A 46,342-nucleotide genomic window follows, 5' to 3' on the forward strand; every position below is an offset into this window, starting at 1 on the left:
ACCGTAGGAAGTGTTGTCGAAGCCCGAACCCCGGACAGGCACGGCTTCTTCAAGTTCACTGTCAGCCCATATCCCCGCTTTCTCCTGCTGCCAGTTCTGCGGCAATATCCCCAGTCTATGTACAATGTCCGGGACTTCTTTCAGGCTCCCGGCAAGCTTCAAATCCCGCATATGGCAACCGTTCCAGCCCCCGGCAATCTGCCCATCTGTCAGCACGACTTTTCCGCACTGTGCGTCAAGATACAGCGGCTTTCCGAACGGAAGCCCTTCTTCCCCCGGTTCCTCTGTCCGTGCAACTACCCACGCCGGGTCCTGCGGCTTGAAGTCCTCTGCCGCTGCGTTATTGTCCGGGATATACTCAATTACGCCTTTATGCAGGCGCAAGCCCGCCACACGCTCCCAAAAGTTCCCGCAGAGTCCGAAAACCCCTTCCGGCGTTCCGTCGTGGCTCCATGCAAGCGGTTCTGTCCCAGTCAGAACCGTGTAACCGTCGTAACAATACCCCTTTTCCTCCGGGTCGTCAGCGTTCTTCCCGTAGTCCGTGTTACCGCTGATAATATGCCCTGCTGCCGCTGCGTCTTTCATCAGGTAAACCCATTCTGCATTTGTCATTAAGTGCCAGCCGGGTCCTTTTCTCCGGCAAGCTGCCGCCGATTCATCATGCCCCATACTTTCAACGGGCTTCTGATACGGCAGGGAAACGGGTATTCCGTTAATTACGGTATTCGTATACTGTGAAATGAGAATAGCCGCCATAATCTCCCCGTTTACCTTGAACACTTCCGGCACGTCCTCTTCCTTGTAGGTTCCCGGCTCCATGTAAAACATTGTCATGAAGTTAGGAAGCCCGGCTTCATCATTCACGACAACCGCCGCTTTGAAAATGCCTTTTTCCTGTTCTGCTGTCATTTTTGACATTCTTCTTTTCCTCCTTGTATCTGGTATGATTTTATATAACAAGCCGTTCCCGGCGTGTTTTCAATAGTCAATCCCGGCTTCTTCCATGAAGTCAAATAATGTTACCTGATTCGGGTCGCCGCCTACCCACCAGCGCATGACGTGTTCCCCGTCGCACCACTCTTTTCTGTTTGTCAGCCCCGCTTCTTCCCTTGCTTTTAACATTCTGTCAAATGCCGCTACATATGCCGCCCGATATTTCGGGTATTGTTCAAAGTCCTTTTTCATTCCTTTTGGTCCCTGAAATGGACAGCCTATGCAGCCAATTCTTTTATTTCCACACTGATAAAGCGGGTTTCCCTTGCAGCCGTAATAATGCAAAAACTCCCACACGTCTTCATCTGTCCAGTCAACTATCGGATTCACCATTGTTGAAGTAGTTCTGTAACACATTTCCACAAAACGCCTTGTTTCTGAATTATCATCATTCATCACAAGCCCGCCTTTTTTCACCTGCCGGAAATTCACTCCGTTTTCTTCTGCCATTTTCAGCATTGTTTTTTCTTTGCCTATTACCTTAACTACCCCTGCGCTCTCTTTCCTGTTTGTGCTTTCTGCCCACCTTACTCCTGTTATCTTTACCCTTCCTTTTCCTCCCCGTTCTTTTAAATGCTCGCAGCAATAGCGGGCAAGTCTTGTCGGCGGCATACGCTTTTTAACTATTAACTGCCACATTGTCAGTTCTGGGCGTTCAATATTTTCTTTTCCTATCGTTTCACGCACATAGTACACCGTTTCCGGCGCGTCCACCGTCGTCAGATTATGTTTGCACTCATGCTTCACGCCTGCCAGCTCTGCTAAAATTCGTATGCAGTCACTATCCTTGCCGCCGCTATAACATAAATAATATGGTTCCTCCTGCGGCTGGAATGTTTGAAGATATTTAATTGCCCTTTGTTCTTTCTCTCTATCCATTTTCAAAACCTTTCTTCGCCCTATTTCATACAGCCGCTTTTTCGGTCTGCCGTTCTTCCTCTTCATGCACCGTTACTGTGACAGACAGATTTTCTTTCCGGGAAATAATCAATGCCAGCGTTTCAAAGAACCGTTTTGCATTGAAAGTCCCTTCTATCTGAACGCCTGCTGCCGCAATCCCTTCTTTCATCTGCGCCACCTCCTGCTTCTATTCCTCCGGGTCCGGGTTATAACAATCATGCGTTGACCCGACTTTCTCACGCCCGCAGCCGGGGCGGGCGTGTTACGCTGTCTTAATCGCCCCGGCAGACAGATTTTTCATGAACTTTCCCGTAACCGGTCTATAAACCACTTCACTTCCTCTGCCCCGTGTAATGTGATACATTTCTTTTCATTCATGGGGCAAATTTCTATTTCCCCGGTTTCGCTGTCCTTGTTTACTGCAAAAAGAATTTTCTTTTTCAGCTCTTCTTCCTGCTCTGGTGTCAGCGTGATTTCCTCCAGCTCTGCGTCCGTCAAGTCAATTTCCGTCAGTGTTGCTTCTTTCATTTTCCCGACTGCTGCCGCAACCGCATTTAATGTCCGTATCTCTTCGCAAAGTTGCTCTGATACTGTCGGTTCTGTATGTCCAACGTACATCATGCCCCGCTTTGAATTGTCTTCTTTTTTCGGCGTTTCTTTAATTACCGTCGCCGCTTTTATCTTCAATTCGACGTATTCAGCGTACTTTGTTGCTGTCCTGATAAATGCTTTTTTGAAGTTGTTCATTTCTGCACGTTCCTTTCCGCACCGCCGCTGCCGCTTTTCACCTTAAAAAACCGCCTGCCCGGAAAACCTGTTGTCCGACTATACACTTTTTAGCTGGTGTAACCGCTGCCTGCTTGACAGTGCTTATTTTTGGGGTCTGGCTTGCCCCGATTGAACCGGGCGGGAATCGGACCCGCCCCGCAGGTCTTCACCTGCTGCCCCCGTGCGGCTCCCGGCTCTGCTTTTTCTTCTCTTCATGCACCGTCACTGTAATTGACAGGTTTTCTTTCCGGGAAAGAATCATTGCCAGCGTTTCAAAGAACCGCTTTGCATTGAAAGTCCCTTCCACCTGAACGCCTGCTGCCGCAATCCCTTCTTTCATGTGCGCCACCTCCTGCGTCATTCTTCCGGGTCCGGGTTATAGCAATCATGCGTTGACCCGACAAGCCAGCCTGACATTTCAATTTCAATGTCCCCGCCGTCCGCTCCGTCTGATATGATTTCCATATCACCGTAGAAGCCCCACGCTTCCCCGTCCGTCGTGTGTATCAGGATATAACCCGCCTGCGGTTCCCGGCTTTCCTGCGGCTCCTGCCGCCCTGCATACCTTCCCGCACTGTACCCGGCAACGGCACACGTCAGGACTATTGCAGCCCTGACCGCCGCCCGTTTTGCTTTATTCATGTTTTCTTCCTTTCTCACGCCCGCAGCCGGGGCGGGCGTGTCATGCTGTCCCGATTGCCCCGGCAGGCAGGCTTTTCACGAACTTTGCGCCCTGAATGAAAGCAAGAAATTCCCGCTTTTCGTGATTGTCCAGCATTTCCATGAAGCCCATAACCTCCGCAGCTTCCTTGCCGTCTTCCTGTGCAATCATGGTTTCTGTTCTCTTTTCCTCTGCCATCTTTCTTCCTCCTTCCCTTTTCCTCTGTCCCCTGATACAATGGAAGTGCCGCTTCCGGGCGGCAATTCCATTGAAAAGGGGGTGTATGTTATGCCGCTTCACAAAGACTTCATCAGAAAAGCCGTGAACGACGCTGTTAAAAAGCACGGGTCTTCCGTTCAGCCGGAAGAATTAGAAAAGATATTGACTGCTGCCATTTACGGCATTTTCAATTCCCGTGATTTTGAAAACTACATCAAAGAAATTGTGAAATGATTTCCTGCGCCAGCCTGTACTACACATACAGGCTGGTATCTTCAAGCAACATTCCTTCTACCTCTGCGGCAAACTTATTGAATAAGTCCCGCAGCTCTGCAACCCTGCTTTCCTGCAATCCCTCAAATTTCAGATTGACTTCTGCGTATGCGTCCGGGTCGTCTGATACTATTCTTTTTTGAAATGTCACGCCGCTGGTTATCCGCACTTCTCTTTCCACTTCTTTTTCCATTTCCGCACGTTCCTTTCCGCACCGCCGCTGCCGCTTTTCACCTTAAAAAGCCGCCTGCCCGGAAAACTTGTTGTCCGACTATACACTTTTTAGCTGGTGTAACCGCTGCCCGTTTGACAGTGCTTTATTTTTAGGGGTCTGGCTTGCCCCTGATTGAACCGGGCGGGAATCGGACCCGCCCCGCAGGTCTTCACCTGCTGCCCCGTGTGGCTCCCGGTCCTTTATGCGATTTTGATTTTCTCTGTCGTGTGATATTTCCCGTCAAATACTTCAAGTTCAGCCGGATAACTACAGCCCCGGCACTCTCCCAAATGTTCCAGCGTGTACCGTGTGTTCAGGAAGAAGCCGCCCTTGTACGGTCCGAACCGCTCTTTGTATTCCTCTGCAAGTGCTTCCAGCTTCTCTTTTGCTTCAAAATCCGTGAAGTGGTCGCAGGTCTTCTTCAAGTGTTCCGCAAGCCCCTTCATTTCCTGAATGATTTCTTCCCGGCTTTTCAGTGCAAATCTTTCTTTGCAGATAACCTTCACAAACTCCGCTTTGCTTAACTGTGTAGCCATGTACATAGGTTCAATAATATTGTCATAGTCTGATACGCTTACTTCATATCCTGCAAGTGCTTCAAATTCAATTTTCATCATAGGGCATTACCTCCGATTTATTTATAATGCTTTTTGCTATTTTCTAGCGGTTCCCGCTGTCTATGTTGATATATTATAACAGTCCCCGCTATTTGTCAATAGTTTTTTTAATATTTCTATTGACTTTTTTAGCGGGTACTGCTATTCTTAATTTACACCGTTAGAAAGGGGGTGAAAAAATACCATGACAATCAATGAACGCTTACGGCATTTTCGTAAAGAAGTTTTGAAGATGAACCAGACGGACTTTGCCAGCGCAATCGGCATGAAACAAACCGGTCTAAGTTATATTGAGAAAGACGGCGCAACCATAAAAGAACAAGTTTTCAAATCTATCTGTATGGCGTTTAATCTCAATGAAGACTGGCTGCGGAACGGTACAGAACCTATGTACATACAAGCACCAACTTTCAGCCTTGACGACTTTGTACGGCAACGGGGCGGGACTGAATTAGAAGTTGACATTATGAAAGCGTACTTTGAACTTGAACCCGATATACGGGCAATGCTGGTTCAGCACTTCAAAGAACGCTTGACCGCTTCCCGTGCTGAATCTGCGGAACTTCCAGAAATGACCGTTGAAGAAGCGGAAGCGGCATATATAAAAAGTCGCTCCAAGATTGCACAAAAAGCGGGCAACTCTGCTTTGAGTACCACCGCAGACACGGAACCCGGAAGCGCAAACGGCAATAGCCTTGTTTCAAACCAATGAAAAGCCCGGTGGGGCTGCGTAAGCTCTGCCGGGCTTTTTCTCAAAATTTATGATAGGAGAATTTAAAAATGGGTATACGGTACAGAAAAAGTATAAAAGTGGCTCCGGGTGTCAAAATCAACCTAAACAGGAAAAGCGCAAGTGTGACAGTCGGCGGCAAGGGGTATCACAAAACCTTCAACACGAACGGGCAGACAACCACCAGCGTCAATCTTCCTGTAAAGGGCTTGTCATATACGGACCGGAAGGGCAGGAAAAGCAATTCTTCTTCCGCTCCTGCTGCCCGCTATGATAATACAGGAAGCGTTGTTGAAGCTCCTGCACCAAAAGAAAAGAAGATAACCGCAAAAGCCGTCATTCCTGACCCGCCCACTGCTGGCGTTGCTGTTATCGGGTTTTTCATTATCGTTGCGGGCTTCTTCCTCTCCGGGTCCTCTATCCCGGCAGGAATTATTGTCGCTCTCTTTGGGGCTTATCTTATTTATGCGTATATCGCACACAAAAGGAACCCGGACAGCGGCAAATATATTTCAGAAGGGCAGCTAACACGCTGGCGGCAGCTTCTTTCCGTTTCCTCCGGCACGTCCTCTGAACTGATTGAAAAGTCGCTTCCTGTCCTGCTTGACTTGAAAGCTGCTGTGGAAGAATATTGCAGCCAGCTTCCTGAATCTGCGGAAGCCCTGCTGAATACACAACAAAGAATCATTGATTTTTCAGAATTTGTGATAATCAAAGGGGACGACCCCAAAAAGGACTATGAAAGATATTCTGCTTTAATTGCAGAATCGCATAAATGAAAAGAGTGCGGCGGCAATACTGGGAATATCGCCGCCGCAATGCAAAGTATATCATACCAGATACAACATACCGTCTGCAATTCTGATTATATCATCAGCGGGCGGGAAATGAAAGGAAATGCAGGTGATTTTCCATGAAAAACAAGGAATTGCCGCCGCTGGTCCGTGTCGCCCTCTATATCCGGGTATCAGGGGAAGAACAAAAAATAAAAGGTCTGTCCCTTGAAGCCCAGCAAGAACGCCTTGAAGCATACGCACGGGAAAAAGGCTGGATTGTGACCGGGGTATATATCGACGCTGCGAAAACCGCCAGAAAGAATATGCACAAGCGGGCAGAATTTCAAAAAATGATAGAATCCGTGAAGCGCAATGAAGTTGACTTGCTTCTGTTCTGCCGCCTTGACCGCTGGTTCCGGTCTGTAGCAGACTATTACAAGGTTATGGAAATATTGCAGGCGCACGGCTGCGACTGGAAGACAATAGATGAAGAATACGACACAACAAGCGCAAACGGGCGTTTATACATAAATGTCAAGTTATCAATCGCCCAGAATGAAGCTGATATTTGCGGGGAAAGGATAGACGTTGTATTTGACAGCAAGATTGCCCACGGAACCGTTGTTTCCGGCTCCTGCCCCTTCGGGTACAGGGTCAATGAAGAAAAGCGGCTGGAAGTCGTGCCGGAAGAAGCCGGGATTGTGCAAGACGCTTTCAATCACTTTGAAAGCACCGTAAGTAAGCGGGGAACCGTGAAGCATATCCGGGAAACTTACGGCGTTAATTGGTGTGAAGCAACCTTCCGGCGTATGCTGTCGGAAACACTCTATACCGGAATCTATGACCGGGGCGGCAGGCGCAATGAAGACTTCTGCCCGGCAATCATCAGCAAAGAACAATTTGACCGGGTTCAATCCCTTCTGAAAAGAAACGCCCGCTCCGTTCCTTCCGGCAGGGTCTATATATTTACATCAATTTTGAAATGCGCTGAATGTAACCACAACATGGTGGGGCGTGTAGCAGGCGGCAACCGGGCGTATTATTATCGCTGCAACCAGCACTTTCAGCGTGGGCGTTGTTCTCACAAATCGGAAGCACGGGAAGACGTGATTGAAAAATGGCTTTTTGACAATCTGGAATCCGAACTGAACCGGGTCCGGCTTGAATGGGAAGTAAAAGCGGCAGAAAAGAAAAAAGCTGCCCTGCGGACAGATAAAGCGACCCTGAAAAGAAAGCTGACAAAATTAAAAGAATTGTATGTGAATGAACTGATTGACATTGACGAATACAAGAAGGACTATGAAATATATACGGCAGCACTCCGGCAGCTCCCGGAACCCGTAGCAGAAGCCCCGCCCGATTTTGAAGCCGTGGAAAGACTGCTGCAATCTGATTTCAAGAATATTTATAAATCGCTGACCCGTGAAGAAAAGCGTACACTGTGGCGGTCTGTTATCTCTGAAATACGCATTGACAGTGAAAATAATATCACGGGTATTTCTTTCGGGTAGTGTTGTACTAACTTTACACTACCCGTGGGCTCGTCCGCCAGGATCAGTTTCGGCTCCCCGATGACGGCCCGGGCAAAGGCGCAGCGCTGCTTCTGGCCCCCGGATACCTGGTACGGGAATTTCCCCAGGGCCTCGGACAGCCCCAGCCTGTCTGCCAGGGCGTGGACTTTTGCGCGGATTTCCGCTGGCTCCAGCTCCCGGATGGTCAGGGGCAGGGCCATGTTCTCCTCCAGGGTCAGTGTGTCCAGCAGGTTGAACTCCTGGAATACGAAGCCTAAAGCCTCCCGGCGGAAGGCCGCGATCTCCTCCATGGGGATGGCGGTGATGTCCCGGCCCTCCAGCAGGATGTGGCCGGAGCTCACGGTGTCGATGGTGGAGATGCAGTTTAAGAGGGTGGTCTTGCCGGAGCCGGAGGCGCCCATGACGGCGATGTGCTCCCCGGGCCGGATGCGGAAGCTGACCTGGTCCAGGGCCTTGGTCACGGACTGGGGGGAGCCGTAGTATTTTTCTACGGATTGTACCGAGAGGAGAGGGGGCTGGGGGTGGGCGTAATGATGTTCGGGATATCTGTTCATTTCTGAGGAACCTCCTTTTGATTCTTCTGGATATAGATTCCATGATATAGAACGGAAGCAGAAAAAGGTATAGAGCTTCATTGATTTAAAATGACAGTTTTGTCAGATTATTTTTGTTGCAATTTCTGAAGAAAAGCATTATAATGATTACGGAAGGAAGCAGGTTTGCGACCGTACAGCCTATGGCTCACGCGGTATACTCTGTTTCCTTTTTTATGTTTACCATATCATATAGATATTTCCTGCCATCCTCCGCATGGCGTATCAACATAGTGATTTTGAACACATTGTATCGGATGATTTGGTCATTCTCGTAGACAGGCAGGGAAAATCGGCTGTCGTAGCGATACCAGCCCAGCTTGGCATCATGGGCATGCTTTGCTTCGTAATTCTGTATATAGCGGGGATTGCAGCTGATTTGGAGCAATTCCGGCGTTGCCTGAAGGGCATTTGCTTTCGCCTTGGCAGACGCGCCTCGGAGCCTTTTCGTGTCAATGGAACCGGCGAATTCATCTGCGAATTTCTTGTCCAGATGTATGGAGGCGCCATCAGATGAAATGACGTAAATGGCATCTATGTAACGCAAGGCATATGTTCTTACGGCATCCCAATCTATGTGCTGCTTTCCCTTGAATATAATTTCATTTATCTGGACAATTCTGTTGTGGTTTTCATCTTCTCGGATAATGGCATTTCTGTTGTCAGAATCTATCATATATATCCTTTCTTTTTTTGGTAGAGTCCTGTATCGTTGCTTGATATTTTGGAAAATAAAGGCGGACAGATGTGGCCTGGTTCCAGTCCGATTCCGCCGCAATCCCGATGCCCAGCCGCTGGCAGAGCCCGGCGCAGAGGTACAGCCCCATGCCCGTGGCCCCGGCGGAGCCTGCGCCCCGGCCGTTGCTACCCACGAAGCCCTTGTCGAAGATGCGGGGAAGCTCGCTTGGCCGGATGCCCAGCCCGTTGTCCGTGACGGTCAGCTCCACGCAGCCCTCCGCCTCCCGGGAGGCGATGTCCAGGACGGGAGCCCTGTCGCCGCGGTATTTCAGGCTGTTGGAGATCAGTTGGGTCAGCAGGAAGGCCAGCCATCTGGAGTCGGAGCGCACGGTGTGGGAAAGGCGCTCCGTATGGATGCTGGCGCCGCTTTCCATGAGAAGCTGCCTGTTCCGGGCCAGCACGTCCATGACGCAGTCCCGCAGGGAAATCTCCCGGATGAGGCAGTCCTTCTCCGCCGCGCCCAGGCGGGCGTAGAACAGCACCTTTTCCACATCCTGCCCGATGCGCTGGGTCTGGGCCAGGATCTTCCGGGTGACCTCCGTCTTGTTGTTCTCGCACAGTAGCTGGATGCCCGTCACAGGCAGCTTGATCTCATGCACCCACTGCTCCAGGAATTCCTGGTATTCCCGGGTCTGGCGCCTGGAGGCAGCCACCTCGTCCGTCATGGATTTCAGGGCTGTCCGCAGCAGCCGGAAGTAAGCCTCTTCCAGCGCGGAATCCGGCGCGTCGGCGATTTCTGCCAGCAGGTATTTGGAATCCAGCCCGTCCAGGACATCCCCCAGATAGGAGAGGCGGTTCCGCTTCCTGCGCCAGCAGCAGATCAGGGTGAGGAAGAGGATGAGGCAGAAGCAGGTCCAAAGCAGCGCAAGCCGCGCCGTGCCCATGCCGAAAGCGGCCAGGATGAGCGTGAAGAACAGGGCCGCGGAAAAACATACCAGAAGGACTCCTTTGATGTCGTCAATATAATCGGAAAATCGTATATTCATATCCCCTGCCTCTCATCCCCGCAGAACCCCTGAAGCCATATCTGCCCGGAAAGATGCCTGTATCTGGCATTCCCGGATTCCTTATGGACGTTTAGATTTGATACCCCATCCCCCTCCTGGTCTGGATGAAATCCTCCTCCCCCAGCGCCCGCAGCTTCTCCCGCAGGCGCATGACGTTCACGCTCAGGGTGTTGTCGTCGGTGTGGATCTCATTGTCCCACAGGTATTCTATGATGTCCGCTCTGGGCACAATCTCCCCCGGATGCCGGAAGAGCAGATACATGATCTTCAGCTCCGTTCTGGTCAGGTCGATGTCCCTGCCGCCTTTGGAAAGCGTACCCGCCAGGGTGTCCAGCCGGATGCCTCTGTGCTCCATGGGACAGGGCTGTGCCCCGGCGGGGGTGCGGCGGCGCAGCAGCAGGCCGATCCTGGCCAGCAGCACGGGGATGTTGTAGGGCTTGGAGACATAGTCGTCCCCGCCCAAAGTCAGGGCCTGGAGCTCATCCATGGCAGTGTCCCGGCCTGTGAGGAACAGGATGGGCACGGTGGAAAAGCTGCGGATGGCAGTGCAGAGCTGATAGCCGTCCTGCCCCGGCAGGCTGATGTCCAGCAGGATCAGGTCCGGGGAAATCTCCCGCACCTGCCGGGTGACGTCCCGGAAATCGGTGACGCAGGATGCCGTATAGCCCTGATTGGAGAGGAGGGTTGCAAGCTCCTCTCCAATCAGGGCATCGTCTTCTATGATAAGGATTCTGTCCATGGGAATCTCCGCGTTCTGGGATTTGGCGTAGCTGCCTGTGTACACTGTTCCTGACTGCCTTTTTCCGGCTATGCCATCTCTGTGTTCACGGACATTTTCCGGTATTCGCGGGGGGACATCTTCAGCTTTTTCTGGAAGAGCTGGTTGAAGAATCTGGTATCCTCATATCCGATTTGGTGGGCGATTTCCTGTATGGACATATCGCTGCAGATGAGCAGCTCACAGCTCTTTTCCAGCCGCTTCTTCTGCAGATATTCGGAGGCGGTGAAGCCCGTCTCCTGTTTGAACTTGCGCGACACATACTGCAGGCTGTAGTGGTATTCCTGACAGAAATCCCCCAGCAGGGCCTTTTCCTGATAGTGGGTGTCCAGGTATCGGACAACCTCCAGCACAATGGTGCTCTGGGGCAGGACCGGGCGTTGGAGGCCTTCCTGGCAGAGTACCCGGCGCATGGTAAGGATCAGAATCTCCATCAGACGGCCCCGGAAGATTTCGGTATATCCTACATATTTGTTCAGATATTCGAGTTTGGCGCCGGTGAGAAGCTGCAGGACGCGCCCGTCGTCATCCCGAAAGACCCGGTTCACGACCGCCTGCCCCGAATATTGCTTGTAATATCGCGTCAGGCACACGCGCATCAGCTCATCGAAGGTTCTGCATCCCCGCAGGGTATAATCGACGACTTCCGGGAGGAACATGCAGTTGATGAGGGTGAAATCAGCGGTCTGCGCATAGCTGTGCACACTGTCGTAGTCCATGATGAAATAGTCTCCCTCCCGAATCATGGCAGTGTTTCCGTTCAAAGTATGCAGGGCGCAGCCGCCGGTGACATAGGCCAGCTCGAAGAAATGATGTTGGTGGCTCCCGATATCTACCTGCCAGAAGGGCAGTACGGCTACTTTGTCATCCACTGTGACGGCTTCCTTCGGCAGCTCCAGCATAAGTGTATCGTTCGACATAAAAGCCCTCCCTCCCTGCCGCTAAAAGAGTTAAAATCACCACAGTTTCTGGATAAATCTGTGTATGTTATTTAAGTTTACTATCTGTTAAGATAAAAAGCAAGAAAAACTGGTAAAAAGGTAAAAAATGGGGCGGGTGGCAGACACCTTCCTGCAACGGGATTGGAGGTAAATTATGAAGAGAAAAAGAACGATGGCGCTTTTAATGGCATTCGCATTGACAGCAGCAACATTTGCGGGATGCGGCAATGGAGACGAAAAGGCCGATGACAGCGGCGCGGCTCAGACAGACACCGAGATTGCCTTTCCTCTGAAGGAGCCTGTGACAATGAGCATGTTCGCTGTGTCTGCCACCACTACCGGAACAGAACTCCCTGACAATGCGGCGTTCCGGAAAATGGCGGAGCTTACCAACGTGAGCTGGGAGGTGACGTCCTGCAGCGCTACGGATCTTCAGGAGCAGCGGGGGGTAGTCCTCAATACGGGGGACTATCAGGATGTACTGTACAAATCCGGCATTGGAAGTGACGACATTGCAAAATATGGGATGGAAGGTATCTTGCTTCCGCTGGAGGATTTGATTCAGGAGAATATGCCTAACCTGAAGGCCGTGCTGGATGAGAGGGATGCGTGGAATGAGATCACTTCCGCTGACGGACATATTTACAGCCTCCCCTTCATTGACCAGCCGGGGCTGCAGAATATCCTTATGTGGATCAATGTGCGGTGGCTGGATAAAGTGGGGATGGAAGAGCCGAACAGCTGGGAAACCCTGTATGAGGTCCTGAAAGCTTTCAAGGAGAAGGATCCCAATGGCAACGGAGAGGCCGATGAGATTCCCTATGTGGCCAACACGGCACTGCTTCCTTTTTATCTGTTTGGATACGACCTGCCGGTGGACATGAATTCCTTCTGTGCGGTGAATGACGAAGATGAGATTGTGTATTCCATGGCAAATGACGACTGGTACGACTATCTGTACTGGATGCATAAGTTCTACGAGGAAGGCCTGATGAACGACGATGCTTTCCAGGCCACGCCGGACAAACAGTATGCTACCGGCCCTGATGATGTCTACGGCCTGTTCCTGGGATGGTCGCCCTCTGAGACAGTGGGCGCGGATCTGGCGGAAGGTTATGACTACAAGGTCATGGATCCCTGGGGGGACAACAGCCTGAGCACCACCTCCGGCATCACCGAAGGGGGCCTGTGCATCACGGATGCATGCGAGGATCCGGCGCTTGTCTGTGCGTGGGCGGACTACTTCTACTCCGAAGAGGGCGGCATCCTGATGCAGCTTGGAATAGAAGGTGAGAGTTTCCGGTGGAGAGATGACGGACTCTGGGAGTGGATTCTGGACGGAGACGCGGGCAGCGAGGAGATGGAGGTGCGGGATGCCTATATCCTGCAGGGATATGCCCATTGCCCGGGGCTGGTGCCGGACTTCTACGCAGAGAAGAAGTTCCGCGAGGGCAACAGTGTATCCGGCGGACTGGAAGGCACCAGGGTAGCGCAGCTGGCCGCGAAGCCTTTCCCCAGGATCCAGCTTACCGAGGCGGAGCAGGCTGAGGCGGGAACCATCACGGCAGACCTGTTCAACTATGCATGGCAGTACCAGGCAGAGGTGATTACCGGGCTCAAGGACTTGGACAGCACTTGGGAGGGCTACCTGGCTAAGATGGAAGAAATGGGCGCTGGCAAGTATGCGGAAATGTACAATTCCAAGTACCAGGAGATGAAGAAATAGGGATATAATAGGATATGGGAAAAGCGAAAAAGAAAAATATGACAGTACAGCGTAGCCTCTTTTTTAAGAGGCTGCGCATTGACCTTCGGGATAATTGGACCATCTATCTGATGGTGCTGATTCCCCTGGTATGGCTGATTGTGTTCTGCTATGTGCCCATGAGCGGCATCCAGCTTGCCTTCAAGACGTTCAAGGCAAAACTGGGAATATGGGGCAGTCCCTGGATTGGTTTCAAGAATTTTGAACGGTTTTTTAAGAGCTATTCCTTCGGAACGATTCTATGGAATACCATCTCCATCAATGTATACAGCCTGGTGGTTGGGTTCCCTATTCCGATTGTCTTTGCGCTGTTCCTGAATTATCTCAGGCACAGGAGGCTGAAGAAGACTGTGCAGATGGTGTCCTATGCCCCTTATTTCATTTCCACGGTGGTCATGTGCGGCATGATTATCATATTCCTGGACAAGGATACCGGGGCGGTGAACCAGCTGCTGCGGCTTTTGGGGATGGATGGGGTGAATTTCATGGGGACGCCGGCCTATTTCAAGGATATCTATGTGTGGACCAGTGTATGGCAGGGCATGGGATGGTCCTCCATCATTTATATCTCTGCCCTGGCCGGTGTGGACTATCAGCTTCATGAGGCGGCCATTGTGGACGGGGCCAATAAGCTCCAGCGGATTTGGTACGTGGATCTGCCCTCCATCAAGCCTACCATTATCATGCTGCTGATTCTGCAGATCGGCTCCCTGATGGGGGTGGGATTCGAGAAGGTATTCCTGCTGCAGAATGACTTGAACATGAGTGAGTCGGAGGTAATCTCCACCTATGTATACAGAGTGGGACTGATCAACACCGACTATGGATATTCCACGGCAGTGGGGCTGTTCAACTCTGTCATCAATCTGCTTCTGCTGGTCGCGGCGAACCAGCTGTGCAAGCGCCTGACCAAAGAGAGCCTGTTTTAGGAGGTGGGTAAGGATGAGCGGAAAAATTACAAAAGACCAAAACGTCTTCAAAATGCGGCTCAGCGTGGACAGGACCTTCGATGTGGTGAACCTGGTTCTCATGATTGTGATGCTGCTGGTGTTCGCCTGGCCTCTGTGGTTCGTGGTGATTGCGTCCTTCAGCGATCCGGGGGCAGTGTACCGGGGAGAAGTGATTCTGTTCCCCAAAGGAATCACCCTGGAATCCTATAGGGCAATCGTGAAATACAGACAGATATGGATCGGATACCGCAACACCATATTCTATACGGTGGCCGGAACCCTGATTAACCTCTTTATCACCATCTGCCTGGCGTATCCCCTGTCCCGCAGGAAGTTCATGCCTAAGAAGATTATCATGGCGATTGCCCTGGTTACCATGTATTTCGGGGGCGGGCTGATTCCCAGCTACCTGGTGGTGCGGGGGCTGCACATGACCAATACCATCTGGGCCATGATGATTCCCAATGCGCTGTCGGTATACAATATGCTGATCGTGCGGGCCTATTTCTGCAACAGCATCCCGGTGAGCCTGGAGGAGGCGTCCACCCTGGACGGGGCCGGGCCCATGCAGTATCTGGCGCGGGTGGTGCTGCCCCTGTCAAAGCCCGTGCTCGCCGTGATTGCGCTGTACTATATGGTGGGGCACTGGAATGATTACTACAGCGCCCTGATATACATCAACGACCAAGCGCTGCGTCCCCTGCAGTCCTTTATGCGCGACCTTCTGGTGAACAATTCCGTCACCAGGGTCACGGGAGGCAGCCTGAGCCCGGAGGAGATGCAGGCCAAGCTCTATCTGGCACAGACGCTGAAATACAGTTCCATCATCGTGGCTACGGTGCCCATGCTGGTTGTGTATCCCTTTGTACAGAAATATTTCGTGAAAGGGGTCATGGTGGGATCCATAAAAGGATGATAGAAGGGGGAAGCATGAACCTATCGACAGACACAGTGAAGATAACGGTGGATTTTTCCCGGAAGGAAGGGAAGATAAAGCCGGTACATGGGGTGGGACAGCCGCCCTTTTACGGGACGGATTTTGATATGTTCCATTATCTGGAGGAGGCGGGGATTCCCTTCTCCAGGCTCCATGATGTGGGAGGATTCCTGGGAGGCGGGCGCTACGTGGATGTGCCGAACCTGTTCCGGGACTTTGACGCGGATCCCTTTGACCCGGCATCCTATGATTTCGTGTTCACGGACCTGCTGATCACGGCTCTGGTGGAGAGCGGAGTGGAACCTTTCTTCCGGCTGGGGGTCTCCATTGAAAATGAATGCATGAAGAAGGCCTACCGCCTGGATCCGCCGAAGGATAACCTGAAATGGGCGCAGATTTGTGAGGGAATCATCCGTCATTATACCCAGGGCTGGGCCGACGGCTTTGCTTACGACATCCGGTACTGGGAAATCTGGAATGAGCCGGATAATTATGAGGAGGTGCCGGAGAACCAGATGTGGCGGGGGACCAAAGAACAGTTCTACGCGCTGTACGGGGTCGCCTCCAGGTACCTCAAGGAGCGGTTCCCCCATCTGAAGATCGGCGGGTATGGGAGCTGTGGATTCTATGCGGCCCGGGGGAGGAAGGAGGCGGTGGCAGAGGCCGCGTCGTCCCCCAGGATGGAGTACTTCCTCACTTTCTTTGAGGGATTTCTGGCCTATGTGAAGGAGAATGACTGCCCTCTGGACTTTTTTTCCTGGCATAGCTATGACGGTGTACAGGCCAACCTGTTCTATGCGGAATATGCAAGGAGGAGACTGGACGAGGAGGGATTTGTACATACGGAGCACACCTTAAATGAGTGGAACTGTGAGGTGGGGATGCGGGGAACGTCCCGGCATGCGGCTGTAACTGCCGCCATGCTGCTGGGATTACAGGATTCCTCCCTGGACAGCGCTATGTTTTATGATGCCAGGTACGGTGTCTCTGTCTATGGCGGACTGTTCCATCCCCTGACAGCAGAGCCTTTCCCGGCATATTATTCCTTCCTTGGGTTCGGACAGCTCTATCGGCTGGGGCAGCAGGTGGCCGCAGCCAGCGACAGAGAAGATGTGTACGTGGTAGCTGCCAGGGAAAAGGGGGAAGGATATGTGATGATTGCGAACCTTTCGGGAGAGGACATCCGCCTGAAGGCTGTTCTGGAGGATGGGAAGAACGCGGGACATAAAATCTGTAGAATCAGGGAATGCAGGGTCATAGACCGGACACGGACCTGGGAGAAATGCGCCCTGCCTGATGTGCTGGCAAAGGATATGGTGCTGTGTGTCGGAGTGGAATGCGGCGGTATATAATGCGGTTTGCCGATTCCGGCGGACGCAGGCACAGTTCAATTTCGGAATCGTAACAAAAAAGGTAATAAAAAAAGAAAAAGTGCCATTGATTTTATTCTGGAAATGTTCTAAAATAATGCTCATAGGATTATCTTCTCGTATGAATGCTTGCAGGGGAATTTTGTTCCCGATAGAGTGGTACACAGATACCGTTATTAAGTGCATTATAGCACAGTGCATCTACGAGTAGGATGATTCTTTTTATGTTTCTTAAGTTTGGTTGCAGCCTGCGGTATGTTATAACCATACCATATAAAAGAGGAGGTATTCACCATGGATTATGTTATTGATTTCGCATGGGACGATGAAGCCGGTGTATGGATTGCCACCAGCAACGATATACCCGGCCTTGTTCTGGAATCGGGATCGTTTGACGCGCTGTTGGAACGTACAAGGTTTGCGGTGCCTGAGCTTCTGGAGCTGAATGCGGGCGCTGCACAGCCCCTTTCCCTGACGTTCCGGTCAGAGCGCCGTGAAAGGATGGTCGTGAATGGCTGAATATGAAAAAAGGGTGCGCAATATCCTGTCACAGAATGGATGCACCTTCCTTAGACATGGGAAAGGCGACCATGATATCTGGTACAGCCCCATTTCAGGACGGCATGTGACCGTCGATACGAAAATCAAGTCACGGCATACCGCAAATGCGATTCTCAGGCAGAGCGGGATAAACTATAAGTTTTAGCATATCATTGCCCTTCTTTGCAGGGCGTATCAGAGAAATAAAGGCGGACGGATGTGGACCGGTTCCAGTCCGATTCCGCCGCAATCCCGATGCCCAGCCGCTGGCAGAGCCCGGCGCAGAGGTACAGCCCCATGCCCGTGGCCCCGGCGGAGCCTGCGCCCCGGCCGTTGCTACCCACGAAGCCCTTGTCGAAGATGCGGGGAAGCTCGCTTGGCCGGATGCCCAGCCCGTTGTCCGTGACGGTCAGCTCCACGCAGCCCTCCGCCTCCCGGGAGGCGATGTCCAGGACGGGAGCCCTGTCGCCGCGGTATTTCAGGCTGTTGGAGATCAGTTGGGTCAGCAGGAAGGCCAGCCATCTGGAGTCGGAGCGCACGGTGTGGGAAAGGCGCTCCGTATGGATGCTGGCGCCGCTTTCCATGAGAAGCTGCCTGTTCCGGGCCAGCACGTCCATGACGCAGTCCCGCAGGGAAATCTCCCGGATGAGGCAGTCCTTCTCCGCCGCGCCCAGGCGGGCGTAGAACAGCACCTTTTCCACATCCTGCCCGATGCGCTGGGTCTGGGCCAGGATCTTCCGGGTGACCTCCGTCTTGTTGTTCTCGCACAGTAGCTGGATGCCCGTCACAGGCAGCTTGATCTCATGCACCCACTGCTCCAGGAATTCCTGGTATTCCCGGGTCTGGCGCCTGGAGGCAGCCACCTCGTCCGTCATGGATTTCAGGGCTGTCCGCAGCAGCCGGAAGTAAGCCTCTTCCAGCGCGGAATCCGGCGCGTCGGCGATTTCTGCCAGCAGGTATTTGGAATCCAGCCCGTCCAGGACATCCCCCAGATAGGAGAGGCGGTTCCGCTTCCTGCGCCAGCAGCAGATCAGGGTGAGGAAGAGGATGAGGCAGAAGCAGGTCCAAAGCAGCGCAAGCCGCGCCGTGCCCATGCCGAAAGCGGCCAGGATGAGCGTGAAGAACAGGGCCGCGGAAAAACATACCAGAAGGACTCCTTTGATGTCGTCAATATAATCGGAAAATCGTATATTCATATCCCCTGCCTCTCATCCCCGCAGAACCCCTGAAGCCATATCTGCCCGGAAAGATGCCTGTATCTGGCATTCCCGGATTCCTTATGGACGTTTAGATTTGATACCCCATCCCCCTCCTGGTCTGGATGAAATCCTCCTCCCCCAGCGCCCGCAGCTTCTCCCGCAGGCGCATGACGTTCACGCTCAGGGTGTTGTCGTCGGTGTGGATCTCATTGTCCCACAGGTATTCTATGATGTCCGCTCTGGGCACAATCTCCCCCGGATGCCGGAAGAGCAGATACATGATCTTCAGCTCCGTTCTGGTCAGGTCGATGTCCCTGCCGCCTTTGGAAAGCGTACCCGCCAGGGTGTCCAGCCGGATGCCTCTGTGCTCCATGGGACAGGGCTGTGCCCCGGCGGGGGTGCGGCGGCGCAGCAGCAGGCCGATCCTGGCCAGCAGCACGGGGATGTTGTAGGGCTTGGAGACATAGTCGTCCCCGCCCAAAGTCAGGGCCTGGAGCTCATCCATGGCAGTGTCCCGGCCTGTGAGGAACAGGATGGGCACGGTGGAAAAGCTGCGGATGGCAGTGCAGAGCTGATAGCCGTCCTGCCCCGGCAGGCTGATGTCCAGCAGGATCAGGTCCGGGGAAATCTCCCGCACCTGCCGGGCGACGTCCCGGAAATCGGTGACGCTGGCTGCCGTATAGCCCTGATTGGAGAGGAGGGTCTCCAGCTCCTCCCGTATCAGGGAATCGTCTTCTATGATAAGGATTCTGTCCATGGGAATCTCCCTGTTTCAGGATTTGATACCATTGCCTGATTGGCGCAGACTGTGGCGCATGCATCTGCTATCGGCGGCTACATTGGCTTCAGGTTCCGGTTGAGCCTGTCCACCATCCAGGCGATCCGTTTTTCCCGCCCGGCATCTGTCTTCGCGTCGAGATACGCCCGGGTGTAGGTCTTCTTTACCGACAGGGACATGGCCTGGAAATTCGTGTAGGCGGGCTCGTAGCCCTCCAGCACCGCGGAAAGCTGCGCGATTTCCTCCTCCGTGATTGCCGCGGGCCTGGGCGCGTCCCACTGGCCGCTTCGCTTGGCCTCTGCGATCTTCTCCCTGCCGAAATCCGTCATGAGGCCCTGCTCCTCCAGCTTTGCCGCCAGGGCCTTGTTCTTCTCCGACCACTTGCTCTTCTCCCTGCGCGGGGAGAAATATTTCCGATAGGCAGTGTCGTCTATGCTCTGCATCCGGCCGTCGATCCACCCGAAGCAGAGGGCCTCCTCCAGGGCTTCCCCGGCCCCAAGCGTCTTCGGCCCGCCTGCTTTGCCGAATAGGAGCCAGACCCCGGCGCCCGATCTGCAGTTGTCGGAGAGCCACTGCCTGAATTCCGCTCTGTCGGAGAATTGCATGATATCGCTCATGATTGTGCTTCCTTTCGTTTTCCCTGTCCGCCACAGGCTTTTTTGTAAAATCATTATAGCACAAAACAGGTGGGAAGGAATCCCCTTTTTGTGGATGCGGTCATCGGATGCCGCCATACAATTTTGGCCCTCCCTCCGCTGCCAGGGGTGCAGAAGTTGCAGTGGGACAGGGGAAAATGGCGGAAAAATGGCGAAATAGGCCGATTTTTTGTACAGAATGCGGTGGAGCGGCCAAATATTGGGCCTTGAGATAGTCAAATTTGTTTGCTAATATGGATCCATCAAAAAACAGAGATTGGAGGAGGCATGGGATGGTGAAAGGGAAGAGAAAGGGAAAGGCGGGTGCCCTCAGGCGGATTGGCAGATGCTGGCAGCTCTATGTGCTCATGCTGCCGGCGCTGGTGTACATAGTGCTGTTCGCGTACAAGCCTATGTACGGCATCCTGATCGCATTCAAGGACTTCAGCATGAAAAAGGGGATACTGGCCAGCCCCTGGGTGGGCTTCAAGAATTTCGAGAGGCTGTTCAGCTCCTATTGGTTTCCTATCATCTTAAAGAATACGCTGACGATCAGCCTGCTGAGCCTGGTGATAGGATTCCCCATTCCGATTATACTGGCTCTGCTCCTGAATGAAGTCAGGAGCAATAAATTCAGGAGCATGGTGCAGACATTCTCCTATGCGCCCCATTTCATCTCCATGGTGGTCATGTGCGGCATGGTGGCCATGTTCTTAAGCCCCACCACCGGTGTGGTCAACAAGCTGCTGAACGCCCTGGGGATGGAGTCCGTGTTCTTCATGCAGGAGGCAGGGCTGTTCAAATGGGTGTACGTGCTCAGCGGGGTCTGGCAGGGCACGGGCTGGAGCTCCGTCATCTATTTTGCGGCGCTGTCCGGCGTGGACAAGTCCCTCCTGGAGGCGGCGGACATGGACGGGGCCACGCGTCTGCAGAAGATATGGCATGTGAACCTGCCGGTGATTCTGCCCACGATTCTGGTGATGCTCATCCTGCAGTGCGGCTCCCTGCTCAGCGTGGGGTATGAGAAGGCGTACCTGCTCCAGACCAGCAGCAATCTCACCGGTTCGGAGATCATATCCACCTATGTGTACAAGGTGGGGCTGGTGCAGTCGGATTTCTCCTTCTCCACCGCGGCGGGGCTGTTCAATACGGTGGTCAACTGCATCATCCTGATATCCGCCAACCAATTGTCGAAAAAAGTCGCGAAGACGGGACTGTTTTAAAAGGAGCAAATCCGGGGAAGGGGTGGAAATGATATGAAAGCATTGAGACGGTACATGAGCGGGAGCAATTTCTTCCAGATTTGCGTGACGGTGATTCTGTTCCTGTTCTTCTGTGTGGAGCTGTATCCGATTCTGTACGTGATTAGTTCTTCCTTCAGCGATCCGGACGCGGTCATGGCAGGAGAGCTGGTGCTGTGGCCCATAGGGTTCACACTGGAGGGCTATGAATTCGTGTTCCAGTACAAGGAGATCTGGATGGGGTATGCCAATACGGTGCTGTATACCGTGGCGGGCACTCTGCTGAACCTGGCGGTGACGCTGCCCTGCGCCTACGCGCTGTCCAGGGAGGACCTGGTGGGGCGTGGCGGCCTGATGGTGGTGTTCATGGTCACCATGTATGTGGGCGGGGGGCTGATTCCGGGATACCTGAACATGAAATCTTTCGGGCTGGTGAACACCAGGCTGATTATGATCATCGACGGCGCGCTTTCCGTCTACAATATGATTGTGGCCCGGACATTCTTCGCCAATACGATTCCCGGGGAGCTGACGGACGCGGCCAGGATAGACGGCTGCAGCGACTTTGGCATCTTCTCCAGGATCGTCATGCCCCTGTCCAAGGCCATCGTGGCGGTGATGGGGCTGTACTACGGGGTGGGGCACTGGAATTCCTATTTTAACGCCATGATCTATCTGGATGACAGGAAGAAATATCCATTGCAGATGTTCCTGCGGGAGATTCTGCTGGACAGCAAGGTGATGAACCAGGTCAATGACAATGTGGAAATGACCCAGGAGCAGATTAGGATTCTGCAGGAGGCGGCAAAGTCTGCGAACCTGGTGAAATATTGCGTGATCATCGTGGCCACGCTGCCCATGATGCTGATTTATCCGAAATTACAGAAGTTTTTTGAGAAGGGCGTGATGATCGGTTCCATAAAAGGGTAGGAAGGAGGAAGAGGGCAGCAGGTTTGGAGCCCGGGCGACCGGAGGGGGATTCGGGAAGGGGGACAGGCTCAAAAGGAGGCAAAGAGAGGAGAAGAAAGTTAAATAGAGGCGAAGAGAGGTAAAGAGGGGAAAAGAAAGGAAAAGAAAGGAAAAGAGAAGCAAATAGAGGTAAAGAGAGGCGAAGAAAGGTAAAGAGAGCCAAAAAGAGATAATAGTAGCCAAAAGAAGCAAAAAGTGGGAGAAAAGAAGAGAAACACAAGGGAAATCAAAGGAAAAGCGATTCAGAAGGATGAGAATGGAGGAGCTACGATGAAGAGAAGAAAGAGTATGTTGAGCGTGCTTCTGACTGCCGCCATGATGTGCACCCTGTTTACGGGCTGCGGACAGGACGGGGGAAGCGGCGGGAGCCAGGCGGCGGACCAGAAGGGCAGCCAGGCCAGCGAGGGCAAGGAAAGCCCGGCTGCGGAATCCGAGGGGGAACAGGATAGCGCCGCGGAGGATGGCCAGGACGCGGCCCAGGCCGGAGAAGACAGCGGTGCGGAGGGCGAGGCAGCGGGGAGCGGAGCCGGGGAGGGATCCGAGGAATTCGGCAGGATATCCGAGGATACCATCACCCTGAGCCTTGCGGCGCGCTATGTGGCCGGACAGTACACCACGGACTTCGCCTCCACGGATCAGTTCAAGGAATACGAAAAACGGCTGGGCATCCGCTTCGATGTGAGCGCCTATGACCTGGAGCAGTGGCCCTCCAAGCTGACGCTGATGATGGCCTCCGATGAGATGCCGGATTTGATTGCATACGCCGACATGAGTTCCATAGATGTGGAGAAATATGGAAAGGACGGATACCTTTTGGATTTCAGCCAATATCTTGACATCATGCCCAACTTGAAGAAACGGATGGAGGAATACCCGGAATATGAGGCCACGATTACCAGCGAGAACGGGAGCATCTACGCGTTCTCCACATTGACGGCCAGCTCGGAATACAGCATGGTCCGCCCTATTTACCTGTCTAAAAAATGGCTGGACAACCTGAACCTGGAGGAGCCCAAGACGCTGGAGGAGTTCTACAATGTGCTGAAGGCGTTTAAGGAACAGGATGCCAACGGCAATGGCGACCCTACAGATGAAATCCCCATGGGGCGAGCGGACACTGTCTTCTGGCCGGATATGCCGATTCTATGGTCATTTGGCATTTTTGGGCAAAGCGAAGCATATTATCTGATGCCGCAGGACGACAATGCTATAGTGCTTGGGGACACCACGGAGAATTATAAAGCGTATCTCCACTTCATGCGCAAGCTGTACGAGGAGGGGCTGATGAACGTGGATGCCTTCGTCACCACATACAGCGAGGTGGACGCGAAGCATCAGGATGACAAGGTGGGATATTGGCAGACATGGTCTTCCCTGCCGGGAGATGTGAAAGACTGGATTGTTGTGAACGGATTCACTACCGAGTACAATCCCGTGCAGACGAATGTCATCTACAACCGTGCGTACAATAAATACCACATAGCTGCCAGCGCGGATACGGAGCATCCGGAGGAGGTTGCCAGATTTGTGGACTATCTGTTTACCTATGAGGGGGCCATCTCGGCCATAAGCGGATACGAGGGCGTGTCGTTTGACCTGGTGGAGGAGGACGGGGTGCTGAAAATAGACTATGAGCCATATGCTGAGGCCGCGGGCTTTGACGATGTCAATGATTTTTATGCCCAGAGGGTCATTGCGGCCAATGTCTTCCCCATCTATCAGGTGGACAGGAAGGGCGGCCTGGCAGAGGTCATGAAAGAGATGACATGGGAAGAGCTGCATTCTGACGCGATTTACGAGATGGGCGGAACAAGCCTGTTGAGGGAGCTTGCCATAAGGGAAGAGGGAGTGGAGGTCATATATGTCTATCCTAGCGTGAAGTACACCGCGGAAGAGCTGGGAGAGCGCAGCACCCTCTACACGGACGTGTACAACTACCTGGTGACGGCCAAGGTCCAGTTCATAACCGGCGAGACGGACATAGACGCGGGCTGGGACGCCTACCTGGCGGAGCTGGACAAGATAGGCCTGGAGAGGCTGCTTGAGATCGAACAGGCGGCATACGACAGATATCTGGGAAATTAAGCGGCAGGCCCAGGGCGGATTCCCATGAGGGCCGCCCTGGCTTTACGGAAAGGCAATCCCCGTGATATACTGGAGCAATTGGAGGAGAGGCGGATGCTGCTGCGGAGTAGATTTTCTAAAAAGCTTTTTTGGACGAACTTCTGTCTGATTGTTCCCGTTTTATCGGTGAGCATCATCATGTTCACCCTTATCGTCATGGAGATGAGGCGGATGGGGCAGGAGGACCTCCGGAGCCAGGCGGACAATGCCGTGACCAGGCTGGAGACCTATTATTCCATGTACAATGAGGAGAGCATACTGCTGTCCGAGCGCTGGGAGCTGCTGCCCTACCGGATAGACGCCACGCCCCAGCAGACCAGGCAGGGAATCGAGCTGCTGCGCATGAAGCGGTATTTCGACAGCCGGATCAAGGACGTGTTCCTGTGCAAGGGCACGGAGTACGCATTTTCCTCCATGGGGCTGTCCAGCAAGAGGGTCCACTTCGCCTCCAATCTGAACTGCGGGGAGGAGAGCGTCCTCCAGGGCCTGGCGGCCATCGAGTGCCCGGAGGATTCGCTGACCCTTCTGTTCCAGCAGGACGCCGTGGTGAGGAAGGGCTACCTGATGTACAGCTATGTGACGCGCCAACTGGAAGACGGGCATGTCTCCATCCACTTCGTGCTGCCCTTCGAGCAGGTGGGGGAGCTGCTGCAGCCCCTGGACGGGGAGCAGTGGTATCAGCTGGAGGACAGGAACGGCAGCATCGTGGCCATGGGCTGCGACGATTCCGGGAAAATGACAGTACTGTCAGAAGAGGAGTGGGAGGGCAGGCTCCAAAGCGGGCGGTACAGCGTCATAGAGAAGACCATGGAGGGATTCGGCTTCGCCGTAAGGCTCTACCACAGGAAGTCCTCCGGGGACATGCGCAGCGGCCTGTACCGGATGCAGGCCGTCAATATGGCGCTGATCATCGCCGGGATCTCGCTGTCGGCGGCCATCTCCCGGCGGCTGAACAGGCGCCGCATGGAAGAGATCAGATACCTGGAGGACATCGCAGGCGGGAATCCGGGCAGAGCTTTCCCCACGAACAGCATCTACAGCTCCCTGGAGCACATCATCAGAAGCGGGCTGGAGGACGCCAGGCTGCTGGAAAAGCGGGTGCTGGAGGGGGACGCGCAGTTGCTGGAGAAGACCGCGCATATGATCTTCCACGGCATGGTGGGCTGCTCGGAGCTGGACACGGTATTCCGGAAGCTGGGCCTGAAAGGGGTTCCGGACAGCTTCTTCGTCTGCGCGGTGAGCGCCGGGTCGCCCATAGGGCCGGGGGTTCCGTCCATGCTGCAGGACTGCCTGCAGGCTTATGTGGCCCGGGAGGGTCTTCAGGCCAAGGTGTTCCTGTGCGAGATCCAGGCCCGGGACGAGAACCGGATCCGCAGACAGGGGATGGCCGGGGAGATCAGGAAATGTCTGCACCAGCAGGGCCTTAGCGGGGTGCACATCGGCATGAGCCGGGTCTATGAGGAGCCCATGATGATAGACTGCGCCTACGGGGAGGCGGTGAGGACCCTGGAGCATGTGCTGGCCGGGGCGGGCAGGGACTTTTGCGGCTGCTGGGAGGATATGATGCAGGAGGCGGGATGCTTCCTGCCGGACGCCTCCGCTTTGGAGAAATTCTCGGGGGCGCTGGCGGAGCGGGACTTCCAGGAGGCCATAGGGCTGTTCTGGCACATGATGGAGGGCAGCGCGGCGCAGGAGTGCTCCCGGGAGAACGGCCTGTATGCCAGATACGCCGTTTTGAGCCGCCTGGTGGAATATCTGGACAGGGGCGGCCCGGAGGAAAAAGTCTGCTTAAAGGAGTGCCTGAACATGGATGCGGGGGATGAGAAGACATACACCCGGACGGTGATGAAGGTTCTGAAGGCCCAGCTGGTGAAGAAGGACGGGGACAAGTTCACCAGGATGATCCGCTACATCGGGGAGAACTACAGCCGCAGCGACCTCACCTTCGAGGAGGTGGCTGCCGCGGGCGGAATCGGCAAGACCTATGTCAGCAAGGTGTTCCGCAGCCGCCTGGGGCTGTCCTATATCGAATACCTGACCATGATCAGGATGGAGCGGGCAGCAGGGCTTCTGAGGACAACCCAGGACAGCGTCAAGGACATAGCGAAGGCAGTGGGGTATGAGAGCGTGTCCAGCTTCCGCAGATGCTTCAAGGACAAATTCGGCATGAATGCCGCCGATTACCGGAAGAGGGAACAGGAGAGGGACGAAGAGGCCTGAACGGGCCGAAAAGGAGGAGCATATGTACAGACTATCAGTGCCGGTGAGGAACGGAATGGTGCAGAAGGTGGGAAAGGAGACTATCCTGAACCTGTTGAGGAGAATGGGGGCGGAAAGGGTATTCCTGAGCATCGACACCTATGTCACGGACAGGGCGGAGAGGGCCCGGGAGCTGGGGATGCTGGAGGAGAACAGCAGGTTCTTCCATGAGAACGGGCTGGAGACAGGGGTGTGGCTGTGGACCTTCACGGTGGAGGGGGAGCACGACTTCACGCTGATGGAGTCCCTGGAGGGAGGGCCTCTGCCCCAGAAGGGGTGCTGTCCCCTGGACGAGAGGTTCCGGCAGTTTGCCGGGGAATATCTGGAGGATCTGGCCGGTACGGGGGTGGACATCATCCTCTTTGATGACGACTACAGATATGGCTTCAGAACTGGCATGGGCTGCGCCTGCGAGAGGCATCTGCGGAAGATGGGGGAGATCCTGGGGGAGGAGCTGACCGCGGACAGGCTGCGGGAGAAGGCCTTCTCCGGGGGAAGGAATCCCTACCGGGACGCCTACCTTGCGGTGAACGGCCAGAGCCTGGAGCTGTTCGCCAGGGAGATGCGGGCTCATGTGGATTGGGTGAATCCGAAGGTCAGGCTGGGGGTCTGCGCCTGCATGTCCCTCTGGGACAATGACGGCATCGACGCGGCATCCGTCAGCAGGCTCCTGGCGGGGGACACCCAGCCCTTCCTGCGCCTGATCGGCGCGCCCTACTGGGCCCCGGAGCGGTACTGGGGGAACCGCCTCCAGCATGTGATCGAGCTGAGCAGGATGGAGCGCAGCTGGTGCGGCGAGGGGATCGAGATCATCGGTGAGGGGGACAGCTGCCCCAGGCTGCGGCACAAGACCCCGGCCAGCTACCTGGAGCTCTTCGACATGGCGCTGCGGGCGGACGGCACCGTGGACGGGATATTGAAATACGTGATGACCTATTATCTGCACCCAGATTACGAGAAGGGCTATGTGGAGAGGCACTGCAGGAATAAGGGGCTGTACGCCGCCATAGAGGAGGCTTTCGCGGGGAAGGAGGCCCGGGGCGTCAGGGTGTACGAGTCCATGAAGAAATTCGCGGACATGGTGATCCCCGAGGAAAAGGCGGGGAGCTGCGATGTGGAGAACGCCTTCTTTCCCATCGCCGCCAGGATGCTGGCCGACAATTCCCTGCCCACGGTATATGAGGGCGAGGGTGTCTGCGGCATCGCCTTCGGGGAGAATATCAAAATGGTCTCCGACAGCGCGCTGCGCCGGGGCGTCATCATAGACGCGGAGGCGGCCAGGCTGCTGGGGGAGCGGGGGATTGATACGGGGATATGTAAATTTGTCAAGAAAATAACGATAAACGGAGAATATTTTGACGGAGAGGAAGAATATGTGTACGGCGCGTATAAGGCCCATGTGATGGAGCTGGACGAGCGGGCGGAGGTGGACAGTTCCATTGCCTATATGGAGGACGGGCAGGAGAAGAAGGCCCCCGGGGCGTTCTTCTACGAGAACGGGGAGGGGCACCGCTTCTGGGTATTCGCCTTCGACGCCTATTTCAACAATGAGAACATGTACCGGTCCTACAGCCGCGCCAGGCAGTTGGTGAAGGCCGTGGGGCGGCTCGCAGGCAGGGCGCTGCCCGCGTGCTCTCTGGGGAATCCGGACCTCTATCTTCTGTGCAAGCAGGATGAGAGGGAGCTGGCGGTGGGGCTGTGGAACATCTGCCCGGACGGCATCTATGAGCCGGTGGTGGAGCTGGAGCATGCCTGCCGGGGCATCCGGTTCCTGAACTGCCGGGGACGGCTGGAGGGGAACCGGGTATATCTGTCGGAGATGGAGCCCTTCTCTTTCGCGGGCTTCGTGGCGGAGACCTGAAATCGGAAATTCTATCCCCGCAGGAAGCGGTCATGAGGCGGTCTGGTTATGGATAAGCACAGAAGGACACGGATTCTCTACATATTGCAGGCGGACTTTGAATATTTCATCTCGCTGTTGGTGTCGGGCTCCTTCCTGGCGGCGGTGACGGCCCAGCTTGGAATCTCTGACAGCCTGACGGGAGTCATCTCGGCCATCATCTCCCTGGGACAGGCATTCCAATTATTGTCTATTTTTATGCGGAAAAACATTAAGAGGAGGGTGGTCCTGTTCAGCGTGATGAACCAGCTGGTCTTCATGTGCCTGTACGTGATACCGCTGACAGGGCTGCCCACGGGGTGGAAGACCGCCCTGTTCATAGGGGCCGTCACACTGGCCTACTTCCTGTACAACATCGTGCATCCGAAGAAGATCGACTGGTTCATGTCCATGGTGGAGGACGGCAGCAGGGGCAGGTATACCTCCGTGAAGGAGATGGTGTCTCTGCTGACGGGAATGGTCTTCTCCTATGTGATGGGCTCCATGTCGGATTACTACAGAGGCATAGGGCAGATTCGGAAATCCTTTGCCATCTGCGCCGCGGTGATCTTCGGGCTGACGGTGCTCCATGCCCTGACCATGGCTCTGGCCGCGGAGAAGGAGGAGGGGGAAGAGCAGGAAGAGCGGGGAGGGGCCTCCTCCGGAACCGGCCGGGGTGGTCGGTTCGCCATCTTCAGGGACAGGAACGTCCTGCGGGTGACGGCGGTGCTGGTCATCTGGCACGCGGCCAACTATGTGGCGGTGCCCTTCTACGGAAGCTACCAGATCAAGGAGCTGGGATTCGGGCTGAAATATGTGTCCGTGCTGGGGATCCTGTACAGCACTGTCCGGATCCTGTTCTCCTTTGTGTGGGGGGCCTATGCGGACAAACGCTCCTTCGCGCGGATGATGCGGGCCTGCATGGCCGTGGCGGCGGTGGGGTGCCTCATCAATGTGTTCACGGTGCCGGAGAACGGGAAGCTGTTCTTTACCACGTATTACATCTGCTATGCCGTCGCCATGGCGGGGATCGGAAACGCGGCCATGAACGTGGTGTTCGACTATGTGGACGCGCCAAAAAGGGCGGATGCCCTGGCAGTGACGCAGGTGGTGGCCGGGATATGCGGGTTCGCCACCACGCTGCTGGCAAGCCCGCTGGTGACGCATATTCAGGAAAACGGCAATAAATTCATGGGAATACATCTATACGCCCAGCAGGTCCTGTCGCTCCTGTCCTGCGGGCTGTACCTGCTGGCGATAGGGTTTCTTTCCGCAATGTTCTGCAGGCGCTCCGGCGGCTGAATCGCCGGACAGCCGCGGTCACGCGCCCGCCACCAGCCATATGTTCTTTGCGGTGGAGGCCAGGGAGAAGGCGCCCGCCGCCAACAGGGCCAGGCGCTCCCGCCTGCCGCAGGTATCCGCGAAGACCTGGTTGACGATATGGCATATAAGCACTATCGTCGCGTAGATGAAAATGGAGAACACCCTGTTCCCCGAGGCGTAGATCGTGGGGGAAAAGCCCAGCACGGCCGCCGACCCGAAGCCCGCCGCCAGGAACATGGCCCCTGCCCAGAAGGAAGGTCTGTTCCCGAAGAGCCAGAACAGCTCCACGAAAAGCAGGAACAGCAATAGCAGAGCCGTGGCGGCCCGGGCCACGTCCACGCCCCTGGACAGCATATTGACGCCGTACTCCTCCCAGGGGAAGAGCATGTCCTTGGCCAGCAGCCCGAGCCTCTGCAGCAGGATGGTCCCCACCGCCAGGCACAGCCACAGGGCCCCGCCCAGGGCCAGGGCCTTCTGCGGCTTTTTCCCGGGGCTCAGGAACAGGGCCAGCGCCAGCAGGAAGACCAGGGCGAAGGCGAAGAAATTGATTCCGGCGGTATAAAAATAATAGTCCACGGCGTGGAAGACGCCGCGAAGCAGCTTCTCCGGGACGGTCCAGTCCGCGTATTCCGGCAGCCAGGTCTGGATCTCTGTCTCCACCCTGACCGTGTCCCCGGGGCAGGTGAGGACGAAGAGGATGCTGGCGGCGGCAATCACGATCTGGCATATCTGCATCCGGGAGACTTTCCTGCGGAGCACGGCGCAGTAGGCGCAGGAGCACAGATAGACCCCCAGCACTACCGCCCCCACCTGCTCGTGGTTGCAGGAAAGCACAGCCGAGAGGATGAACAGGGCGTTCTCCCACCAGGCGCTTTTCTTCCCGTCCAGGAGCCTGCGCAGGGGGTACAGCGCCACCAGGCCCAGGGAGATGGATATCAGGTAGATGGCCGTGGTGGTGATCCACCCGGCGCTGGCATAGTAGGAAAAAGGGAAAGCCCCCACCAACATACACAATACCGAATTTTTCCACACTGAATTACGAATGCCCAGAAGGTACCGGACGGACAGGGCGATGCCCAGGATGTTCGCCACGCAGAATACCCGCCACACCGTCATGTCCAGATTCACCAACAGCAGCACCAGCGGCTCCGTCACCATCCTGGAAGACCAGTTGAAATACAGCATCCGCAGGAAATCCAACACTTCCTTGGGGCTGCCCGCCGGTATGCTCTGATAGTAGAAATCGTCCCGGGTGGGCTCCGTGACCATGCAGAACATGGCGAAGAGGGAGGCCGCCAGCAGGATATATGGAATCAGATGTCTGTTTTTCTGAAAACTGCTTTTCTGAGGCTTCTGGATCATTGTCTTCTCCTTATCTTCCGATTATATTCCAATCTTGCCCGATGATTTTACACTCTACCACAAATGTGGGGGAAAGACAAGAGGTTCGCGGACGCGCATCACGGCGGGCAAGGCTGACCCAGGCCGCAGGGGACTGTTTTGCCGACCTGTGCCTTCGGCGGTATAATACAGCCCGGCCGCGGATACGATAATAGGGAACTGCCAGGAAAATCACGGAGGTGACGGCTATGTGCACAGCAGCGACTTATCGGACAAAGGATTTCTACTTCGGGCGCACTCTGGACTATTATTTCTCCTACGGGGAGGAGGTCGTGGTGACGCCCCGGAACTATCCCCTGGGTTTCCGCGGGGCGAAGTCTCCGGAAAACCATTACGCCATGATCGGCATGGCCCATATGGAGGAGGGGCAGCCGTTGTATTACGATGCTGTAAACGAAAAGGGCCTGGGCATGGCGGGGCTGAACTTCGTGGGCAACGCGGTCTACGGAAAGGAGACGCCGGGCAGGGAGAACGTGGCCCAGTTCGAGTTCATCCCCTGGATCCTGGGGCATTGCGCGGATGTGAGGGAGGCCAGAAAGCTGCTGGCCCGGACCAACCTCACCGACACGGCGTTCAGCGAAAGGCTTCCCGTGGCCCAGCTCCACTGGCTGATCGCGGACAGGGAAGGATCCGTGGCGGTGGAGGCCGTGAGGGAGGGCCTGAAGATATACGACAATCCCGTAGGCGTCCTGGCCAACAATCCGCCCTTCCCGGAGCAGATGTCCCGGCTGGCCAATTATATGCAGCTGTCCCCGAGGGCCCCCAGAAACCTGTTCTCGGACAGGCTCTCTCTGGAGCCCCATAGCCTGGGGATGGGGGCCTTCGGACTTCCCGGAGACCTGTCGTCCCAGTCCCGCTTTGCCCGGGCGGCCTTCGTGAAGTTGAACGCTGTCTCCGGGGATTCGGAGTCCGAGAGCGTCAGCCAGTTCTTCCACATCCTGGGGGCGGTGGAGCAGCAGCGGGGCTGCTCCGAGGCGGAGGAAGGGAAGTATGAGATTACCATCTACACCTCATGCTGCAACGCGGACAGGGGCATCTATTATTACACCACATACGGGAACCGCCAGATTTCCGCGGTGGACATGTACCGGGAAGACCTGGAGGGCAGCGCGCTGGCCAGGTATCCGCTGGCGGAGGGGGAGCATATCCTGATGCAGAACTGACGGGAGGCCCGGGAGAGAGGAAGGGAATAATGGCGGAAGAGAGGGCCGGCGATTGAGCGGAAGCTTGTCACCGGTCCTCTCTGTGCCCCGGATAAGCCGGATCCGCATGGATATCAAAACCGCATATGAATGGACATTCCCCTTTCTGGTGCCCATGAAAATCTTTCTGGCACCGACCTTTATGTTCCGATGGAAAGATGGTACAATAAAGAAAAAAGCAGAGAGCGGCGCACCCGGACTGTGCAGTGGCACGGCATCCGTCCCGCCGCGCTCATGAGGAGGCAGAACAATGGAATCCCATCCCATCGCAGTCATATCGGATACCCACGGCATCCTGCGGCCGGAGGTGGTGCAGCATATAGAGGCCTGCGAGGCCGTCTTCCACGGCGGGGACATGGACAATCCCGAAATCCTCCGCCGCCTGCAGGCCCTTCGCCCCGTCTATGCCGTGGCGGGCAACGCGGACGCGGACTGGGCCGGAGGGCTGCCCGGGGAGCTTACCGCAGAGCTGTACGGCTTCCGGTTCTATATGATACATAACAGGAGGCAGATTCGCCGGAACCTTTCCGATTACGATATTGTAATATGCGGGCACTCCCATAAATACCAGGAGGGCAGAGAAGGCGGGACCTATTACCTCAACCCCGGTAGCTGCGGCCGCCGGAGATTCAGGCTGCCCCTGACCATGATGATCCTCACCCTGTACCCCGGGACGCATGAAATCGCCGTGCAGCGGATTGACCTGCCGCTGCCGTCCGCGTCGCCTCCTGCGCCGTCCGCGTCATCCCCTGCATCGCCCGCATCGCCCCCTGCGCCGTCCGCGTCATCCCCTGCGCCGCCCGCATCGTCCCCTGCGCCGTCCTCGTCTCCCTCTGCGCAGTCTGCCGGGGAGCCGGGGCAGTCATTATCGGAGCGGGACATGCATAAGCTGGTAAAGCTTGTGATGAGGGACATGGACGCCGGAAGGCCCGTGCCGGACATCGCTGCCAGGACAGGGGCGGACCCGGCCCTGGTGGAGCAGATCTGCCGGATGTACGCCACCCACCCCGGCGTGGATGTGGACGGCATCCTGGACAGGCTGGAGCGGAGGAACCTGTAAGGCCTTTGCCCCGTCAGCCGTCCCGCGGTTTTGCAGGCCTGCATGAAAAGAGGATTCGTAAAGTTTATAAATTTATAATAGTAAAGACGCGGCATACATGGTACAATATTGACACAAAAAGGTTTTCACAAAACGGGAGAAAGGCATGGACGATATGTACGATGTAGCGATCATCGGCGCAGGCGTGGCAGGGGGACTGCTGGCCAGGACGCTGGCGGCATACGACTTGAAGATATGCATCCTGGAAAAGGAGCACGATGTGGCCATGGGCGCTACCCGGGCCAACTCCGGCATCGCCCACGCCGGATACGACGCCCTGGAGGGGACCCTGAAAGCCAAGCTGAACGTCCGGGGCTCCCGGATGATGGAGCGGCTTGCCAGGGAGTTAGGAGTGCCTTACCGCAGGAACGGCTCCATGGTCATAGGCTTCGGGGACGAGGACAGGGAGACCATCGAAAAGCTCTACGCCCGGGGCGTGGCAAACGGCGTGGAGGAGCTGCGGGTCATAGACGGGGAGGAGGCCAGGCGGCTGGAGCCGGGCCTGTCCCGGGCCGTGACCTGCGCCCTCCATGCGCCCACAGGGGCGATCGTCTGCCCCTATGAGCTGGCCATCGCCGCCGTGGGCAACGCCATGGACAACGGCGCGGAGCTGTTCCTGGATTTTCAGGTGGGGCATATCGAGAAAAACCAGGACGGATACACGATTTCCTCCGTCTGCCGGGAGGGAAGGGGCAGGGAGGGAGACGGCGGCAAAGGGGCCGTCTGCCCCGAAGAGGAAAGGGACAAAAAAGCGGGGAAGGAAGCCTTGCCGGAGACGGCTGGCAATGGGAAGGATTCAGGGGAGCCCTCCCCCCGCAGCGTCCGGGCCCGGTACGTGGTGAACGCCGCGGGGATCTACGCGGATGAAATCGCGAGGCTGGCGGGGGACGACTCCATCCGGATCCATCCCCGCCGGGGCGAGTACCTGCTGCTGGACAGAGCGTGCGGCGGCCTGGTGTCCCACACCATCTTCCGCACCCCTTCCAGACAGGGCAAGGGCATCCTGATCACCCCCACGGTGGACGGCAATCTGCTCCTGGGGCCGACCTCCGTGGACGGGGAGGACAAGGAGGACAGGGCCACCACCCGGGAGGGCCTGGAGCAGATCATGGCCAGGGCCCGGGAGAACGTGGAAGCCCTGCCACAGGGCAAGGTCATCACTTCCTTCACGGGGCTGCGGGCCGCGGGGAATACGGGGGACTTCATCATCGACTCCCCCGGGCCCGGCTTCATCAATGTGGCGGGGATCGAGTCCCCGGGGCTCACCGCCGCCCCCGCCATAGCGGAGTACGTGGCTGAGATGCTGGCGGCACAGGGGCTTGCCCTGAACCGGAAAGCGGACTATCAGCCCCTCCGGAAACCCGTGTACGCATTCCGTAACGCCTCCCCGGAGGAGAAGAACGAGATGATTCGCCGGGACAAAGCCTATGGACGCGTAGTCTGCCGCTGCGAGACCGTGACCGAGGGGGAAATCCTGGAGGCGATCCGCCGGAACCCGCCTGCCCGCGACCTGGACGGCATCAAGCGCCGCACCAGGGCCCAGATGGGCCGGTGCCAGGGAGGCTTCTGCATGCCCTACCTCATGGAAATCCTCTCCCGGGAGCTGGGGATTCCCTATGAGGAGGTCACTAAGTCCGGCAAAGGCTCTGAGATCAACATCTGCAGGACAAAAGTGTGCAAAGATTTTCCAAGCCCCCGGGAGGGCGAATAGCACACCTCTTTCGTGCGCAGGCTGAAGCGTCAAAAGCATGGCGTCTGCAAATCTAAGCGGCACAGGGCCCACGGCATGACCGGAAAAAGGACCACAGGAAACGGCACAAGAGCGGCAAAGGAGACGGAAGCAAATGACGGACTTGGTTATCATCGGAGGCGGCCCCGCCGGGATGAGCGCGGCAGTGGCCGCATATGAGAACGGCATCAGAGACATATTGATCCTGGAGCGGGACGGGCAGCTGGGCGGCATCCTGCAGCAGTGCATCCACAACGGCTTCGGCCTGCACCGCTTCGGCGAGGAGCTGACAGGCCCGGAGTACGCCTGGAGATATGAAAAACAGGTGCGGGAGCTGGGCATCCCCGTGAAACTGAACACCATGGTGCTGTCCGTCTCCCCCGACAGGCTGATCACGGCCACCAATGAGGAGGAAGGCATCTTCACCATAGAGGCCGGGGCCATCATCCTGGCCATGGGCTGCAGGGAGCGGCCCAGAGGAGCCCTGAACATCCCCGGCACCCGCCCGGCGGGCATCTACAGCGCCGGCACTGCCCAGAAGCTGGTGAACCGCAAGGGATATCTCCCCGGAAAGAGCGTGGTCATCTTAGGGTCCGGGGACATCGGCCTGATCATGGCCAGGCGCATGACCCTGGAGGGTGCCAGGGTGAAGGCAGTCTGCGAGCTGATGCCCTATTCCGGCGGCCTTGCCAGGAACATTGAGCAGTGCCTCAACGACTTTGACATTCCTCTTAAGCTCAGCCACACGGTGGTGGACATCCACGGAGACAAAAGGCTGGAGGGCGTCACCATCGCCAGAGTGGACGAAAACCGCCGTCCCATAGCGGAGACCAGGGAATATATCCCCTGCGACACGCTGCTTCTGTCCGTGGGCCTGATTCCGGAGAACGAGCTGTCCCTCCAGGCCGGGATCCGGATGGATGCCGTCACAGGCGGGGCGCTGGTGGACCAGGACAGGCAGACCTCCGTGCCGGGCATCTTCGCCTGCGGCAATGTGCTCCATGTCCACGACCTGGTGGACTTCGTGTCCGATGAAGCCGCCATCGCCGGAGAGAGCGCCGCGGAATTCATCCGGTCCATCCGGGAGGAGACAGGGGAGGGACGCGGCGCTTACGCGGAGACGGATATTCCAGTGCAGACAGACATATCCATTACAACGGACGGGAAAATACGTTATACCGTCCCGCAGAGGATAACCAGGCGCAGGGATACCACGCTGTTCTTCAGAGTGGCGGACAGATACCGGAACGTGAAGATTAAAATCATATCCGACGGAAAGACCATCCATTCCGTCCTCAGGCCCAAAGCGGCCCCCGGGGAGATGGAGAGCATCCCCCTGAAAGCGGCCCTGCTGGAGGGAGTGACCGGCCTGCGGCTGGAGCTGGAGGAGCTTGGCTGAGCCCGTGAAATTACACCGGACTGCGGCAGGCCGCGGCAGACCTGTAAGCCTGACGGCGGGACGGCCCGAACCAACCCCTGACGGAAGGAATCAGGAGACAAAAGGAGCGCATACAATGACAAAGCGAGAGATGACATGCATCATATGCCCCATGGGCTGCTCCCTCACCGTGGAGCTGGAGGGGGAGGAGGTCAAGTCCATAAGCGGCAATACCTGCAAGCGGGGAGCCGCCTATGCCCAGGCGGAGGTGACCCGCCCCCAGAGGACGGTGACCAGCACCATGCGCTGCGACAACGGGGAAGTCCTGTCCGTGAAGACCGACAGGCCCATCCCGAAATCCAAAGTCATGGACTGCATGGCCCTGATAAACGCCCACACGGCGAAGCTTCCCGTGGCCATCGGGGAGGTGCTGCTTCGGGACGTATTCGGCAGCAACATCATCGCCACGGAGAACAGGGAAAGATGACGATATAAGGGAATAGAATTGGAGACAGGAAAAAGAGGTGGTCGCGTGAATCAAAAGCTGAAAGAGAAGATACTGGAGTCGGTGTCGGCCGTGCTTCCCATCACGGGAATCGTCCTGCTGCTGAGCATCCTGCTGGTTCCGGTGGAGCTGGGGATCATGGTGATGTTCCTGGTGGGGGCGATCCTGCTGGTAATCGGGATGGGATTCTTCCAGCTGGGGGCGGAGATGTCCATGACCCCTCTGGGGGAAGGCATCGGCGTCCAGATATCCAAGGCACGCAGGATCCCCCTGATCTTCCTCATCGGTTTTTCCATGGGGGCCATCATCACTATCTCTGAGCCGGATCTCCAGGTGCTGGCGGAGCAGGTGCCTGGCATCCCCAACCTGACTTTGATCCTCACTGTGGCGGTGGGGGTGGGCATCTTCCTGGCGGTGGCGATTCTGAGGATCCTGTTCCAGATTAACCTTTCTACGATACTGATTGTACTTTATACCGCACTGATTGGAGTGTCCTTCCTGGTGTCCAGGGATTTCCTGGCGGTGGCCTTCGACTCCGGCGGCGTGACCACGGGCCCCATGACGGTTCCCTTCATCATGGCCATGGGCGTGGGCCTTGCCTCCGTCCGCGGCGACAAGAATGCTTCCAGCGACAGCTTCGGTCTGGTGGCCCTGTCCAGCGTGGGGCCCATCCTGGCGGTGCTGATCCTGGGGATGTTCTTCAGCCCCGGGGAGACGGCCTACAGCGGCGCTGTCGTGGCGGATGTGGGCACCACCAGGGACGTGGTGAAGGAATTCCTCTTCGACATGCCCCCCTATATGAAGGAGGTGCTGATATCGCTGGTCCCCGTGGCCATCGTGTTCGCCCTGTTCCAGAGGTTCACCCGCCGGTATCCCCGCAGGCAGGTGAAGAGGATCGCGGTGGGCTTCGCCTATACATATCTGGGCCTGGTGCTGTTCCTCTGCGGGGTGAATGTGGGCTTCGCGCCCCTGGGCGCCCTGCTCGGCGAAGAGATTGCCTCGGAGGCGTGGAGATGGCTGCTGGTGCCCATCGGCATGCTGATCGGCTATTATATCGTAAAGGCGGAGCCTGCCATCCAGGTGCTGAACCGCCAGGTGGAGGGCGTGACCAACGGCTCCGTTTCCGCCAGGGCCATGAACCGCTGCATGTCCTGGGGCGTGGCGGCCAGCGTGGGCCTGTCCATGATGCGGGTGCTCACGGGGCTGCCCATCCAGTACATCATCATCCCGGGCTACCTGATCGCATTGCTGCTGTCACGGTACGTGCCCAGGATGTTCGTGGGTATCGCCTTCGACTCCGGCGGCGTGGCCAGCGGACCTATGACCACGACCTTCCTGCTGCCCCTGAGCATCGGGGCCTGCCAGGCCACGGGGGGCAATCTGATGACGGACGCCTTCGGGGTGGTGGCTCTGGTGGCCCTGACGCCGCTGATCGCCATCCAGCTCATGGGAATCCTGTACCAGTACAAGCTGAGGGTCACGGAGCGGATCGCGGTGCGGGAGGCGGAGATCCCTGTTATGGATAGCGCTGCAGACGACATCATTGAATTCGAGGAGGAAGACGGAGATGGGGGACAATCATAAAATCATGTCTTATCGCATGCTGCTTCTGATCGCCACGCCGAAGCTGGTGGGCAAGGCGGCGGGACTGTTCAAGGAGGGGAATGTCCCCGTCCAGTACATCTTCCACGGCCAGGGCACTGCCACCAGCCAGGTCATGGACATGCTGGGCCTGGACGGGGTGGACAAAAATATCCTCATGGCCATGCTGCCCAAGGCCTTCGCGGACGAGATGCTGAAAAAACTGCGCAAGAGGCTGCACCTTGGGATGCCGAACACGGGGATAGCCTTCACGCTCCTGATGTCGGGCGGCAGCGGGCACCTGGTCCAGCTCATGGAGGGGCTGGAGCCGGAGGAGAAGAAGAGACTATTGGAGAGGAATGAGGCGGATATGACAGAGAACGCGTACAGCTTGATCATGGCAATCGTAAATCAGGGCTTCAGCGAGGAAGTGATGAACGCGGCCAGGCCCAAGGGCGCTTCCGGCGGCACGGTGTTCCACAGCAGGAGGATCGGCAACCAGGAGGCCATGAAATTCTGGAAGATCAGCGTCCAGGAGGAGCGGGAAGTGGTGCTGATACTGGCCCAGAAGGAAGACAAGCTGGCCATCATGCAGGAGATTGGCAGGCAGTGCGGCATGAACAGCAAGGCCCAGGGCATCGTCATGTCCCTGCCGGTGGACGGGATCGCCGGGCTGGACTGAGCCGGGACAGAATGGTTATGGAATGAGCCTGCCCTTTGCGGCATAATGGCAGAATGTAATAAGATAAGCGAAAAAACGATAAACAACATATGCCGGGACAGGTTCCGCAGAATGGCCTGCCCTTTGCGGCATCTGAGTAGGAGGAGCGACATGGATTTGAGAGAACAGATTGGACAGCGGCTGGTGATAGGATTCCCGGGGACGGAGCTGGATCCGGAATTTAAGCGCCTGGTGAAGGAGTACAAGGTAGGGAACGTCATCCTGTTCCAGCGCAACCTGAAGAGCATGGAGCAGGTGAAGGCTCTGTGCGCGGACATCCAGGAGCTGGTGCGCAGGGAGACGGGGCATGACGCCTTCATCACCATCGACCAGGAGGGCGGCAAGGTGACCAGGCTTCCCGGAGACGGCTGCAACGTGCCGGGAGCCATGGCCACGGCGGCTACGGGAGAGGTGGAGAACGCGGAGATTCTGGCCCATATCACGGCAAAGGAGCTGAAGGCCGTGGGCGTGAACTTCAACCTGGCCCCCTGCATGGACATCAACAACAATCCGGAGAACCCGGTGATCGGGGTGCGCAGCTACGGCGATACCGCGGAGACCGTGGCGGCATACGGAACTGCCGCTTTCCGAGGATACCGCAAGGGCGGGGTCCTCTCCTGCGCCAAGCATTTCCCGGGCCATGGGGACACGGCGGTGGATTCCCACGTAGGCCTCCCGGTGATCGACAAGACCATGGAGGAGCTGGAGGCTCTGGAGCTGAAGCCCTTCCGTGCGGCCATGGAGGCGGGGATTCCGGCTGTCATGGGCAGCCACATCCTGTTCCCGAAGCTGGAGCCGGACAATGTGCCCTGCACCATGTCCCGGAGAATCGTCACCGAGGTTCTGAAAGGCAGGCTGGGCTTCCCGGGGCTGGTGGTGAGCGACTGCATGGAGATGGATGCCATCAAGAAATACTACGGCACGGTGAAGGGCGTGGTATCCGCCATGGCGGCAGGGGTGGACATGGTGCTGGTGTGCCACACGGCGGCCCTCCAGGAGGAGAGCGCCCGGGCTGTCTTACAGGCAGTGGAGGAGGGGAAGCTTTCCGGGGAGGAGATGCGCAGGTCCGCGGAGAAGGTCGTCCGCCTGAAAGAGGAGTACGCTAAGAGCGCGGACGCGGAGGCTCCCTGCCGGTGCACGGAGGAGGACAGGGCGCTGGAGCGGGAGATCCGCAGGAAGAGCATCGTGGTCATGGCCGGGGACGGCCTGCGCAGCGGGGAACCGGAGCGGGAAAAGCCGGGCAAGGGTGCTGCGGCCCAGGGCGGTGGCAGCCAGGGAAGCGTGGGTCCGGTTGTCCTGGGAGCCGCTCCCTTCTTTACCGGAAGCGGCAGCTACCGCGCCACTCTGGCCTTCAACGACGAGGAGCTGTCGGAGACCTTTGCGGCGCATATGGCGGCCCGGCTGGGCGGGACGCATTTCGACGTGGGGTCGGATCCGAAGGAAGAGGAGATCAGGGAGGCAGTGGAGCGGGCAAAGGGAGCCAGCGGCATCGTGGTGAGCCTCTTTGCCGCCAGGGAGCAGGCCGGCCAGTACAGGCTGGTGGAGGCGCTGTCCGGGCTGGGCGTGCCGGTGATCGCGGTGGCGTTGTACAGCCCCTATGACCTGAAAGGCCTTCCGGCGGGCGTCACAGGCATCGCGGCATGGGACAATACCCCTATGACCTTGCAGGCCCTGGAGGAGCTGTTCAGGGGAGAGTGGCAGCCCACAGGACGGATGCCTGTAAAGCTGTAGCATTCTTTTCGGGGAGGTGTCTGTCATGTGGAAGAAACTGAATTACATCCTGAATATCGCAATCGGTTCCTGCATCGGGGTTTTTGTGGGGCACGGAATATATGTGTTCTGGGATTACAGGACACGTCCCGGGTTATATGCGATGCGGTCCGCCCCATGGTATGCCAGTATCCTGACCTACGGGATGTTCACCATCGCTTTTCTGACAGCGGCCGTCATTCTGAAGCTGATTGCCAGATGGAAGTCAAAACGGGAATAAATAGGCGAAATAATTGCGGAGCGGAATGCGCCCCGGAGGGAGCTTCCGTTCCGCAATACAGGACCAAGCGGCAGATGAACGCGCCGCTCAAGCGGAAAAGTAAGGCGAATCAGAAGTCGTTGGCCTCATATAAGTACAGATTCCCCTTTTTGCCCACCCGGGCCACAGTCCCCATGTGATACAGGATATTCAGGGTCACCTGGGACAGGGCCTGGGAGATATGGGCGGCTTTGGCGAAGTCCTTCGTGGTGAACTGCCCCTCCAGCTCCGGGGGCACGAACTGCAGGAAATCCTCCGGCCGTTCCACTTCCAGCTCCCGCACCAGCTCCGTGGGAATGCGGTCATAGCGGCTGGCCCTGATTTTCCGGTTCTTTCCCCTGCCGTTCAGGAGCTTGTATTCCTCCATGTCCAGCAGGACCAGCCGAAAACGCAGATGGGGGTCTTTCAGGAAGGCCTTGATCCTGTACAGCTCGGGAAACACCGTGTAGGGGCTGCCCTTTAAAGGGGACTTGCGCTTCCCGCTTAATTCCCCGGTCTCCTCGTCTATCCAGATGATCCATTTCTCCCGGGGGATGGGGTAGACGATGGTCACCGGGTACAGGGGCAGAAAGGCGGAGAGCTTGCCCCGGAGCTTGTCGAACTGCCTGGTCTGGATTTCGATGATCTCTCCCCCTGCAAAGATGTCCGCCACATAATTCTCGATGGGGATTTCCTGCCTGTCCTCGTCCGGCTCATAGTAGTTCTTCAGGATGGCATGGACTGTCTTCTCCGACAGCGTGCCGATGCCCAGCCGCTGTCTGTCGATTCCGATGATTTTCCTTTTTGCTTCCTCAAAGGCCTTTTTGTCCGGCATGGTATCTTCATTCCTTGTTCCTGGTGACTGTGTTTGAGATTATGCCGCATTTTCCCGCGCCCTGTCGCGCTTGGAACCAGAAGCCGGCACAATCCCTTTCTGGGTCAACATTGTACCACACTCCCAGGTTTTTTGCCATCTTGATTTTCCCGGCATTTTTGGTATAATGATATCAAATCAAGATTTAGTAAATCAGGATTAGATAAAGAGAGGAGCCGGCATCATGTTCATAGGAAGAGAGAAAGAGCTAAGATTCCTACAGGATAAATACGATGAAAAAAAGGGTCAGCTGATTGTCCTGTATGGAAGAAGGCGCGTGGGAAAGACAGAGACCCTCAGAGAATTTTGCAGGGATAAGCCCCACCTCTTTTTTTTCTGTACACAGACTACGGACAGAGTACAGCTCGCAAGATTTTCAAGCCAGATTCTGAGGGAGGACATCCCTGCAAAGCAGTATCTCTCAGAATTCGCGGATTGGGAAAAGGCTTTCCGGGCAATCCTGGATCTCCCGTACGGAGAAAAAAAGAAGCTCATTGTAATCGACGAGTTCCCCTATATGTGCAAAGGGAACAAAAGCATTCCGTCCATTCTGCAAAATCTCTGGGACATGGAACTGAAGGACGGCAATGTCATGATTGTCCTGTGCGGCAGCGCCATGAGCTTTGTGGAGAAAGAGCTGCTGGCAGAAAAAAATCCATTATACGGCAGGGCCACAGGCATCTACAAGATGACCGAAATGGGATTTTACGAGGCCGCCCGCTTTTTTCCGGATTATTCGGAAAGAGACAAGGTGCTGGCCTACGCGGTGCTTGGCGGCATTCCCCATTATCTCAATCAGTTCAGACCGGAGCTTTCCGTTCAGGAAAACATCAAGCGCAATATCCTGACCAAGGGCTCCGTGCTCTACAGCGAGGTGGACTTCCTGCTTCATCAGGAACTTCGGGAGCCCCCGATTTACAACGCCATCATTGAGGCAGTGGCCCTGGGCAGCACGAAGCTGAATGACATCAGCCAGAAGTCCCTGCTGGAGGATACCTCCAAAACCAGCGTCTATTTGAAGAACCTGATAGAACTGGGGATTGTCCGGCGGGAGTTTTCCGTTGACGCAGGGACGAAGGAGAAGGCCAATGCGAACCGGGGGACATACCGCCTGACCGATTATTTCTTCCGTTTCTGGTATGCATTCGGCTTCGCCAATCTCTCGCAGCTTGAGGACGGGGATGTGGAGGGAGTCTATGAATATCTCGTCCGCCCTGCCCTGCATGAATTTGCCTCATCCGTGTTCGAGGATGTGTGCAGGGAGTTCGTGCGGGAGCTCCAGAAGAAAAACGCCCTGCCATTCCGCTATGCCAGGATGGGGCGTTGGATGGGAAAGACCACTGTCCGTGATAAAAATGCGGAAAACGGACTGCGGATGGCAGAGACGGAGATAGACCTGTTAGGCATCAGCAGAGACGAGAAAGAGTATCTGGTGGGCGAATGTAAATTCAAGCACAGCCCCTTTGCCTATGCCGAGTATCTTGACACAAAGGCGAAACTGGCTCCGCAGAAGGAAAAGGCGAAATTTTACTACGCCTTGTTTTCCGAATCCGGCTTCGATGACAAAATCATGGCAGAAGCCCAGGGCTCGGAAAGCCTTTGCCTCTACGACCTTGAGGCGATTGTGGACTTTGAAAAATAAAATCGATATATGTGACATCATCACAGAAAAAGAGAGAAATCCATGATATCATAGAGCCACAAAGGAAAACAAAGGAGGACGATAAAATGTCTGCTGTCAATATCAACAAGAACAATTTCCGGAGCGAGGTCATGGATTCCGATAAACCCGTGCTGCTGGATTTCTGGGCACCCTGGTGCGGGCCCTGCCGTATGGTGGTCCCCATCGTGGAGGAGATTGCCAGGGAGCGCTCCGACATCAAGGTGGGCAAAGTCAACGTGGATGAAGAGCCGGAGCTTGCGGGGCAGTTTGGCGTCATGAGCATCCCCACTCTGGTGGTGATGAAAGACGGGAAAATAGTCAACCAGGCCATGGGGGCGAGACCTAAGAGCGCCATCCTGGGGATGCTGTAAGGAGGTGGCCATATGGGATTCTTTGACCTGTTCCGGCAGCCGGATATCAACCAGGGCGTGGAGGAGTACAGGGCCGTCCCCCAGGCGATCCTGCTGGACGTCCGCACCCCCGAAGAGTATGGGGGAGGGCATGTTCCGGGAAGCAGGAACCTGCCGCTGCAGCAGATTGAAAAAATCACAGCCATTGCGGAGAAGAAAGAGACGCCCCTGTTCGTCTACTGCCAGTCCGGGGCCAGAAGCCGCCAGGCAGTAAGCCTGCTGCAGCGCATGGGATATGAAAACGTGAACAACATCGGCGGCATGGCCGCATATCGGGGAAAGGTGGAATGACATGAAAGTGGTGATCGTAGGCGGCGTGGCGGGAGGCGCCACAGCCGCGGCAAGAATCCGGAGGTTGGACGAGGCGGCGGAAATCATCGTATTTGAGCGGTCTGGATATGTTTCCTATGCCAACTGCGGCCTGCCCTACTATATCGGCGGCGTGATCGCGGATTCGGAAGAGCTGACACTCCAGACCCCGGAGAGCTTCTACTCCCGCTTCCGGGTGGCCATGAAAGTCCGCCATGAGGTCACGGGAATCCATCCGGAGCGCAAGACCGTCTCCGTGAAGAACCTGGAGACGGGGGAGGAATTTGAGGAGGGCTACGACAAGCTGATCCTCTCCCCCGGCGCAAGGCCCACGCAGCCCAGGCTCCCCGGCACAGGCATAAGCAAGCTTTTCACCCTGCGCACCGTGGAGGACACCCTGCGCATCAAAGAGCACATAGACAGGCACCATCCGAAATCCGCCATACTGGCAGGCGGCGGCTTCATCGGGCTGGAGCTGGCGGAGAATCTGCTGGAGCTGGGCATGGAAGTGGCCATCGTCCAGCGGCCGAAGCAGCTGATGAGCCCCTTTGACGCGGATATGGCTGCCATGATCCACGGCGAGATGCGCAGGCATGGCGTCAGGCTGGTGTTGGGGCAGACTGTGGAGGGCTTTGCGGAGAAGGACGGCGGCGTGGACGTGCTGTTAAAAGACAATGCCCCGCTCCATGCCGATATGGTGGTGCTTGCCATCGGCGTCACGCCGGACACGGCCCTGGCAAAGGCAGCCGGACTGGAACTGGGCATAAAAGACAGCATTGTAGTCAATAGCCGGATGGAGACCTCTGTCCCCGACATATACGCTGCCGGCGATGCGGTTCAGGTAAAGCACTCCGTCACAGGCCAGGACGTGCTGCTCTCCCTGGCCGGGCCTGCCAACAAACAGGGCCGGATCATCGCGGACAATATCTGCGGCGGCGACAGCCGGTACGCGGGCAGCCAGGGCAGCTCCGTAATCAAGGTGTTCGACATGACAGCTGCCGTCACCGGCATCAATGAGACCCATGGGCGGAAAGCCGGGCTGGATCTGGATACGGTCATCCTCTCCCCCATGAGCCATGCGGGCTACTATCCCGGCGGCAGGGTCATGACCATGAAAGTGGTGTTCGAGAAGGGGACATACCGTCTGCTGGGCGCCCAGATCGTAGGCTACGAGGGCGTGGACAAGCGCATTGACGTCCTGGCCGCTGCTATCCATGCAGGGATGAAAGCCACTGAGCTGAAAGATTTGGATCTGGCCTATGCGCCGCCCTATTCCTCTGCCAAAGACCCCGTGAATATGGCCGGCTTCATGATCGACAACATCGCGGGCGGCATATTGAAGCAGTGGCATCTGGAGGATGTGGACGCGCTGCCCAGGGACGGCAGCGTCACGCTGCTGGATGCCAGGACGGCAGGGGAATATGCCCGGGGGCACATACGGGGATTTCGCAACATTCCCGTTGACGAGCTGCGGGAGCGCCTTGCCGAAATCGAAAAAGGCAAGCCCGTCTACGTCATCTGCCAGAGCGGGCTGCGCAGCTACATTGCCTGCCGCATCCTGGAAGGACAGGGATACGAGGCCTATAACTTCTCCGGCGGCTTCCGCTTTTACGATGCGGTGAGGAATGACCGCCGCCTGGTGGAAAGCGCGGCCGACTGCGGCATGGATATACTGCATAACGCTGAATGCTGCCCAAAGTAATCATGCGATTGAACCAGTCAGCGTTATGCAGTCTGGTTTCACGGCAGGTGA

General features: G+C 56.4%; 47 protein-coding genes. 29 read left to right on the top strand and 18 right to left on the bottom strand.

Annotated elements, in window-relative coordinates; translation table 11 throughout:
• From Q2B33_RS05650 to Q2B33_RS05675, 6 genes are all read right to left on the bottom strand, one after another.
• On the bottom strand, positions 1–918 hold a 918-nt coding region (locus Q2B33_RS05650), incomplete at its 3' end, for a hypothetical protein (RefSeq protein ID WP_300913891.1).
• Between the two features lie 60 nt (positions 919–978).
• Positions 979–1,938 (bottom strand): phosphoadenosine phosphosulfate reductase family protein, encoded by a 960-nt coding sequence (locus Q2B33_RS05655; protein ID WP_300815056.1) that lies wholly within the window; start codon positions 1,936–1,938, stop codon positions 979–981.
• The gene (locus Q2B33_RS05660) at positions 1,898–2,062 is read right to left on the bottom strand and encodes a hypothetical protein (RefSeq protein WP_300781832.1); all 165 of its coding nucleotides are present in this window, start codon (positions 2,060–2,062) and stop codon (positions 1,898–1,900) included. The genes Q2B33_RS05655 and Q2B33_RS05660 overlap by 41 nt, the downstream gene beginning before the upstream one ends.
• Before the next feature lie 128 nt (positions 2,063–2,190).
• On the bottom strand, positions 2,191–2,640 hold the full coding sequence (locus Q2B33_RS05665; RefSeq protein WP_300781834.1) for a hypothetical protein: 450 nt from the start codon (positions 2,638–2,640) through the stop codon (positions 2,191–2,193).
• Between the two features lie 187 nt (positions 2,641–2,827).
• Entirely contained in the window at positions 2,828–3,001 is a 174-nt protein-coding gene (locus Q2B33_RS05670) for a hypothetical protein (protein WP_300791320.1), read from the bottom strand.
• A 17-nt stretch (positions 3,002–3,018) separates the two neighbouring features.
• Positions 3,019–3,303: a hypothetical protein gene (locus Q2B33_RS05675; protein WP_004069575.1), complete on the bottom strand. Its 285-nt coding sequence runs from the start codon at positions 3,301–3,303 to the stop codon at positions 3,019–3,021.
• On the opposite strand from Q2B33_RS05675, the gene Q2B33_RS05680 reads away from it, so the two are divergent.
• Entirely contained in the window at positions 3,302–3,775 is a 474-nt protein-coding gene (locus tag Q2B33_RS05680; RefSeq protein WP_300913892.1) for a hypothetical protein, read from the top strand. The two genes, Q2B33_RS05675 and Q2B33_RS05680, sit on opposite strands and share 2 nt — an antisense overlap.
• A 19-nt stretch (positions 3,776–3,794) precedes the next feature.
• Here Q2B33_RS05680 and Q2B33_RS05685 read toward each other — a convergent pair whose 3' ends face one another.
• Together Q2B33_RS05685 and Q2B33_RS05690 are read right to left on the bottom strand one after the other, a co-directional pair.
• Positions 3,795–4,007: a hypothetical protein gene (locus Q2B33_RS05685; RefSeq protein WP_004069578.1), complete on the bottom strand. Its 213-nt coding sequence runs from the start codon at positions 4,005–4,007 to the stop codon at positions 3,795–3,797.
• A gap of 221 nt (positions 4,008–4,228) precedes the next feature.
• The gene (locus Q2B33_RS05690) at positions 4,229–4,645 is read right to left on the bottom strand and encodes a hypothetical protein (RefSeq protein ID WP_300791324.1); all 417 of its coding nucleotides are present in this window, start codon (positions 4,643–4,645) and stop codon (positions 4,229–4,231) included.
• Between the two features lie 184 nt (positions 4,646–4,829).
• Between Q2B33_RS05690 and Q2B33_RS05695 the strand changes: the two genes are divergently transcribed.
• The 3 genes from Q2B33_RS05695 (at position 4,830) to Q2B33_RS05705 (ending at position 7,662) form a co-directional block, all read left to right on the top strand.
• On the top strand, positions 4,830–5,357 hold the full coding sequence (locus Q2B33_RS05695) for a helix-turn-helix transcriptional regulator (protein ID WP_171332159.1): 528 nt from the start codon (positions 4,830–4,832) through the stop codon (positions 5,355–5,357).
• Positions 5,358–5,425: 68 nt separating this feature from the next.
• Positions 5,426–6,154 (top strand): DUF4236 domain-containing protein, encoded by a 729-nt coding sequence (locus tag Q2B33_RS05700; RefSeq protein ID WP_300791326.1) that lies wholly within the window; start codon positions 5,426–5,428, stop codon positions 6,152–6,154.
• 134 nt (positions 6,155–6,288) lie between these two features.
• Positions 6,289–7,662: a recombinase family protein gene (locus tag Q2B33_RS05705; protein ID WP_300791328.1), complete on the top strand. Its 1,374-nt coding sequence runs from the start codon at positions 6,289–6,291 to the stop codon at positions 7,660–7,662.
• Here Q2B33_RS05705 and Q2B33_RS05710 read toward each other — a convergent pair.
• The 5 genes from Q2B33_RS05710 to Q2B33_RS05730 all read right to left on the bottom strand — a co-directional run bounded on the left by Q2B33_RS05710 (position 7,557) and on the right by Q2B33_RS05730 (position 11,719).
• Positions 7,557–8,237, bottom strand: coding sequence for an ABC transporter ATP-binding protein (locus Q2B33_RS05710; protein WP_300791331.1), 681 nt, complete (start codon positions 8,235–8,237; stop codon positions 7,557–7,559). The two genes, Q2B33_RS05705 and Q2B33_RS05710, sit on opposite strands and share 106 nt — an antisense overlap.
• A gap of 187 nt (positions 8,238–8,424) precedes the next feature.
• Positions 8,425–8,823, bottom strand: coding sequence for a hypothetical protein (locus Q2B33_RS05715; protein ID WP_296471441.1), 399 nt, complete (start codon positions 8,821–8,823; stop codon positions 8,425–8,427).
• Between the two features lie 115 nt (positions 8,824–8,938).
• Entirely contained in the window at positions 8,939–10,000 is a 1,062-nt protein-coding gene (locus Q2B33_RS05720; protein ID WP_300815054.1) for a HAMP domain-containing sensor histidine kinase, read from the bottom strand.
• A 91-nt stretch (positions 10,001–10,091) separates the two neighbouring features.
• Positions 10,092–10,805, bottom strand: a complete 714-nt coding sequence (locus Q2B33_RS05725; RefSeq protein WP_330687942.1) for a response regulator transcription factor — start codon at positions 10,803–10,805, stop codon at positions 10,092–10,094.
• A 23-nt stretch (positions 10,806–10,828) separates the two neighbouring features.
• The gene (locus Q2B33_RS05730) at positions 10,829–11,719 is read right to left on the bottom strand and encodes an AraC family transcriptional regulator (protein ID WP_300573993.1); all 891 of its coding nucleotides are present in this window, start codon (positions 11,717–11,719) and stop codon (positions 10,829–10,831) included.
• A 175-nt stretch (positions 11,720–11,894) separates the two neighbouring features.
• On the opposite strand from Q2B33_RS05730, the gene Q2B33_RS05735 reads away from it, so the two are divergent.
• The 6 genes from Q2B33_RS05735 (at position 11,895) to Q2B33_RS24495 (ending at position 17,468) form a co-directional block, all read left to right on the top strand.
• On the top strand, positions 11,895–13,466 hold the full coding sequence (locus tag Q2B33_RS05735; RefSeq protein WP_300573990.1) for an extracellular solute-binding protein: 1,572 nt from the start codon (positions 11,895–11,897) through the stop codon (positions 13,464–13,466).
• 38 nt (positions 13,467–13,504) lie between these two features.
• Positions 13,505–14,434: a sugar ABC transporter permease gene (locus Q2B33_RS05740; RefSeq protein ID WP_300815053.1), complete on the top strand. Its 930-nt coding sequence runs from the start codon at positions 13,505–13,507 to the stop codon at positions 14,432–14,434.
• A 13-nt stretch (positions 14,435–14,447) separates the two neighbouring features.
• A complete protein-coding gene (locus Q2B33_RS05745) occupies positions 14,448–15,371 on the top strand; it encodes a carbohydrate ABC transporter permease (protein ID WP_300573984.1) in 924 nt (307 codons plus the stop codon).
• A gap of 14 nt (positions 15,372–15,385) precedes the next feature.
• Entirely contained in the window at positions 15,386–16,744 is a 1,359-nt protein-coding gene (locus Q2B33_RS05750; protein WP_300573981.1) for a hypothetical protein, read from the top strand.
• Between the two features lie 312 nt (positions 16,745–17,056).
• A complete protein-coding gene (locus tag Q2B33_RS05755) occupies positions 17,057–17,281 on the top strand; it encodes a DUF1902 domain-containing protein (protein WP_296458161.1) in 225 nt (74 codons plus the stop codon).
• Positions 17,274–17,468 (top strand): type II toxin-antitoxin system HicA family toxin, encoded by a 195-nt coding sequence (locus tag Q2B33_RS24495; RefSeq protein ID WP_296458163.1) that lies wholly within the window; start codon positions 17,274–17,276, stop codon positions 17,466–17,468. The genes Q2B33_RS05755 and Q2B33_RS24495 overlap by 8 nt, the downstream gene beginning before the upstream one ends.
• Before the next feature lie 4 nt (positions 17,469–17,472).
• Here Q2B33_RS24495 and Q2B33_RS05765 read toward each other — a convergent pair whose 3' ends face one another.
• The 3 genes from Q2B33_RS05765 to Q2B33_RS05775 all read right to left on the bottom strand — a co-directional run bounded on the left by Q2B33_RS05765 (position 17,473) and on the right by Q2B33_RS05775 (position 19,896).
• Positions 17,473–18,498 (bottom strand): HAMP domain-containing sensor histidine kinase, encoded by a 1,026-nt coding sequence (locus Q2B33_RS05765; protein WP_300815052.1) that lies wholly within the window; start codon positions 18,496–18,498, stop codon positions 17,473–17,475.
• A gap of 91 nt (positions 18,499–18,589) precedes the next feature.
• Positions 18,590–19,258 (bottom strand): response regulator transcription factor, encoded by a 669-nt coding sequence (locus tag Q2B33_RS05770; RefSeq protein ID WP_300791344.1) that lies wholly within the window; start codon positions 19,256–19,258, stop codon positions 18,590–18,592.
• A gap of 77 nt (positions 19,259–19,335) precedes the next feature.
• Entirely contained in the window at positions 19,336–19,896 is a 561-nt protein-coding gene (locus tag Q2B33_RS05775; protein ID WP_300573350.1) for a YdeI family protein, read from the bottom strand.
• 311 nt (positions 19,897–20,207) lie between these two features.
• Here Q2B33_RS05775 and Q2B33_RS05780 point away from each other — a divergent pair, with 311 nt between their 5' ends.
• The 6 genes from Q2B33_RS05780 (at position 20,208) to Q2B33_RS05805 (ending at position 29,688) form a co-directional block, all read left to right on the top strand.
• Positions 20,208–21,137: a sugar ABC transporter permease gene (locus Q2B33_RS05780; RefSeq protein ID WP_296471433.1), complete on the top strand. Its 930-nt coding sequence runs from the start codon at positions 20,208–20,210 to the stop codon at positions 21,135–21,137.
• Between the two features lie 33 nt (positions 21,138–21,170).
• On the top strand, positions 21,171–22,085 hold the full coding sequence (locus Q2B33_RS05785; RefSeq protein WP_300573355.1) for a carbohydrate ABC transporter permease: 915 nt from the start codon (positions 21,171–21,173) through the stop codon (positions 22,083–22,085).
• A gap of 309 nt (positions 22,086–22,394) precedes the next feature.
• Positions 22,395–24,209: an extracellular solute-binding protein gene (locus tag Q2B33_RS05790; RefSeq protein WP_300573358.1), complete on the top strand. Its 1,815-nt coding sequence runs from the start codon at positions 22,395–22,397 to the stop codon at positions 24,207–24,209.
• Positions 24,210–24,374: 165 nt separating this feature from the next.
• On the top strand, positions 24,375–26,468 hold the full coding sequence (locus Q2B33_RS05795) for a helix-turn-helix transcriptional regulator (RefSeq protein WP_300913893.1): 2,094 nt from the start codon (positions 24,375–24,377) through the stop codon (positions 26,466–26,468).
• Between the two features lie 22 nt (positions 26,469–26,490).
• Positions 26,491–28,368, top strand: coding sequence for a hypothetical protein (locus tag Q2B33_RS05800; protein WP_300573367.1), 1,878 nt, complete (start codon positions 26,491–26,493; stop codon positions 28,366–28,368).
• 48 nt (positions 28,369–28,416) lie between these two features.
• On the top strand, positions 28,417–29,688 hold the full coding sequence (locus Q2B33_RS05805; RefSeq protein WP_300573370.1) for an MFS transporter: 1,272 nt from the start codon (positions 28,417–28,419) through the stop codon (positions 29,686–29,688).
• 18 nt (positions 29,689–29,706) lie between these two features.
• On the opposite strand, the gene Q2B33_RS05810 is transcribed toward Q2B33_RS05805, so the two are convergent.
• Positions 29,707–31,071, bottom strand: a complete 1,365-nt coding sequence (locus Q2B33_RS05810) for a DUF6056 family protein (protein ID WP_300573373.1) — start codon at positions 31,069–31,071, stop codon at positions 29,707–29,709.
• A gap of 227 nt (positions 31,072–31,298) precedes the next feature.
• On the opposite strand from Q2B33_RS05810, the gene bsh reads away from it, so the two are divergent.
• The 9 genes from bsh (at position 31,299) to Q2B33_RS05855 (ending at position 41,315) form a co-directional block, all read left to right on the top strand.
• The gene (gene bsh / locus Q2B33_RS05815) at positions 31,299–32,273 is read left to right on the top strand and encodes a choloylglycine hydrolase (RefSeq protein WP_300573376.1); all 975 of its coding nucleotides are present in this window, start codon (positions 31,299–31,301) and stop codon (positions 32,271–32,273) included.
• 289 nt (positions 32,274–32,562) lie between these two features.
• A complete protein-coding gene (locus Q2B33_RS05820) occupies positions 32,563–33,372 on the top strand; it encodes a metallophosphoesterase family protein (protein ID WP_300573379.1) in 810 nt (269 codons plus the stop codon).
• A 145-nt stretch (positions 33,373–33,517) separates the two neighbouring features.
• Positions 33,518–35,122: an NAD(P)/FAD-dependent oxidoreductase gene (locus tag Q2B33_RS05825; protein WP_300573382.1), complete on the top strand. Its 1,605-nt coding sequence runs from the start codon at positions 33,518–33,520 to the stop codon at positions 35,120–35,122.
• 133 nt (positions 35,123–35,255) lie between these two features.
• Positions 35,256–36,539 (top strand): NAD(P)/FAD-dependent oxidoreductase, encoded by a 1,284-nt coding sequence (locus Q2B33_RS05830; RefSeq protein ID WP_300573385.1) that lies wholly within the window; start codon positions 35,256–35,258, stop codon positions 36,537–36,539.
• A 115-nt stretch (positions 36,540–36,654) separates the two neighbouring features.
• Positions 36,655–37,005: a DUF1667 domain-containing protein gene (locus Q2B33_RS05835; RefSeq protein WP_296458216.1), complete on the top strand. Its 351-nt coding sequence runs from the start codon at positions 36,655–36,657 to the stop codon at positions 37,003–37,005.
• A gap of 45 nt (positions 37,006–37,050) precedes the next feature.
• The gene (locus Q2B33_RS05840; RefSeq protein ID WP_300783480.1) at positions 37,051–38,607 is read left to right on the top strand and encodes a DUF1538 domain-containing protein; all 1,557 of its coding nucleotides are present in this window, start codon (positions 37,051–37,053) and stop codon (positions 38,605–38,607) included.
• Entirely contained in the window at positions 38,591–39,286 is a 696-nt protein-coding gene (locus Q2B33_RS05845) for a hypothetical protein (RefSeq protein WP_296458223.1), read from the top strand. Before Q2B33_RS05840 ends, Q2B33_RS05845 begins: the two co-directional genes overlap by 17 nt.
• 150 nt (positions 39,287–39,436) lie before the next feature.
• The gene (gene nagZ / locus Q2B33_RS05850; RefSeq protein ID WP_300572651.1) at positions 39,437–41,056 is read left to right on the top strand and encodes a beta-N-acetylhexosaminidase; all 1,620 of its coding nucleotides are present in this window, start codon (positions 39,437–39,439) and stop codon (positions 41,054–41,056) included.
• 25 nt (positions 41,057–41,081) lie between these two features.
• Positions 41,082–41,315, top strand: coding sequence for a hypothetical protein (locus Q2B33_RS05855; RefSeq protein WP_300572654.1), 234 nt, complete (start codon positions 41,082–41,084; stop codon positions 41,313–41,315).
• 109 nt (positions 41,316–41,424) lie between these two features.
• On the opposite strand, the gene Q2B33_RS05860 is transcribed toward Q2B33_RS05855, so the two are convergent.
• Positions 41,425–42,168: a hypothetical protein gene (locus Q2B33_RS05860; RefSeq protein WP_300572657.1), complete on the bottom strand. Its 744-nt coding sequence runs from the start codon at positions 42,166–42,168 to the stop codon at positions 41,425–41,427.
• Positions 42,169–42,391: 223 nt separating this feature from the next.
• Here Q2B33_RS05860 and Q2B33_RS05865 point away from each other — a divergent pair, with 223 nt between their 5' ends.
• The 4 genes from Q2B33_RS05865 to Q2B33_RS05880 all read left to right on the top strand — a co-directional run bounded on the left by Q2B33_RS05865 (position 42,392) and on the right by Q2B33_RS05880 (position 46,291).
• Positions 42,392–43,849 carry an ATP-binding protein gene (locus Q2B33_RS05865; protein WP_300572660.1) on the top strand — a complete coding sequence of 486 codons (1,458 nt, stop codon included), beginning with the start codon at positions 42,392–42,394 and terminating at the stop codon, positions 43,847–43,849.
• A gap of 86 nt (positions 43,850–43,935) precedes the next feature.
• A complete protein-coding gene (gene trxA, locus Q2B33_RS05870) occupies positions 43,936–44,241 on the top strand; it encodes a thioredoxin (RefSeq protein WP_296469791.1) in 306 nt (101 codons plus the stop codon).
• 12 nt (positions 44,242–44,253) lie between these two features.
• Complete coding sequence (locus Q2B33_RS05875; protein ID WP_300572665.1) at positions 44,254–44,571, top strand: rhodanese-like domain-containing protein; 318 nt, start codon at positions 44,254–44,256, stop codon at positions 44,569–44,571.
• A 1-nt stretch (position 44,572) separates the two neighbouring features.
• The gene (locus tag Q2B33_RS05880; protein WP_300783476.1) at positions 44,573–46,291 is read left to right on the top strand and encodes an FAD-dependent oxidoreductase; all 1,719 of its coding nucleotides are present in this window, start codon (positions 44,573–44,575) and stop codon (positions 46,289–46,291) included.
• Positions 46,292–46,342: the final 51 nt, after the last annotated feature.

The sequence above is a fragment of the uncultured Acetatifactor sp. genome (assembly GCF_948601915.1).
In the GTDB taxonomy this organism is placed as follows: domain Bacteria; phylum Bacillota; class Clostridia; order Lachnospirales; family Lachnospiraceae; genus Acetatifactor.

Excerpts from the sequence above, each read along its gene's own strand:
- Q2B33_RS05810 (WP_300573373.1), bottom strand. The coding sequence starts at position 31,071 with ATGATCCAGAAGCCTCAGAAAAGCAGTTTTCAGAAAAACAGACATCTG.
- Q2B33_RS05865 (WP_300572660.1), top strand. The coding sequence starts at position 42,392 with ATGTTCATAGGAAGAGAGAAAGAGCTAAGATTCCTACAGGATAAATAC.
- Q2B33_RS05805 (WP_300573370.1), top strand. The coding sequence starts at position 28,417 with ATGGATAAGCACAGAAGGACACGGATTCTCTACATATTGCAGGCGGAC.
- Q2B33_RS24495 (WP_296458163.1), top strand. The coding sequence starts at position 17,274 with ATGGCTGAATATGAAAAAAGGGTGCGCAATATCCTGTCACAGAATGGA.
- bsh (WP_300573376.1), top strand. The coding sequence starts at position 31,299 with ATGTGCACAGCAGCGACTTATCGGACAAAGGATTTCTACTTCGGGCGC.
- Q2B33_RS05820 (WP_300573379.1), top strand. The coding sequence starts at position 32,563 with ATGGAATCCCATCCCATCGCAGTCATATCGGATACCCACGGCATCCTG.
- nagZ (WP_300572651.1), top strand. The coding sequence starts at position 39,437 with ATGGATTTGAGAGAACAGATTGGACAGCGGCTGGTGATAGGATTCCCG.
- Q2B33_RS05685 (WP_004069578.1), bottom strand. The coding sequence starts at position 4,007 with ATGGAAAAAGAAGTGGAAAGAGAAGTGCGGATAACCAGCGGCGTGACA.
- Q2B33_RS05855 (WP_300572654.1), top strand. The coding sequence starts at position 41,082 with ATGTGGAAGAAACTGAATTACATCCTGAATATCGCAATCGGTTCCTGC.
- trxA (WP_296469791.1), top strand. The coding sequence starts at position 43,936 with ATGTCTGCTGTCAATATCAACAAGAACAATTTCCGGAGCGAGGTCATG.
- Q2B33_RS05775 (WP_300573350.1), bottom strand. The coding sequence starts at position 19,896 with ATGAGCGATATCATGCAATTCTCCGACAGAGCGGAATTCAGGCAGTGG.
- Q2B33_RS05670 (WP_300791320.1), bottom strand. The coding sequence starts at position 3,001 with ATGAAAGAAGGGATTGCGGCAGCAGGCGTTCAGGTGGAAGGGACTTTC.
- Q2B33_RS05665 (WP_300781834.1), bottom strand. The coding sequence starts at position 2,640 with ATGAACAACTTCAAAAAAGCATTTATCAGGACAGCAACAAAGTACGCT.
- Q2B33_RS05800 (WP_300573367.1), top strand. The coding sequence starts at position 26,491 with ATGTACAGACTATCAGTGCCGGTGAGGAACGGAATGGTGCAGAAGGTG.
- Q2B33_RS05875 (WP_300572665.1), top strand. The coding sequence starts at position 44,254 with ATGGGATTCTTTGACCTGTTCCGGCAGCCGGATATCAACCAGGGCGTG.
- Q2B33_RS05780 (WP_296471433.1), top strand. The coding sequence starts at position 20,208 with ATGGTGAAAGGGAAGAGAAAGGGAAAGGCGGGTGCCCTCAGGCGGATT.
- Q2B33_RS05835 (WP_296458216.1), top strand. The coding sequence starts at position 36,655 with ATGACAAAGCGAGAGATGACATGCATCATATGCCCCATGGGCTGCTCC.
- Q2B33_RS05710 (WP_300791331.1), bottom strand. The coding sequence starts at position 8,237 with ATGAACAGATATCCCGAACATCATTACGCCCACCCCCAGCCCCCTCTC.
- Q2B33_RS05755 (WP_296458161.1), top strand. The coding sequence starts at position 17,057 with ATGGATTATGTTATTGATTTCGCATGGGACGATGAAGCCGGTGTATGG.
- Q2B33_RS05770 (WP_300791344.1), bottom strand. The coding sequence starts at position 19,258 with ATGGACAGAATCCTTATCATAGAAGACGATTCCCTGATACGGGAGGAG.
- Q2B33_RS05735 (WP_300573990.1), top strand. The coding sequence starts at position 11,895 with ATGAAGAGAAAAAGAACGATGGCGCTTTTAATGGCATTCGCATTGACA.
- Q2B33_RS05660 (WP_300781832.1), bottom strand. The coding sequence starts at position 2,062 with ATGAAAGAAGGGATTGCGGCAGCAGGCGTTCAGATAGAAGGGACTTTC.
- Q2B33_RS05730 (WP_300573993.1), bottom strand. The coding sequence starts at position 11,719 with ATGTCGAACGATACACTTATGCTGGAGCTGCCGAAGGAAGCCGTCACA.
- Q2B33_RS05690 (WP_300791324.1), bottom strand. The coding sequence starts at position 4,645 with ATGATGAAAATTGAATTTGAAGCACTTGCAGGATATGAAGTAAGCGTA.
- Q2B33_RS05655 (WP_300815056.1), bottom strand. The coding sequence starts at position 1,938 with ATGAAGAGGAAGAACGGCAGACCGAAAAAGCGGCTGTATGAAATAGGG.
- Q2B33_RS05880 (WP_300783476.1), top strand. The coding sequence starts at position 44,573 with ATGAAAGTGGTGATCGTAGGCGGCGTGGCGGGAGGCGCCACAGCCGCG.
- Q2B33_RS05695 (WP_171332159.1), top strand. The coding sequence starts at position 4,830 with ATGACAATCAATGAACGCTTACGGCATTTTCGTAAAGAAGTTTTGAAG.
- Q2B33_RS05790 (WP_300573358.1), top strand. The coding sequence starts at position 22,395 with ATGAAGAGAAGAAAGAGTATGTTGAGCGTGCTTCTGACTGCCGCCATG.
- Q2B33_RS05680 (WP_300913892.1), top strand. The coding sequence starts at position 3,302 with ATGTTTTCTTCCTTTCTCACGCCCGCAGCCGGGGCGGGCGTGTCATGC.
- Q2B33_RS05750 (WP_300573981.1), top strand. The coding sequence starts at position 15,386 with ATGAACCTATCGACAGACACAGTGAAGATAACGGTGGATTTTTCCCGG.
- Q2B33_RS05700 (WP_300791326.1), top strand. The coding sequence starts at position 5,426 with ATGGGTATACGGTACAGAAAAAGTATAAAAGTGGCTCCGGGTGTCAAA.
- Q2B33_RS05705 (WP_300791328.1), top strand. The coding sequence starts at position 6,289 with ATGAAAAACAAGGAATTGCCGCCGCTGGTCCGTGTCGCCCTCTATATC.
- Q2B33_RS05765 (WP_300815052.1), bottom strand. The coding sequence starts at position 18,498 with ATGAATATACGATTTTCCGATTATATTGACGACATCAAAGGAGTCCTT.
- Q2B33_RS05720 (WP_300815054.1), bottom strand. The coding sequence starts at position 10,000 with ATGAATATACGATTTTCCGATTATATTGACGACATCAAAGGAGTCCTT.
- Q2B33_RS05825 (WP_300573382.1), top strand. The coding sequence starts at position 33,518 with ATGGACGATATGTACGATGTAGCGATCATCGGCGCAGGCGTGGCAGGG.
- Q2B33_RS05860 (WP_300572657.1), bottom strand. The coding sequence starts at position 42,168 with ATGCCGGACAAAAAGGCCTTTGAGGAAGCAAAAAGGAAAATCATCGGA.
- Q2B33_RS05740 (WP_300815053.1), top strand. The coding sequence starts at position 13,505 with ATGACAGTACAGCGTAGCCTCTTTTTTAAGAGGCTGCGCATTGACCTT.
- Q2B33_RS05830 (WP_300573385.1), top strand. The coding sequence starts at position 35,256 with ATGACGGACTTGGTTATCATCGGAGGCGGCCCCGCCGGGATGAGCGCG.
- Q2B33_RS05785 (WP_300573355.1), top strand. The coding sequence starts at position 21,171 with ATGAAAGCATTGAGACGGTACATGAGCGGGAGCAATTTCTTCCAGATT.
- Q2B33_RS05845 (WP_296458223.1), top strand. The coding sequence starts at position 38,591 with ATGGGGGACAATCATAAAATCATGTCTTATCGCATGCTGCTTCTGATC.
- Q2B33_RS05675 (WP_004069575.1), bottom strand. The coding sequence starts at position 3,303 with ATGAATAAAGCAAAACGGGCGGCGGTCAGGGCTGCAATAGTCCTGACG.
- Q2B33_RS05745 (WP_300573984.1), top strand. The coding sequence starts at position 14,448 with ATGAGCGGAAAAATTACAAAAGACCAAAACGTCTTCAAAATGCGGCTC.